Raw genomic sequence first — 57,671 nt, forward strand, 5'->3', positions numbered from 1 at the left:
TAGCGGATGCCGTCGGCGGGACTGACCCCGGCGGGACTGCGGAACAAGACGTTCGAGCGCCACGCCCACATGCTGCCCGCCAGCAGATTCGGCACGCCCAGCCCGGCGGTGTCGCCGTAGGCGGTGAGCATCTGCCCGCGCCCGTCGTCCCACATGATGCCGAGGTCGGTGCCGAGCACGTTGCTGTCCTGGGTGCGGTTCGGAGAGGCCATGCCCGTCATCTGGTAGACGGCCTGGGTGGCGCCGCCGAGGTGCGGCAGGCCGTTGACGCCGTTCAGTCCGGGAATCGGGTTGATGTTGTTCGGGTCCGCGCCCGCCGGCGAGGCCGACAGGGCCAGCAGCGCGACCGCCGCGCACGCTCCGGCAAGTGCTGGCAGTCTCCTCATGCTCCGCTCCCCTTCCGATTGTGACGCCGTGGGTATTGTGCCCGTTCCGGCCCGCCGATGTGTGGTATGCGAGCGGCCCGATTATCACATCGCCGTCACGGATAGGGGTCGTTACGGCAACGCAGCCCCGCCACCGGTGGTGAATCCGGTTGCGGGGCTTCGTTGTCGAACAGGGAGTTCAGCGCATCGGGGCGATCAGAACGCCGCCTCGTCCAGCTCCATGATGTCGTTGTCCAGGTTGGACAGCACCGCGCGAGTCGCGGTGAGTTCCGGCAGCACGTTGCGGGCGAAGAACTGCGCGGTGGCTACCTTGCCCTCGTAGAAGGGCTCGGTGGCGCCGTTGTCGAGGGCCTTGATGGCGACCTCGGCCTGCTGCAGCAGCTGCCAGCCGATGAGCAGATCGCCCACGGCGAGCAGGAACCGCACCGAACCCAGGCCGACCTTGTACAGCTCGTCCGGGTTCTCCTGGGCGGCCATCAGGTGGCCGGTCAGGGTGGCGGCCATGCCCTGCACATCCTCCAGGGCGGTGGCCAGCAGCTTGCGCTCGGCCTTGAGCCGGCCGTTGCCGCCCTCACGCTCGATGAACTTCTGGACCTGTCCGGCCACGTGCGCCAGCGCCACACCGCGGTCGCGGGCGATCTTGCGGAAGAAGAAGTCCTGCGCCTGGATGGCGGTGGTGCCCTCGTAGAGGCTGTCGATCTTGGCGTCGCGGATGTACTGCTCGATCGGGTAGTCCTGCAGGAAGCCCGAACCGCCCAGCGTCTGCAGCGACTCGGTCAGGTACTGGTAGGCCCGCTCGGAGCCGACGCCCTTGACGATCGGCAGCAGCAGGTCGTTCACGCGGGCGGCCAGGTCGGCGTCCGCGCCCGAAACCTGTTCGGCCACAACGGCATCCTGATGCGCGGCGGTGTACAGGTACACCGCGCGCAGACCCTCGGCGTACGCCTTCTGCATCGCCAGGCTGCGGCGCACGTCGGGGTGGTGGGTGATGGTGACGCGCGGCGCGGTCTTGTCGGTCATCTTGGTCAGGTCCGCGCCCTGCACGCGCTGCTTGGCGTACTCCAGCGCGTTCAGGTAACCGGTCGACAGGGTCGCGATGGCCTTGGTGCCCACCATCATTCGCGCGTGCTCGATGACCTCGAACATCTGCGCGATGCCGTTGTGCACCTCGCCGACGAGCCAGCCCTTGGCCGGGATGCCGTGGCCGCCGAAGGTGACCTCACAGGTGGCCGAGACCTTCAGGCCCATCTTGTGCTCGACGCCGGTGACGAACACGCCGTTGCGTTCGCCCAGTTCGCCGGTCTCGTGGTCGAAGTGGAACTTCGGCACGAAGAACAGCGACAGGCCCTTGGTGCCCGGGCCGGCGCCCTCGGGGCGGGCCAGCACCAGGTGCATGATGTTCGGGAACAGGTCGTCGGAGTCGGCGGAGGTGATGAACCGCTTGACGCCCTCGATGTGCCAGGAGCCGTCCTCCTGCTGCACGGCCTTGGTGCGGCCCGCGCCCACATCGGAACCGGCGTCGGGCTCGGTCAGCACCATGGTGGCGCCCCAGCCCTGCTCGACGGCGATCTGCGCCCACTTCTTCTGCTCGTCGGTGGCGCTGTTGAAGAAGATGTTGGCGAAGCCGGGGCCCGCGGCGTACATGAACGCGGCGGGGTTGGCGCCCAGCACCAGCTCGGCGATCGCCCAATAGGCGCTGCGGGGGAACTTGATGCCGCCCAGCTCCTCGGCGACGGCGTAGGAATCCCAGCCGCCCTCCTGCAAGGTGCGGTAGCTCTTCTTGAACGACTCCGGCAGCGACACGCTGTGCGTCTCCGGGTCGAAGACCGGGGGGTTGCGGTCGGCGTCGGCGAACGACTCGGCCAGCGGGCCCTCGGCGAGACGACGAACCTCGTTGATCATCTCCTTGACGGTGTCGGCGTCCAGGTCGCCGAATGCGCCGCTGTCCAGGATGGAACCCAATCCCAGGACCTCGAAGAGGTTGAACTCCAGGTCCCGGACATTGCTCTTGTAGTGACCCATTTTCTCTCCGTTGAGGTTGGTGCGGTCCGGTTGTGCCGTTCCCGCCCGTTGTGTCCACCGGTAGCCGTCAGCCTGCTACTCGCGGGTAACTTACACTGTATATTACCGACGGGTAATCCGGGTTTCAACGGGTTGAGCGGCCGATGTGACGCGATGAACAGTTGACAGGCCGGTACGACGCGCGGGACGAGGTGCCCGGTGACGCTCCCGGGAGTCCGCCGACCAGCGGGTTACCGTGTGGGCGTGCGCATCGACACGAGTGCCGGACCCGCGGAAATCGAGTTGGACCGCCCGCCACGCGCCACGTTCCTGCTGCTGTTGACCCACGGGTCCGGCGGCGGGGTCGACGCGCGTGATCTGCTGGCCGTGCGCGATTGCGCGGTCGGCCTCGGCGGCGCGGTGGCGCGGGTGGTGCAGCCCTACCGGGTCGCGGGACGGCGCGCACCCGGCTCCGCGGCCGTCCAGGACGCGGCCTGGCTCGAGATCGTCGCCGCGCTCCGCAAGAAGGTGCGCAGGGTGCCCCTGATTCAGGGCGGCCGCAGCAACGGCGCCCGGGTAGCCTGCCGCACCGCGGTCGAAGCCGACGCGAAAGGCGTTGTGGCCCTGTCCTTCCCGCTGCACCCTCCGGGTAAGCCGGAGAAGACCCGCCGCGAGGAACTCCTGGCCGCCCGCCCGATCGAGGTGGTCGTGATCAACGGCGACCGCGACCCCTTCGGCGTCCCCGCCCCCGCCGACGCCGCTGACGTGAAAGTCGTCCCCGGCCAACCACATTCGTTCCGCTCCGGCTTCGACCTGATCACGGCGACCGTCGAGCCCTGGCTGCTGCGGTGGAGCGAGAAGGGTTGAACCCCGGCCGATCGTGACCGGTCAGGCCGGGGCGTCCACCGCCTGCTGCTCCAGATCGGGGACCGTGCTGGTGGCGACGACGAGGGCGTCGATGGCGTCGCCCGCTTCGGTGGGGCGCAGGACGCGGTCGGCGACGCGGATTCGGATGTGGTCGCCGGCCGCGGCCAGGTCGGCGCGGATGTCGTGCGGGGTGAACAGGATCGAGGGGTCCTGGGGGCCGCCGTGGCCCTCGGTGATGTTGGTGGTGTCGTGGCCGAGGACGAGCAGGGTGCCGCCGGGCGAGAGCAGGTCGGCGAGGTGGCCGAGCAGGGCGCGGCGCGGGGCGGGTGGCAGATGTAGGTAGACGAGCAGGATCAGTTCGAACGGGCCGGTGAGGCCCGCCGCGGCCGGGTCGGTGACGTCGGCGCACTGCCAGTCGATGCGACCACGCACCGAGCGGGACAGGCGCGACGCGATCGTGCGGCCCTTGTCGATGGCGACCTGGGAGAAGTCGACCGCCCGGACCTGCCAGCCGTGCGTGGCCAGCCACACCGCGTTGCGCCCCTCACCGCAGCCCAGATCCAGTGCGCGCGGCAGCGGCGGGGGCGCCTCGCCCGGGGCGTCCGGCTGCAGCGTGATCCGCCGCTCCAACCCGTGCACGTGCTCGACCACGGTGCCGTTCGGCGGTGCGCCCCATACCAATTCGCTCTGCGCGTAGCGCGCATCCCATTCGGCCGCGTCCATGGGACCGAGTGTATGGCGCGCCGATTACAGCGTGGTGCGCATCAGGACGACGTTGTACTGGCTGTGCACGGTGGTGAGGAAGTACAGGTCACGGCCGGTCTGGTACGGGAAGATCGACGGGGCGTAGGCGGTGGGGAGTTCCCGCGTGTCGATCAGCACCTCGGGGTCGGTCCACGGGCCCTCCGGCGCGGGCGCCGTCCGCATCACCACCGAATTCCAGGGGTCGGTGGTGAGCATGATGTACCGGCCGAGGTACTGGTTCCACATCACCGACAACTCGCCCACACCGCCGGTGATCGGCGCGGCCGCGTTCACATCGCCCTTGACCCAGCGTCCGCCGTCCCAGTACTCGTATTCGCCGAGATCCTCGATCGCGCCCTCGCGCACCCGCGCCACGTAGGCCGAATGATTGCGGCCCGACGGGGTGCCGTACTCGTAGACCCAGCCGTCGGACTTGGTGAAGGCGTTCATCTGGAAGTTGGCGTTGCCACCCTCGTTGGGGCGCCGGGTGAAGCCCAGGTCGGCCCAGGTCTCACCGTTGTCCGCCGAGGCGGCGAGGCCGGAGAAGTTGGTGGTCCACTGCCCCACCTCGTCCCAGCTCTGCACCGACATCAGGCTCATGTACTGCACGCCGCCCACCGAGATGCCCGCCGTCGGGATGCGGCTGATCTCGATGAACGGGATCTTGGGACTGGGAATCAGATCGCGGGCCTGGCCGAACATGTCGCGGACCACGCTGTCGAAATAGATGCCGTTCGACGGGTCCTGGGTATGGCTGCGCACCAGGATGTTGCTGCGCCAGGCCCAGGTGCTGCCGGCCAGCAGGTTCGGCAGGCCGACACCCGCGGTGTCGCCGAACGCGGTGAGCATCTCGCCGTTTCCGTTGTCCCACATGATGCCCAGATCGGTGCCGAGCACGTTGTAATGCTCGGTATTGTTCGGGCTCGCCATTCCGGTCAACTGGAATACCGCGCGCGAGCGGCCGGGCAGTTGTGGCAGTCCATTGGTGCCGTTCAGCACGGGAATCGGATTGATGGCGTTGGGGTTTGCCACGGCCGGCGCGGTGACGGTGAGGAGCAAGGCCGAGGCGCCCGCCATCGCGGACAGCAGGATCGAAACAGTCCTGGTCAAGTCGGTGAGCCCTCCGGATTCTGGCCGAAGCGCGGGTGCGGCCCACCGCGGACTGGCTTGTGATGCCGCACACGTTTATCGACTGGCTGGCATAAGCGAGCAAATGCTAGCAGCGAATCTCGCCGGAATGCGTTTACCGCACCGAGGTTCGGGGCACTGCACAGTTTCCGGGGGAAATTGTCTAAAAATTCGACAATGCCTGCCGCACGATCAGCGGCAGTTGTGTGGCGCGTTCGATACCGAGGGTGCGGCGCACCCCGGCGTGCCAGCTCCGGTCGAACAGCCGCTTGGCGCTCGCCACCGCGTGCGGCGAGCGGGCCGCGATCCGGTCGGCCAGTTTCTCGGCGGCCGCGCGCGGGTCGGCGGTCACCTCGGTGATCAACCCGATGCGCTCGGCGTAGGCGGCGTCCACCGGATCGGCGGTCATGGTCAGCAGCAGCGCCTTGTCGATACCGATCAGCCGCGACAGCGTGGCGGCGCCGGTCATGTCCGGGATCAGGCCGTGCCCGGCCTCCATTACCGCGAAGTCCGCGTCCGGGGTGGCGAAGCGGATGTCCGCGGCAAGCGCCAGCTGCAACCCGCCGCCGAAGCAGTGCCCGTGCACGGCCGCGATCACCGGCTGCGGCAGTCGCCGCCACGTCCAGCACGCCTCCTGAAAGGTGTTGGTGCCCAGCCACGGAATCGGCACGAAGTTCCGGACGATGGTCAGCGGGTCGCCAACGGCCTTCGCGATGTCCAGACCGCTGGAGAAGCTGGGGCCGTTGCCGGACAGGATCACCGCGCGGATGTCGTCGCGCCTGCCGACGACGCGGGCCACCCGCACCAGGTCGCGCAGCATCTCGATGGTCAGGCCGTTGTGCTTGCCGGGACGGTCCAGGGCGACATGGGCCCGGTCGCCGTCGACGGTCAGGGACACATTGCTCATGACGGACTCCCGGTGCTCGCGTCCAGTTGATCGAGAATGACCCGGGCGCAGCGTTCCGGATCGTCGTAGAACGGGGTGTGGCCGCTGCCGGGCAGCGTGCGGTGGCGGGCGCCGGGCAACCAGGCGCGGGCGCGGCGACTCTGTGTGGCATGGGTGAGCAGGATGTCGCGGTCGCCCCAGGCGACGGTGACCGGGATCCGGTCCAGGCGCCCGCCGTGCTGCAGCCGCGCGTCGTCGAAAGAGGCCAGGGCGCTGTCGAATCCGGGCGCGTACATGGCGCCGTGCGCGGTGTCGAGCGCGACCTGCGGCGGGACGGCCCACGGCTTGCCGAACACCAGGCTCAGGAAGGTGGTGCGGCCCGCGGGCGTGCCGAGGATCGCCGGCAGCGCCCGGCGCATGCGCAGGCCCAGCGCTTTCGATACACCCAGTGAACGCTGGCACCACACGCGCCCGGCGACCGACCAGAATCCGATCGGCGAGAAGGCGGTGACCGAGCGGGCCAGGCCGCGGGCGCCGAGGTTCAGCACGATCAGCCCGCCCATGGAATTGCCCGCCAGATGCGGCCGCTCGAGTCCCTGATCGGCGAGGAAGGCGGCGAGGGCGTCGGTGAGCTCGTCGACGGTGGTGCGTTCGAGCGGGGCGGACGCGCCGAACCCGGGCAGGTCGACGGCGAACACCTCGAACGACCGCGCCAGCGTGTCGATGACCGGCTCCCACACCTGCCACCGGCTACCGACTCCGTGCACCAGGACCAGCGGTTCGCCCGCACCGACTCGGTGGTGGTTCAGCATTCTCTTCAACTCCCCGCGCCGGGTGATGGACGGCGCCAACAGTAGCAACGATTGGCGCTGCGCCAACAGGTTGCGCGACAGTGCTTCCGCACGATTTTCCGGTCACCGACTGTTCCCGGCCCGCGCGATACGGCAGGATCACGACGGCGGTTGTGCCGCCGCACGACACACCACATTGCATGAAACGAGGAACCGTTGAGGATTTCGCTGATTGCCGCCGCGCTCGTCGCCCTGCCACTACTGGCGGGGTGCGGCGGCTCGGATCATTCGGAGCACGAGTCGAAGATCACCCAGGCGGATCTGTCCAAGGCCCTGCAGGACAGCGGCCTGAAGGATGCCGCGATGGCCGACTGCGCCGCCAAACACTATGTGGACGAGGGCATTTCGCAGGACGGGCTGAAGATCATGACCAAGCCCGGCACCAACGCGCAGACCTCCGACCCGGCCGCGATGGGCCTGAGCCAGGACGACGCCGCCAAGGCGCAGTCGGCCACCAAGGCGATCGTCAAGGAGTGCCTGCAGCAGTGAGTTCGGGTCCGGTTCCCCCACCGGACATGTCCGAATATTTCCACCCGAAAATGGCGCGAAGTTTGCTGGACACTCGCTAAGCTGTTCGCGTCTCCGCAGTGAGATGCCCTGCAGAGCGGGCCGCGATTGCCCCCGCGGCCCGCTGTCGCATCCGTCCGATGTCGTCTCCCGAGGGGGAAGATGATGCTCAGCCTGATCGCTTCGAGGTCTCCTGCGGAGCAACTGCTTTCGGACATTCGCGCCGCCGGGTACACCGTCGAGGAGTTCATCGCGCTCCTGCGGGTGGACCCGATCGAGGACACCCGGCCGTTGCCCCCGATAACGGACAACGAGTTCTGGGTGATTCCGCCCCGCCGCGCGGGCTGAGGCGAAGCTACTCGGATTTCGGCGCGCGCTTGCGCGGGGTCGCGGAGCGCGGCGGTTGGGCGCGCATGTGGTCGCGGACCCGCGTCATGATCTCCCCCAGTTCGGTGACGTCGCGCGGGGGTAGCGGGTCGAAGAGCATCCGGCGGGTCACCTCGACGTGGCCGGGCAGCACCTGTCGCACCCGGGCCGAGCCCGCCTCGGTAATGGTGACGATGGTGGCGCGCTGATCGTCCGGGCTGGGCGCGCGGGTGATCAGGCCCGCCCGTTCCAGCAGACCGGCCTGGTGGGTGAGGCCGCTGCGGCTGTAGACGACGCCGTCCGCCAGCTCGGTCATGGTCAGCTGTCCCTCGGCCCCGGCGAGCCGGGCCAGCACCTGGAACTGCACGTAGCTGAGATCGCCCGCGGTGCGCAACTGCTGTTCCACCGCGTGCTGCAGCAGGCTGACCGCCTCCATGAGCGCGAAGTACGTGCTCAGCTCTTCCGGCTGCAAAGGTTCGGCCACATCCTCATCCTAAGTGCTTCGACGTCGAAGCTATGTGACCGCCTTCACAGCACCTATGCCTTTTGCTTCGATATCGAAGCAGTTACTCTTCTCAACATGCTTCGATATCGAAGCACATTGAGCTGGGAGGCAGATATGAAGGCAGTGCGCTACCACCGGTACGGCGACAGCGACGTACTGGAGTACGAGGAGTCCCCGCGGCCCGTCCCGGGCGCGGGCGAGGTGTTGGTGCAGGTGGCCGCCACCTCGTTCAATCCGGTCGACGCGATGATGCGCGCCGGTCATCTGAGTGAGGTGTTCCCGATCGCCCTGCCGCACGTGCCCGGTCTGGATCTCGCCGGGACGATCGCCGAAGTCGGCGCGGGAGTCGAAGGGCAGCGGCCCGGCGATCCGGTCGTGGCGTTCCTGCCGATGACCGCGGACGGTGCGGCCGCCGAGTACGTGCTCGCACCCGCCGAGGTGCTGGCGGCGGCGCCGACGACGGTGGACGCGGCCGAGGCCGCCGCCCTGCCCGTCGCCGGGCTGACGGCGTGGCAGGCGTTGTTCGACGTGGCCGAATTGCGGGCCGGTCAGTCGATTCTGGTGAACGGCGCCGGTGGGGCGGTCGGCGGCTACGCGGTCCAGCTCGCGAAGCAGGCCGGGGCCGTGGTCACCGCGACGGCGAGTGCCCGGAGCGCGAAACGATTGCGCGACTACGGAATCGACCGCATCGTCGATCATCTGGACTACACGGCCACGCCGGTCACCGTGGCGGGCAAGCCGTTCGACGTGGTGATCAATCTGGTGGGCACCACACCGGAGGAGACCGCCGCGCTCGTCGACCTGGTCGCCGACGGCGGGGTGCTGGCGAGCGCCACGACTCCCGCTCCGGAGCATCCGGGCCGTGGCGTGCGGACGCCGCGGATCTTCGTCCGCAGCGACGCCGGACAACTGGCCGAACTCGTCCGTCGCGTCGACGCCGGAGAGCTGCGGATCGATGTCGCCGACCGCCGACCGCTGGCCGACCTCGCGGCCGTGCACGCCGACGCCGATGCCGGCCGGCTGCCGGGCAAGACGATCCTGGTGGCCTGAGCGCCCTACTCCGGGAAGTAGGCGGGGTCGGGTTCGCAGGTGCGGTCCGCGGCGGGCAGGGTTCCGGTGCCGAGGTAGGTGTTGACGATATCGTTGACACAGGGACTCAGCCCGACGCGGAAGGCGCCGTGAATCCTGGTGTGCGCCAAAGTAACCAGTCGGGAGGCGGTCAGATCGCGGTGCAGCGCCAGGGTCTGCGGATAGGCGGTCCGGGTGTCGTGCACGGTGCCCAGCAGCAGCGCCGGAACCGCGTTGTGCACCTCGGTCGGCGGTTCGACCGGTTCGGGCCAGAACGCGCAGGCGGTGATGTTGTTGGCGAACGCGCCGAACACCGGCTGGCTGGCCCGGACCGCCTCGATATTGCGGTAGTACCACGCCGGGTCGCGCGGCGCGGCGCGGTCACCGCACAGCACCGCGGCCATGCCGGAGGCCTCCGTCGGGACGGCGCCGGCGATCTTGGTCTTCAACCGCCGCATGTCGACGGGACGCCCCGAGACACCGTCCTCGATGATCCCCAGCGCGTCGGCCAGGTCGGCGTTCAGCTTCGGATTGACCAGCAGCGCGAGCAACATCATCGGCACCGTGTGCTCGTCGATGAGATACGCCTCGCTCACGACCGGATGCGCGGCCGCGCGGTGGACGAGTTCCTCGACGAAGGCGCGCACCTGGGCGGGGGTGGACCCGAAGTGGTATTCGGCATCGTGGCGCGCCGCCCAGATCGCCCAATCGTCCAGTGCCGCTTCGTTGGTCGCGCCCATGTCCTGGAACATGCCGATCCAGTACCGATCCGGATCGACCCCGCTGTCGAGCACGAAACGGTCGGCGCGGTCACCGAACATCTGCATATAGACCGCGCCGAGATAGCTGCCGTAGGAGCCGCCGTAGTAACTCGTCCGAGATTCGCCGAGAGCGCCGCGGATGACGTCCATGTCGCGGGCGACGTTGCGGGTGGTGGACATGCGCGCCCGGTCCGGGTCCGGCGCCACGCACGAGGTGGCCAGGGCGGCGGCCAGCGCGGTGTCGCGGGCGTAACCGAAGACGTCGAACCCGGCCGAGAACAGCATGGTGGGCAGCGGCAGCGCGCACTCCACCCGCTCGGAGCGGCCGATGCCGCGCGGATCCATGCCGATGAGGTCGTACTGGGCGCGGACGTCCGGCGTGAGCCGATCGCGCACGGTGACCATCATGGCCAGCCCCGGACTACCCGGTCCGCCCGGATTCGACAGCATGATGCCGCGCCGCCGGGCGGGATCGGTGGCGGCGATGCGGGAGATCGCGACCGTGGTCGTGCGCCCGTCGGGCCGGGAGTAGTCGAGCGGGACGACCACGCCCGCACACTGCGCCCCCGCCGCGTCGAGTGCCGGATGGTCGCACGGCCGCCAGTCCAGTTTCTGGTGATAGAACCGGTCCAGCGCGGCGGCCGGTGGATCGTCGGCGCCCGCCGGGACCGCGGACACCGTGGCGGCCCCGGCGGTGAGCACCATTCCCAGCACGATCCGTCGAATCCACCGACCCCGCATCGAATCTCCCTCGCCGTGTACGTCTGCACCCGAACGGTACGCTGCGTGCTTCGGGTCCGCCGCAATGGTTTCCGCGTCAGTCCCCGCAGGCGCCGCAGGAGATGTTGACCTGGGTGCCGGTGAGCGATCGGCCGCGGTCGGAGGCGACGAATGCCGCGACATGCCCGACGTCCGACAGCGTGGCGGCCCGTTTCAGCAGGGTGCCGTCGATGATGCCCTTGCGCGCCTGCTCGGTTTCCGGGATGTCCGGGAAGGTGTCGATGATGCCGCCGGTCAGCAGCGAGACGACCCGGATGCCGTACGGACCGAGGTCGGCCGCCCACTGTCGCCGCAGCGCGTCCGCGGTATCCATACCTACCTGCACATTGCCGAGCCCCGGAAACTTGTGCACGGGATCCGAGCCGCCGAAGAACAGGATGACCCCGGACTTCTGCTGGATCATGTGCCGCGCGGCGGCCTGGGTGGTGGCCAGCTGCGTCCGGGCGACCTTGGCGATCGAGTCGGCGAAGACGTCCACCGGGATGTCGACGAGCGGCTGGAACAGCCCGTCGTGGCTGATCACATTGACCGAGATGTCCAGGCTGCCGGACTTCTCGGCCACCGCGTCGGCGTGGTCGGCGACGGCGGCGGCGTCCAGCGCGTCCACCACGGCGGTCTCGGCGCGGCCACCGGACCCGCGGATCTCGTCGGCGACCTTGTCGAGCGTGGCGGCGGTGCGGCCCACCAGGTGGCAGCTCGCGCCCTCGGCGGCGAAGCCCTTCGCCAGCGCGGATCCGATGGACCCGCCGGCGCCGTAGATGACCGCGGTCTTGTTCTCGAGCAACATGACGTTCTCTCCTGTCGGTACTGAACCTGCAGGAAGAAAGCTATTTCGCCGGTCGGCCGGGCCGCATCGGTCGCATGACCGGCGTTCGCCGGGGCGGCGGGACCGCCGGATAGGTCATCGGCTCCCGGTCACAGGTCGAGCTGGGCCAGTTCGATGCGCCGGGTGACGCCGAGCTTCGGATACGCCTTGTACAGGTGGTGCCCGACGGTGCGCGGGCTGAGGAACAACTGCGCGCCGATCTCGCGGTTGCTGTGCCCGGCCGCCGCCAGCCGCACCACCTGAACCTCCTGCGGCGTCAGCGTTTTCAGCGGGTCGCCGCGGTGCTCGGCGGGCTGTTCGCCGAGCGCGGCCAGTTCGACCCGGGCGCGGTCGGCCCAGTCGCGGGCGCCGACGCGATCGAAGGCGTCCATTGCCGCCACCAGCGGGACGCGGGCATCGGCCCGGCGACGGCGGCGGCGCAGCCATTCGCCGAAAGACAGCTGGGTGCGGGCGCGGTCGTAGGGTCCGCCGTGCCGCTCGTGCAGTTCCAGTGCGGTGCGGTAATGCTTCTCCGCATCGTCGTCGGTACCGGCCGTGAGGGCGTGGCAGCGGTGTAACAGGGCCTCTCCCACGGGGTTCGGTATCGCGCGGGCCCAGCGCTCGAACGCGGGCAGATGTGCCGCGGCGCGCTCGGGGAACCCGCCGCGGACGGCCGCCTCGACGTGGTCGGGCACGGCACGGATCAGGAAGTCGTACGCGACCGGGCCGGTACAGACGCGGTCCAGGGCGTCGACGACCGCCTCGAACCGGCCCGCCGACAGGTCCGTGAGCGCGAGTCCCCAGGTCGCCAGCGCGGCATGGGTCGGATGTCGTCGGGACAGCAGCGGTTCGACGTCCGCGGCGAGCGCCCGGGCGTGCTCCGCGTCGCCCGCCACCGCGGCCAGCCACACCTCGACCGCCCGCAACACGGCCGCCTCGGTATCCATCTCGAGTTCGAGGGCGAGCGAAATGCCTTCCGCCACAGCCGTTCGCGCCTGCAGGAACTGTCCGTTCAGCAGCCGCGCGAGCGCCAGCATCTCGAGAGAGTACGGGATCCACAGCACCGCACCCGTCGAGCGGGCCTCGTCCAGCGCGGCATCCATGATCGCCGCGGTGCCCGCGTCGTCGGCGAGCATCACCCCGCTGAACGCCGCGACGATCTTGTGCAGGCCGTCGACGTCGGCGCCCCGCGCCACGCGCACCTGCTCGGCCATGGCGCCGACCGCCGCCGCGGGCCGCCCGGCCAGGAAATCGGCCCAGGCGAGCTGGGCGGCGACGTGGCTGCGCAGCGGCGAATTCGCGGGCAGGCGAAGGGATTCGAAGTAGCCGACCGTGCGCTCCAGCAGATCGCGGCGGCCCGCGTCGCGCGCGCAACAGGCGGCCTCGGACAGGATGTAGACCGCGCGCTCGGGGTCGTGGCCGACCACCAGTTCCGCCGCCTGCAGGGCGAGTTCGGCGTCGCGGGCGGGTGAGGTGCGCTCGTATTCGATCTGCGCCTTGATATGGGTTGCCGCCGCGCGGATTCCGTTGTCGGTGGTGAGCGCGGTGGCCTCGGTGGCCAGCCGGTCGGCCCGGTCCGGCCGGCCGGCGTCGTAGGCGGCGCGGGCGGCCAGCAGAACCCGCCGGGCCCGGTGCTCGGGGTCGGCGCTGAGTCGCGCGGCGCGGTCGTAGGCCGCCGACACCGCCATCGCCCCGCCGCGGTGCTGCGCTCGCCGGGCCGTGTGTTCGAGTTCGGTGGCCACCCGCTCGTCCGGTTCGGTCGTGGCGGCGGCGAGGTGCCAGGTGCGGCGGTCGGCGTCCGCGTCGGCGGTGAGCACCCGGGCGAATGCCTCGTGCACGGCGACGCGCTGATGATGGGCCGCTTGCTGGTAGGCGGCGGCGCGGATCAGCGGATGCCGAAACGTCAGGCTGTCGGTGGATATCGCGACGAGATCGGCGTGTTCGGCGGGCCCGAGATCGGCGGCCGTGAGCCCGAACGCGGCCCCCACGCCCAGGATGGCATCGACGCCCGCACCGGTATCGGCCGCCGCGATCAACAGCAGTGTGCGTGTAGCCGAAGGCAATTCGGTGATCTGGGCCCGGAAGCTCTCCTGTACACGACGAGTCACGGGGAGCGGGCCGACCTCGTGCATCGGGTCGGCGTGCCCCGCGCGTTCGGCGGTCCGGCGCGCCATGCCGAGTTCGATGAGCGCCAACGGATTACCGGCCGACTCGGCCAGCACCCGTTCACGGCCGGGCACGGTCAGCCCCGGTGCGCGCTCGGCGAGCAATCGCAGGGCCGCCGGGCGCGGGAGACCACTCAGGCGCAGCGTTTCGATGCCCGGGGTGGCGAACGGTGAGGCGGTCTCCCGCACGGCGAACACGACCGCGATCGAGTCGGCGTGGAAGCGGCGGGTGGCGAACAGCAGCGCGTCGGAGGAGCTGCGATCGAGCCACTGCGCGTCGTCGACGAGGACCAGAGTCGGTGTCTCGGCGGCCAGTTCGGCCAGCAGCGTCAGGGTGGCCGCGCCGACGAGGAAGCGGTTCGCCTCGGGCGCCTCGATCTGCCCGAACGCCGCCCGCAGCGCCGCCTCCTGCGGTCCGGGCAGCCCGCCGAGTCGATCCAGGTAGGGGTACAGCAGCAGATGCAATGCGCCGAAGGCGAGTTCGGCCTCGGACTCGACGCCGACGCCGCGCACCACCCGCATCCCGGCCGCCGCGGTCGCGGCGTACTCCACCAGGGCGGACTTCCCGATACCCGCCTCGCCCCGGATCACCAGAGACCGGCCGGCGCCCGCCCTGGCGTCGGCGAGCAGCCCATCGATCTCGGCCTGCTCGCTGTCACGACCTGCCAACACGTCCGCCAGCGTAACGCCGCCCGCCACCCGGTATTGCCGGTCGGCAGCGCTCAGAAGACCTCGACGGACATGTCGGAGACATCGCGGGTCTCCAGCACGTCGTGCAGCACCGTGACGACGACCTGCACCACGTGGTCGCGGTCCAGCCCGTCGTCGTCCGCCCGGAGCACATAGGCCGAATCGAGTTCGGCGAAGCCGAGATCGCCGAGTGACGCGAGCTGCCGGTCGGTGAACCCGGCCGCGCTCGACCCGCCGCGCAGCCGCCGCCACAGCGAACGCCGGCGCGGCCGGTCCGGATACGCCACCTCGATGTGGAAGACGTTACCCGCCGACGAAAGCCATTGGACCAGACCGCAACCGGTATCGATCACGGCGGTCCCGTCACCCGTGGCGACCGAGCGATGCACCGCATCCCGCACGAAGTCCGGTAGCGAACTCATCCCCATATTCCCCAAACCGTCCGATGCGAGCCCGGCCGCCGGACTGGCCGGTCGGTGTCCTGTCGACACGATGCTAGCGCGGCCGGACGCGCCACCCGCCCGATCCGATCCGGCGCCTGGGAAGTCACACGATCCGCTCATAAAACCGGTGTACGCTGCGCGAACGTTCGTGACCGAAGCTAAGGAGTCGCATGTCCAGGACTGCGTATCGGATGGCCGTGCCGGGCGTCGTGTTCGCCCTCGCGTTGCTACCGCCCACCGCCGGAGCCCAACCACTCCGGCCGACCTTCCCGGTGGGCGCACCGGGCTACACCGTCGAGGTGAACAGTCCCGAGGGCAGTCCCGGTTACATCTACTACTCGAGCGGCCTCAGCGCCGCCGCGCTGGTACCCGGCCTCGCGCCCGCGCTGGCGCAGTTGCCGGCCACCGCGCCCGCCAATGTGGTGCTGGACAAGTCGGGTCGCGAGGTGTGGCGGTACACCCCGCCGCCCGGGCAGGACGTGTCGAACTTCCGCACCCAGACCTATCGGGGCGAGCGGGTGCTGACCTGGTGGCAGGGCGCCACCGAGGGCGGGCACGGCGCCGGTGTCGACTACATCGCCGACGAGCACGGCACTGTCATCGAAACGCTCTCGCCGCCGGACGATTCCAGTGACGTGCACGAGTTCCGGCTCACGCCCGACGGCCACGCGCTGATCACCTCCTACCGAGAGATCACCGCGGATTTGACGGCGATCGGCGGCCCGCGGGACGCACGCATGTACGACACCGTCGCGACGGTCATGGATGTCGAGAGCAAGCGAGTGCTGTTGCGGTGGAGCGCCGCCGAACACGTGCCGCTCACCGACACCACCGAGCCCGGTCTGCTTCCGGGCAGCCGGATCTACGACCCGTACCACATCAACTCGATCAGCCTCGGTCCCGACGGCAACCTGGTCGTCTCGATGCGCAATACCTCCACGATCTACGGCGTGGACATCCGGACCGGTTCCGTCACTTGGCAACTCGGCGGCAAGCGCTCCACCTTCGATCTCGGGCCCGGCGTGCAGTTCGCCTTCCAGCACGACGCCGAATTCACCGATCCCACGACGCTGCGCCTGTTCAACAACAACTCGAACGGGTTCTCGACGCTCGGGCCGTCCAGTGTCCAGTGGATCCACCTCGACTTCGCGGCCGGCCGAGCCACGTTGGTACGCAACCAGACCCACCCGGAGGGACTCGTGGCGTTCGCCATGGGCGGCGCCGAATCGCTGCCCGGCGGCAACACGCTGGTCGGCTGGGGCATGGCTCCGCACATCTCCGAGTTCACGCCCGGCGGCGCGCTGGTCTACGACGCCGCGCTACCCGTCGGCACCTACCGCGCGTATTCGGACGACTGGGCTCCCGCGCCCTGAGCCGCGACGGATCTCACCCGCACCGCCGATCACGAAACCGTGCCCGCGCCCCAACTCGGGCTCTGGGCAACCAGTTTCGGGTCGGTGAGGCGGTGCGGGTTGCCGCCGTCGCGGTACATCGCCCAGACCTCGGCTCCGCCGTTGCCCTGCGCATCACGGACGAACCTGGTGAAGAGGATCTCGGTGCCGTCTCGGGACAGGGCCGGGTGGCCCACCGCCTCGTCGATGAGCTGACGTACCCGGCGGCCCTCGAGGTCGGTCTCGTAGATCTCGGACCGGTTCTTGCCCCCGCGGTTACTGGTGAACACGATCGCACTGCCGTCGCGGGTGAATACCGGCTCGGAGTTGTAGAAACCGTCCGACAGCAACTGCCGGGCCTCGGACCCGTCCGCGTTCATCAGCCAAAGCGTGTCCGCCCGGGTGAACGCGATCTTCGAACCGTCCGGCGAGAAACTCGGATCACTGCCCGCCCCGATCCGGACAACGCCGGTCCCATCGGGATTCATCACGAACACCGACTGCCAGTCGTCGGCGAACGCGATTCGCGCGGGATGCGGGGGCGGTCCCGCTTCCTTCGCGCAGCCGGAGACCAGCACGGCCGTGACGACGGCCACCGACACGGCCCACAACCGCCGGCCCCCGGCCGAAACGATTCGAGCACCCGAACGTCCGATACGTGACATACCACGCATCGTCCCAGGGATTACCGGCGATGGAGGCGCCTGGGCGGGATACCGGACAGCTCCCGTTCCGCGCACCGCTCCACCAGGATCGGGGTGAAGTTCCGCACCGCCGAGTTGGAGAAGCGCTCATGGAAGCGTTCGACGGTCGCTGCGATGGTGGCCGACGGAACCTCGGGATGACCGGCGGCGAGTCGCTCGATGACGGTGTTGATCTGCACGGCCTCGTCGTTCTGCATAGGACAGTCCTTGCCTTGCTCGCTCGTGTAGGGCCCACGTGTCCTGCTGTCCGGCATCCACCACGCACGCTGACCGATAGAACTATCGGCGCACCAGAGTACCTTACCGTTGAATAGCGGTACGTTGAATGGTGAGACATCGATACGTGCGGATCAGCCTTGGCGCTTCCGGTCCTCCCGTAGTCGCTCGATGGCGCGCGTGGTCCACGTCGCGCGGGCGGCACCCGGTAGCTTCGTTGCCTCGTAGGCGATCAGCCGTTCCGCTGTCGCGTGACTGCCCAGCACCATGGTGAGGAGCAGGCGGTAGGACTCCGGCTGAGCCGGCGGGGGGCTCTCCTTGCCGGGCCGCGGCGCCGGACGGCTGTGCCCGACGGCGGCGGCGCGGCCCAGCCAGTATCGAGCCTCGGTGCCGCTACCCCGCTTCCGCAACAGCAGTCCCAGGCTTCTCGTCGCACCGGGCGTGCCGTTGTCGACCGCGCGGCGGAGCCAGCGTTCCGCCTCGCCCAGATCGCCGCGCTGATACAGCAGCCAACCCAGATTGTGTATCGCGAAGGCATTGTCCGCCGCTGCCGCCCGCCGGTACCACTGTTCGGCTTCCAGCAGGTCGTGACGGTGCTGTGGCAGGCGGAACACGCGGCGCAACCGTGTGCGCCCGCCCGAACCGGCCACCCGCTCGTGCAGCAGCCGGCCCAGGTTGAACGCCGCGTCCGTGTCATCACCGAAAGCGGCTTTGCCGTACCAGTATTCGGCCTCGGCGCGGTCGCCGGTTTCCTCCAGCAGCGATCCCAGGTGGTTCATGGCGCGGGTATTACCGCCCGCGGCGGCCACCCGGCACCAGCGGACCGCCTCGGATCGATTGCCGCACCGGGTCAGCAAGGCAGCCAAATTGTATGCGGCATAAGGGTTGTCGGCGGCCGCCTTGCGGTACCAGTGTTCGGCCGCGACCAGATCGCCGTGTTCCTGGGCCAGCACTCCCATCTTGTTCTGCGCCGAAGCGTTGCCGGTGTCGGCGGTCTTGCGGTACCAGTACTCGGCCTGCGCACGCTCGCCGCGCTGCTCCCACAACCGGCCCAGCGCGACTGTGGCATCGAGGTTCTCGGCCTCCACCGCCCGATGGAGCCAGCGCTCGGCTTCGTTGAGTTCGCCTCGTTCGACGAGCAGCCATCCCAGACTCGCCATCGCGGCGGCGTCACCCTCCGCGGCGGCCGCGCGATACCGGTGTTCCGTCCGAGTCGCTGTCATCTGTCCCTCCCAGGGTGTCCGAACCGGCCCATGCTGACCTAGATGTACTGACCTGAGAGGTTCGCAACGCGGCTGGCTGGCGGGTGGCCTGCGAGTGCGGTGTGGCCGCGGTGGTGATTGTAGGTGTGTAGCCAGGTCGTGAAGGCTGTGCATCGTTCGGAGTCGCTGCGGTAGAGCCGGGCGTAGGCCCATTCGTCAGCCAGGGTGCGATGGAACCGCTCAACCTTGCCATTGGTTTGAGGGCAGTAGGGACGAGTGCGTTTATGAACGACCGGCCCGAGGGCCTCGGCGAAGGTGCGGGATCGATAGCAGGATCCGTTGTCAGTCAACACTTTTCGGATCCTGATGCCGTTGACGGCGAACCATGCGGCAGCGCGGGTCCAGAATGCGGCAGCGGTGTCTTTGCGTTCATCGGCCAGGATCTCGCTGTAGGCCAGCCGGGAATGATCATCGAGCGCGGTATGCAGATAGTGGTAGCCGTGGCGGGGGTTGCCGTAGCCGTTGCGTTCGGCGGTGGGTTTGTGGGCCTGCCAGTTTCGCCGCCCCACGCTGCGACCGAGTTTGCGATGGCCGCCGCCGTCGGGGATCTTGCCGAGTTTCTTGACATCGACATGGATCAGATCACCAGGGCGGTCGTGTTCGTAGCGGCGCACCGGTGTGCTGGTAGCGCGGTCGAGCCAACTCAACCTGCTCAGCCGGTAGCGTCGCAGAACCCGGTGCACTGTCGAGGGATTCAATCCGAGCAGGTAGGCGATGCGGGCCGGCCCCCACCGGCGCAGGACCCGGACCTTGATGATGCGGCGTTCGGTGCGGGTCGGGGTCCGCGCCGGGCTGCGATGCGGGCAGCTGGATCGATCGGCCATCGCGGTCGCGCCGTCGACCCGGTAGCGGTCTGCCCACCGTTTGGCGGTGGTGTGGCAGACCTGGAATCTTTCCGCGGCCCGCCGCAACGGCCAGCCGTCCTCGACGACACAACGAGCAAGACGTAACCGGCCCAACTCCGAGAGCGGGGCATTACGGTGGGACACGAAGACCTCCGGCAGTGAATGAGTTCCTAGACAGCTCTCACTTCACTCGGAGGTCTTCGCCATGTCAGCTCGCCACGCCGTCACCAACGTCCGTGGTCAGTACACCTAGACCAGCCGGGTGCCCGGTTGGTTGGGGGCGATTCGCACTCGGCGGGTTTCCACCCAACCCTTTTGCCGCCCAGCGGGTCTACTCCCTCGTGAGAAGCACCGCACCCGGCATGCTTGCGCAGCCGGTGCGCGGGTTGCCTCAACGCGTGACACATCAGGAGGGAACATGGAGAACACCGGCGTCACCGTGGACCTGCCGCTGCATCCCGCCGTGGGGAGCGCATTGTGGCAGGCGAGAGCCGATGCCAGTCCGCAGCCGGTCGACACCAGGGACCTGTTCGTCGCGCTGATGCGGGTCGATACCTCCGGCCGCTGGAACCGGATCACACTGCACTGCGGGGATTCCGAGATCCTCGCCGGGAAGATCGTGCTGGACCCGGCCGCCGGGAGTTCGTCGCACTGGGAGGGTATCCGGCTCACCGATACCTGTGCTGCCGCTCTGCGCACGGCCGAGCGCTTGGCACGCCGCTACAACCTGCCGGGTGTTCCGGCCGGAATGCTGGCACTCGGGCTCGTCGCCGACGGTTCCACCGCCGCGGCGCAGGCCCTGAGCGATGGATTGCGCCGGGACGAACTGCTGGACCTGCTGCAGGCCGACGTGCTGGGTATGACCCTGAGCGGTCTGGCGAACGAACTCTCCGCTACCCCGCCGCCACTGCCCCCACTGCGGCCGGTGGCACCGGTCCAGGCCCTGTACTGCCTGCACTGCGGCGCGACACCCGCTGCGGCCGTGACGATCCGAAGCCATCGCGGTTTCATCCTGATGATGCAATTCGTCCGGATGCCCGGCCCGTTCTGCCGCGACTGCGGCCTGGCCACCCTGCGCCGGATGACGATCCAGAGCGTGTGGTTCGGCTGGTGGGGACCTCTCTCGCTGTTCATCAACGCCGTCACGATCATGTCGAACATGGCCGCCCATTCGCGGATAGCCCAACTCCCGCCACCGATTCCGGGTATGCCGGGACAGCCGATGGACCCCGGCCCGCCGTTGTTCCGCAGGCTCGGCGCCATCGGATTCCTGATACCACTCGGATTTCTGCTCTGGTTCCTCGTCGTGCTCCCGCTGCTTTCGAGCTGAACCGGCGCTGTCGGTCGTGCCACTCGTGGCTAGGCCGACCTGGGATCGTTCGTCGGTATGGTGTTCGGTACCGACAGATCCGCCGGCCCCGGCGGCCGCGAACAGCAGGGCGAGATCGAATGAACAGCCTCCCGGAGACCGGCCTGAACGCCGAAACCACATTGACGGCGCTCCTGGGGGCCGTACTCGCGGAGTGCGCAAGAGATCCGCTGTCCTTTCTCGCCGGTGAGTCGCGCGGTTCGGCCCTCATCCGGATCGGACGCGGGAGCACTCGGGCGCGGGAACCGGATCGGTTCGACGACCTGCTGCTCGAGGCATTCGACTCGGTCAGCGACGTACTGCTCGCCTGGACCACCCGCCAGATCGGCAGCCGCACCGACGCCGAAGACATCGTCCAGACCGCGCTGATGCGGGTGTACGCCGCCAGGCCCGACGTCGACACCGCCGACCGGCTGCGCGGCTATCTGTGGACGGTCACCAAGAACCTCGTACGCGACGCCTGGCGGCGGGCGGCCACCGATCGCGAACGCTTCGACTCCGACGGTGACGAGCGGATCGCACTGCTCGCCGACCGTGCGGGCCTGCACGTGGACGACATTGTCGTCTTGCGCCAGGCGCTGATCGGTGCACTGGACACTCTGCCGCCGCGCGAGCGGGAGGCCGTCGTGCTCCGTGCCTACGAAGGCAATACCTACGCGGAAACCGCGCGCATCATGGGCGTCGCCACGGGCACCGCGAAGGGCTACGTGCACGACGCCCTGCAGCGGGTACGGGAGCGACTCGACCTGATCGCGTGAGATCCGGATCGCGATGCATCGATCGCGCGGTCGGACGCCGGTGGGTCGGTCGTAGACTTGCGCGATGGCACACGACGCGGACCGATCGGTCGACATCAAGCCACGCTCCCGTGATGTCACCGACGGACTCCAGAAGACCGCTGCTCGCGGCATGCTGCGGGCCGTCGGTATGGGTGACGACGACTGGGCCAAGCCACAGATCGGCGTCGCCTCGAGCTGGAACGAGATCACGCCCTGCAACCTGTCCCTCGATCGGCTCGCCAAAGCCGTCAAGGCGGGTGTGCACGCGGGCGGCGGCTATCCCCTCGAGTTCGGCACGATTTCGGTCTCCGACGGCATTTCGATGGGCCACGAGGGCATGCATTTCTCACTGGTCAGCCGCGAGGTCATCGCGGATTCCGTCGAGACGGTCATGATGGCCGAACGCCTCGACGGTTCCGTGCTGCTGGCCGGCTGCGACAAGAGCCTGCCGGGCATGCTGATGGCCGCCGCGCGACTGGATCTGTCGAGTGTGTTCCTGTACGCCGGTTCGACGCTGCCGGGCAACCTCGACGGCCGGGATGTCACGATCATCGACGCGTTCGAGGCGGTCGGCGCCTGCCTGAAGGGCTTGATCACCCCGGCGGAGGTCGACCGCATCGAGCGGGCCATCTGTCCTGGCGAAGGCGCGTGCGGCGGGATGTACACCGCCAACACCATGGCCTCGGCCGCGGAGGCCCTCGGCATGAGCCTGCCCGGATCCGCCGCTCCGCCCGCACCCGACCGCCGTCGCGACGAGTTCGCCCACAAGTCCGGCGAGGCCGTGGTGGAGTTGCTGCGCCGGGGCATCACGGCCCGCGACATCTTGACCTTGGAGGCGTTCGAGAACGCCATCACGGTCGTGATGGCACTCGGTGGTTCCACCAACGCCGTGCTGCACCTGCTGGCCATCGCCCGCGAGGCCGGGGTCGGTCTCACCCTCGCCGACTTCAACCGCGTCGGTGACAAGGTGCCGCACCTGGGCGATCTCAAGCCGTTCGGCCGCTATGTCATGAACGACGTCGACAAGGTCGGCGGCATCCCCGTCGTGATGAAGGCCCTCCTCGACGCGGGCCTCATGCACGGCGACGTCATGACCGTCACCGGCCGGACCATGGCCGAGAACCTGGCCGACATCGAACTCGACCTCGATGGCGACGTCATCCGGCCGCTCGATCGGCCGATCCACAAGACGGGCGGCCTCACCATCCTGCACGGCTCACTCGCGCCCGAGGGCGCCGTCGTGAAGAGCGCCGGGTTCGACTCCGACGTCTTCCGCGGGACAGCGCGGGTGTTCGACGGGGAGCGCGCCGCGATGGACGCGCTCGAGGACGGCACCATCGTGGCCGGTGATGTGGTCGTCATCCGCTACGAAGGACCCAAGGGCGGCCCGGGTATGCGCGAGATGCTCGCCATCACCGGCGCGATCAAAGGCGCCGGGCTCGGCAAGGACGTCCTGCTGCTCACCGACGGCCGATTCTCCGGCGGCACAACGGGTTTGTGTGTCGGTCATGTCGCTCCCGAGGCCGTCGACGGCGGCCCGATCGCCTTCGTCGCCGACGGCGATCCCATCGTTCTCGACGTCGCCGGCCGCACCCTCGATGTGGAGGTCGACGAGAGCGAACTCGCCGCTCGCCAGGTCGGCTGGGAGCCGCCCCCACCCAAGTACACCTCGGGTGTGCTCGCCAAATACCGCAAGCTGGTCGGCTCGGCCGCGCACGGCGCCATCACCGCCTGACGCCCGCTCGGCCGAGCCGAGACCATCTCCTCACGCGGTCGGTACGGCCTGGTTCTCGCGCTGTGCGCGCAGCAGGGCGGGCCGGTACTTGCCGTCGGAGAACCAGTGGTGTGACCCGGGTTTGCGGGCCTCGGTCGCCAGATGCTTGATACCGGCCACGCACGCGAATTCCTTGAGCTTCTTACCCGCGGCCCCACCGAAGTACAGCCGCATGGCGGTCTCGTTCTTGTGACCGAGCTGGTAGATACCGGCGTCGCGGCCGAAGCTCAGGCACATGGCGGGGAACGACATGTCGATCGGCGCGGGCTGCTCCCCCGCGATCCGGTGCAGCAGCGTGTCGGCGGCGTGCGCGCCCAGGCAGTACGCGGTGTAGGCACTCATCCGGAACGGCAGATCGGACGGTGCCGACGAGTCGCCCGCCGCGACGATGCGGTCGTCGTCGATGCTGGTCAACGTCTCATCGGTGAGCAGCCGACCGGCGGCGTCGGTACTCAGTCCGCTGCGTCCGGCCAGGTCGGGCACACCGAAGCCCGCAGTCCAGATGGTGACGTCACTCGGCAGCGTCCGGCCGTCGGCGAGTTCCACGGCGTCGGCCGTCACGGCGGTGACAGCCGCTTCGGAGCCTTCGACAACGGTGACGCCGAGCTTGGCGAGGTATCTGTGTGCCGTGCGCCGCGCCTTCGGATGCAGGTACGGGACGAGCGCGCCGCCGCAGATCAAGGTGACCCGCCGCCCCCGCCCGGCCAGCTCGGCGGCGGTCTCGACGCCGGTCGGCCCGCCTCCGATCACGGTCACCGCGGCCCTGACGGGCGTATCGGCGAGCACCGACCGCACCCGCTGGGCGGCCTCCAGAGTCGCGATCGGATAAGCGAACTCGGCCGCGCCCGGCACCCGCGGCGTGGCATTACCGCTGCCGACCGCATAGATCAGGTAGTCGTAGCCGATGCTGCCGCCCTCGGCCAGCGACACCGTGCGCTCGGCCGCGTCGATCCGTGTCACGCTGTCGACCACCAGCCGGACATCCTCGGCCAGCACGTCCTGGTAATCGACGACCGCCTCGTGGGTTTCGCCCACCAGCTGGTGCAGGCGCAGCCTGGGCACGAAGACCCGACGGGGATTGATCACCGTCACCCGCACATCCTCGCGCTGCGTCAGGCGGTTGGCCGCCATCACGCCGGCGTATCCGCCACCGACCACGACGACTTCGTACTTGCTGGTCATGTTGTCCTCCTTCGCCCGGTGAGGGTTTCGGGCACAAGACACCACGAACCCCCGCGCTGTGACAGCCGGTGAGGCAGGTCACGAATCCGCTCGAACTCCTCGCTCACCGCCTGCTCCTCCCCGCCCTGCTAATCGGGCTCCTGCCGACCACGGCCCGGGCTCAGCGACTCAGCGACTCAGCGACTCAGCGCGATGGTCGAAGGCGACCCGACACCCGGCCGGGTCGCGGAGTCGGTCGCCACGTGGGTTCGCGGCCAGCGGTAGGCTGACGGCGTCATGGCCAGTACCGGAGCAGAACCGTCGTGGCGCTGATCGGGCGGGATCATGTGGCGTCGCTGTTGCGGGATGCGCTGTCGCGCACCGTGTCCAGCCACGGCTCGATGGTGGTCGTCACCGGTGAGGCGGGTATCGGCAAGACCACGTTCGTCACCGAGGTGGTCGGTGAGTTCGCCGGTCGACTGCTGGTCTTCGCCGCGACGGCCTGGAGCGGGGAGGGCACGCCGGGGTTCTGGCCGTGGGTGCAGGTGCTGCGCGGGTTGCGGCGGGCGGCGACGGCGGATCAGTGGGCGGTCATCGACAACGCGGTGGGGAACGCACTGTCGACCGTGATCGGTGAGGCGCCCGAGGCGGCACCGGAAAGCCACGGCAGCACGCTGTTCCGCGTCGGTGACGCGGTGACGGAGGCACTGATCACGGCCTCGGCCATCCGGCCGGTCGTCGTGGTGATCGACGACCTGCACCGCGCCGACCCCGAATCGGTCGCCGTGCTGGCCTTCGTCGCCCGGCATACGTGGTTCGAGCGGATCACGATCGTGTGCACGGCGCGCGATACCGAGATCGCGGTCCCCGACCATCCATTGCACGAGGTGTTCGCGGAATTGACCGGTACCGCACGGGTGATCGAACTGACCGGCCTGTCCGCCGCCGACACCGCGACGGTGATCACCGGAACGGCCGGCCGGCGGCCACCGGAGGAGGCGCTGGCCGCACTGCACGGCCTCACCGGCGGCAATCCGTTTCTCGCCGATCAGGCGGCGCGCCTCTGGCGTGCGGGCACTCCCCTCGACGCGCTCGCTCCCGGAGTGGCCGACCTGCTCGACACCCGGCTGACCGCACTACCCGAGTCGGCGGTGGACGCGCTCGCCACCGCCGCACTGCTGGGTCGGGAATTCGACATCTCGGTCCTCGAATCCGCGGCGGGATGTCCGGTCGAGGCGGCACTCGCCGCCGCTGTGCGCGCCCGCCTGGTGGTCCCGCTCGGCACCGGCCGCCACGGCTTCGCGCACGACCTCATCCGGGAGCGGCTCGCCGCCCGTCTCGACCCGGCCGAGGCGCGAAAACGCCACGCGGACATCGTCTCCGCCCTGGCGGACCGACCCGCGGCGTTGACCGGCTCGGCCGCCGCCGAGCTGGCCCACCACGCCCTGCTCGCGGGCGAGGCCATCGACTCCGCCGCGACACTGCGCTATCTGCTCGACGCCGCCCGCGCGGCCTGCGGCAGGATGGCGGCGGGCGAGGTCGTGCAGCACTACCGGCACGCGCTCGCGCTCATCGGAGACGACCAGCCCGAACTGCGCGGCCGCACCGCCCTGAACCTGGCGACGGCGGCCACCGGCGCGGGAGACCTGAACACCGCGCGACGCACCTACGAGTCCCTGCTCGAACTGGCCCGAAAGTCTTCCGCCGCGGATCTTTTCGCCCACGCGGCGCTCGGTCTACTGGAATTGGGGATGCCGGATCCCGAGCACGACGCAGAGCGGGAGACCGACCTGATCGATCAGGCGCATCGCATGCTGCTCGCCGAACGCCCGCCCACGCACCCGCTGGCGGTGCGGCTACTGGCCGCGGCCGTCCGGGTCCGGGTGCACACCGCGGTGAGCGCCCGCGAGCCGGTCGAGGAGATGAGCACCGAGGCACTGCGATCGGCCAGGCTGTCCGGCGACGACCACGCCATGGCCGCCGCCCTGCTCGCCCGGCACGACGCCCTGTGGCGGCCCGGCACCGCGGGCGACCGGCTGCCGGTGGCCGCCGACCTCGCCGCCGTGGGCAGGCGCGCGTCGTCGGAGGACGTGGAGATGCAGGGCGAACTGCTGCGCTACGCCGCGCTGCTGGAACTGGGGGATCCGCGGGCACATTCCGCGCTGGCCGCGTTCCGCAACCACGCCGATCGGTCCGCGCTGCCACGACACCGTTTCGTCGCGCTGTCGCGTTCGGGCGTCATGGACCTGATCGGCGGCCGATTCGACGCTGCCCGAACGGCATTCGACGAGGCGTACGCGCTCGGTGAACGACTCGGCGAGGTGGACCGGATTCCGCTGTGGCTCGAACAGCGTTGGTCGCTGGCCTTTCTCGCCGACGACACGGTGGAGATGACGCGCCTGATCGACCGGTACCGGCAACTGGCGGGTGGATACACGGTAGCGCCGGAGCTGATCACGGCCGCCGTTCGGGGCGATACCGAACGCACCGCCGAGCTGCTCGGCGAGGTGGAAGCGCTGTCCGCGGAGTACCCCCGCCATTTCCATGCGCTCATCCTGGTGGCCCGGGCCCACGCCGCCCTCACCCTGGATGCCGATGCCCTCCGGAAGTCCGTGCGGGACAAGCTGTTTCCACTGCGCGGCCACTGGGCGGTCACGGCGGCGGGCGGCGCGTGTTACGGACCGTACAGCTTCTGGCTGGGCCGTCTCGCCGCAGCGGCGGGCGACCACGAAACCGCCGCGGCGGAACTGGGCGCGGCGGCGGAATCCGCGCGGCGAATGCGCTCGCGCCCCTGGCGGACCGCCGCCGAGCGGCAGCTGCGACTGCTCGCGCACGGCAACGTCACGCCATCCTCACCGAACTCGGTGTCCGACAACGAATTCCGCTTCGACGGGTCGGTATGGACGCTGCGATTCGCGGGCCGCACCGTCCGGCTGCCGAATGCCAAGGGACTACACGACCTGCACACCCTGCTCGGGCATCCGGGCCACGACATCCCGTCGCTGGAGTTGTTCGCCACCGCCGGGGCGCCGACGCGCGCGGGCCGATCGCTCGGTGCCGACCCCGTGCTCGACGACGAGGCGAAGGCCGCGTACCGCCGCCGCCTGAGCACCCTGGACGCCGAGATCGACCGCGCCGCCGCACGAGGCGCCGACGACCGGGCCGCCGACCTCGATCGTGAACGCGCCGCGCTGATCGAGGAACTGCGCCGGGCCACCGGGCTGGCAGGCCGCTCCCGCCGCCTCGGCGGCGACGCCGAACGCGCCCGCAAAACGGTCTCCGCGCGCGTGCGTGATTCGTTGCGCCGCATCGACCGGCTGCATCCCGAACTCGCCGAACACCTTCGAGCGAGCATCTCCCTCGGTCTCACCTGCCGCTACCAGCCCCACCGCGAGATCACCTGGACTCTGTAGACCTCGCGCCGCGAGATCGGATCTCGCGCCTCACGGGTATGCAGAAGATTTCCGCCAACCTGTGGCACACCGAGACCGAGAACCCCGCCCCCGGCCTGACGACACGCGCCTACCTGTGGACCCGCCGCGAGGGCAACGTCCTGTTCTACAACACCACGCATCCGTCGGACATCGACACGATGGCCGAACTCGGCGGGGTCGCCCACCAGTTCCTCAGCCATCGTGACGAGATCGCCCCGTCGCTGGCGACGATCAAGCAGCGGTTCGGCTCGGCGTTGCACATCCACCGGGGCGACGCGGGCGAAGTAACGCAGACCTCGGTCGACGACGCCTTCGATCGCCGCCACCACGCCCTCGCGGATCTCGAGGTCATCCCCGCCCCCGGCCATACCCCGGGCAGCGCCCTCTATCTGGCCACCATCGACGGCCGTCGGCACCTCTTCACCGGTGACACCCTGTTGCGCAACACCAAGGGCGAGTGGTGGCCCGGCTATCTGGAGGGACACAGCGACCGCACGGCCCTGCTCGCCACCCTGGACCTGATGGTGAACCTGGACCCGGACGTCGTGATCTCCAGCGCCTTCCTCGGTGACTCCGGCGTCTCCGATGTCGCCGCCGGCACCTGGCAGCCCGCCGTCACCGCGGCCCGCCGGGCCTTGGCCGCGGGCGAACAGCCCGAGTGGGAGTGACGCCGCCGACCGGCGGGGCCGCCTAGGCTGGCCGGGTGAGGTTCACATCCGATGTCGAGCGCGGCGCGTGGCTGCTGGCGCGCGTCGGTGATCGCGGGGTCGGCGACGTCGCCGGTACCGGCTTCGACGCCTATGCGCGAATCCTGCACCCGGTCGAGGCGGTTCGCCGCGACCCCACGGTCACCGACGAGTGGGGCACTCCCCGGATCGTGGCGGAGGCGATGTGGCCGTGGGCCGAGGTCGCCGCGCGCAACGGCAGAGTGATGCATCCACTGGTGCAGTGGCGCAACCTCACCGACAACGAGGACGAGGCGGCGATGTCGTTCGACGACGGCTGGCGGGTCGGCCAGTCCGTCGAGGGATGGTTCGACCCCGCTCTGCTGGCCGCGCTCACCGTCCACCTCCGCGCGGCCACCGAGACACCGGAGCGGGTGACGGCCGGGGTCTGGAACGGATTCGGCGACCTGAACACGTCGTCGACAGCAGTGTTCGTCGCGTCCACCGACGACGATCCGCAAGACATCGAGCGCGAACGAGCCCGAGTCGAGGCCGAGCTGGCCGCCGCCGTCGCGCCGGAGGTCGCCCGGGCCACGGAGACAGGCCCGTTCCTGCGATGGCCGGGCCGCGACTTCATCCTGTTCGACACCAGCCTCACCGAACTCGCCGACCCCGGCTGGGTCCATACGGCAGGCCTGGGATGGACAACCGACTTCCCCGGAGTGACACCGCAACTGCTCTGGCCCGCCGACCACACCTGGGTCGTAGCCAGCGAAATCGACTTCGACTCCACCATTGTCGCCGGTTCACGGGAGCTGGTCGACGCCGTTCTGGCCGATGATCACTTCGAGGCCTTCGAGGTCACCGAGAATTCGGATTTGAGCTGGTTCGGCGACAACAAGAACCTCAACCCGTAGGCGCACAGATGTCGATATACCTAAGCCATCCCGAGCGTCGACCCAAATAGTTGATCATTAACCGATTCCCGGCACGGTCACTCTTTGTGACCCTGTTGGCGACACCTGTACAGTCTTTACCGCACAAGGGATACCCGTGACCCTTAGCAATCCGGTGGCCCGCCGCCTTCACGATGGCAGTATCGCCGTCTCGTACACAGTTCGAGGAACAATCGAAGAACACCACTGCAGAATCGAGATCACCGTGCCGCCCACCGATCCCGACTACGCCTTCTGGGATGCACAGATAACGCTTCGGGAGACTTTGACTACAGGACGGAAAACGTTGGGAGATTCTGCCGGTTTGGTTGACCCCTGACCAGTCGCCCGCAAGGGCGATATCCCGCAGAGGCAGTCAGTTCCGCTCTCGGAAATTCGTCAATGCGTTGTCGGTCAAGGGTTACAAGGACGAACGGGCCGAGTCAGCGTGTGTGGTCACAACGCGGCGATGAAGTCGTTCTTCGCGCTCCTACAGAAGAATGTTCTCGACCGACAGCGCTGGGCAACCCGGGCCGAGCTGCGGCTGGCGATCGTGGTCTGAACCGAAGATCTACCACTGAAAACGGCGGCCGCGCAGACTTGGCCGCACGACCCGATCGCTGGCGCTGCGGAAGCCTGCGTCGCACCGTCCGATCCACCTCCCAACCGAGAGGAATCGCTAGCCCGGCCGCACGTCGCTCTCTCCGACGCGAAGACCATCGGGCAGATCCTCATCGAGTCCCGCACCGGGTAGCACCAGCGGATTGCCGAGCCGATCGAACGCCATCGCCCAGATACCAGCCAACTGCGACGACCCCGCGGCGTCTTCCCAAACACCGAACCGCTGTCGCCCTGGATCCTGTAGCCAGATCCGGCCCTTGGCACCCCACCTGTCACACCGGAATTCCAGACGGTACGCATGACCGTTGACACCATACTCATCTGCCGTTTTCGCGCTGTCGATCACCACCACCGAGACACCCGAACGTTCAGCTGGGTCCAAGCCCTCCAGCAGTTCGAGCAACGCTCCCTCGACCCAACGGTGCGGACGTTCGGGATCGACCGAAAACCGCTGCGGACGACCACCCAGCGTCGCCTTGAAGCGCCCAGCCGACATACCGGCAGCACCTATATCTGTCGGCACCACAAGAGACCATTTACCTGTCCCCAACCGATGCAACTCCGTAACCAACACCGCGCACCGACCGCGAGCATGGCACACCGGCACGACATCACGGGCCCCGAGTGCTCCGGCAATGGACTCCGCCAGTCGACGTACACCCCGATGCTCGATCGAGCGGTAGACCTCGCGCGGTGTCTTGCCCAGCCGCTCCGCCACCGCTAGCTTGTCGAGGCCCTCCACGAATGACAGCTCCACATACTCACGCTGCACAGGGGTCAACTGAGCTATACACCGAGCCACCACGTCCGAATGGACAATCAGCGCATCCGCCACTACGGTGCGAGCCTGTTCGAGCGGAAGAGGAGCGGGTTGGGCAAGCATTTCAGCCAAACGCACCGACCGCTGCTCGACAGATAACACCTCGCCGATCCCGAGCATCTCGGAGATCAGATCGACCAGAGTTTTCAACCCCCAACGCTCGGCTTGCGCGACGGCCCGCGGCGTCGTACCCAACTGCTCCGCCACATCGGCTCTGTGAATTCCCTTCCGGAACCGCAACTCGACAGATCTGCGCTGCAGATCGGGGAGTTTGGCGACACAATCCGCCACTCCTTCCGGATGAACGATCGACGCATCCTCCACAACGGTACGAGCCTCCTCGAACGAGAGAGGCCTGGGCTTGGCGAGCAGGTCGGCCAAACGTGCCGCCCGCCAGTCGGCGGGTGAGCCCCCGGGCCCGCCGGACGGCATCGCCAATTCACGAGCAACAAGCGTGGCCAGTCGACGCACTCCTGGGAACTCGCCCAGCCGGTAGACCTCACGCGGCGTCCTGCCCAACCGCGCCGCCACAGCCTCGTCGCCGAGATGCTCGAGAAACGACAACCGCACGTACTCACGCTGAAGACCACTCATTCGAGCAATGCACTTCGCCACTTCGTCCTCATGCAGTATCAACGCATCCTCGATCAGGACGCGGGCCTGCTCATGGCCAAGAGGCATGGGCTGGGCCAGCAACTCGGCCAACCGCGCCGACCGTTGCTCGACGGACACACCCTCGGGCTCACCAGGCTGCGGCTCCAGCGCACGAGCGATCAACGCGACCAGTCGACGCACCGCCGGATAGCCGATCGAGCGGTAGACATCGCGTGGTGTCTTGCTCAACCGTGCCGCCACAACTTGCTTGTCGAGACGCTCGAGAAACACCAGCTTCACATACTCACGCTGATAGCCGACCATTCGATCCATGCACTCAGCGACCTGCTTCGGATGAACAATCAGCGCATCATCGATAGCCGTGCGAGCCTCCTCGAAGGAGAGAGGCGTGGGCTTGGCGAGCAAATCAGTCAACCGCGCCCTCCGCTCATCCAACTCTCCCCCGCTCGCTGGTGAGGACGCAGCCGAACTCGGCGACGGTGGCTCGTGATCGGGTATACGAGCCCCCAACCGGTGGATCGAGAATTCCCGACCGGGGTTTCCGGTCGGCTCCTGGTCAGGCGGGAGCGGAGTTTCCGGTGTACCGTCGGCCTTGAACACCAATCCGTGGAAAGACGCGTCAGCACCGGCGATCTCCATCAGGCGATCGGCCCATAACTCGACCGCCGCGTCTCCACGCACCGTTTGTGTCTCCACGACTGCGTCTCCGCGGCCGTCGACTTCCGCAGTTTGTTCCACGACCACGACCACACCGTCTTCAAGCTTTACCGTGAAAGCGTGGGCGCCGACTTGCCCGAATTCCACCGCGCCCAAAACGGTTCCGCCGTTGCGTCGCACATGCTCGATGATCGCCGACACATCTGCGAACCCGCCCGCATGCCAGTTCGCGCCGGCCCATCGCGCCGCGTCTCTCGCATCGACGCCGGCCAGGTCGATCGAGAGTCGCCGATTCGAGGGAATATCAAACCTGGGCCGCTCGCCCGGCCCGGCCGCGGCCGCCTCCGCGGCAACAACGAAACAGGTCATCGGAATCCGAGCGACAACGATGCCCTGGTCTGACCCGTGTGCGACCTCCGCGGACACCGATAAGACCGTCCAAGGTTCCGACGAATTACCCTCGACGGCCCTGCCGGTCAACGACATCAATCGGCCTGTGTTCGGGACCGAGTACGGGCTTGTTCCATCGTTCGCAGGCACATCATCCGGCGTGGATGTGGCCGGACCCGACGGCGGCACGGTACCTGGTTCGGCTGAAGATCCGCTCTCGGGCGACATCGTGGGGGTGGGATTGCGCGGCGTCCAGTCGCTTTCGGCCCGCCGTGCCGCAGCCATCGGCGACAACGCGCCGCCGCCGCTTGTCCATTGCGACTCCGCCGATTCCATGTCCGGCAATTCGCGCACGCCCGTGACCGTCCGCGTGACACGCTCATCCACGTAACCCGGCGCCGACGAGCGCGGATACGTATCGGTTCCGCCGCTGTCATCTCTGCCCGCATCGTCGCCCGGCAAGCCACCGAGCGGCGAACGCTCGGCGACGAACTTCGGCACCGGCCCGGTTACCGCGTCCGCTGGCACCGCTGCGCCCGAGTTCGAACTCAGGCGCAGCATCAACCCGGGGTTGTCCAGCAACCTGTCGCGCAACGCTTGCACATCCGTCCAGCGCTGCACGATCGTGGCTTCCGTACCGGCCCACTCGCGCAACCTTCGCTGCAAATCGTCCGGAATCGCCCGCGCCGGACTCACGTCGTCACTGATCGGCATCCGGCCGCTCTCGGCATCCGCGGCCATTCCACGCCGCACGAGATCACCGATCAACCCACCCGCGTCCGGTCGCGCCCGCTCGGCCCAATCCGGCATTCGCTCAGCGCGCCCCACCTGCAACTCGACCGCCTCGCGCAAGCGCGACGGATTCATACGGAAGAACTCCGAGTCCGACAACGCCAGCCACCGTGCCAACGCCGATCCCGCCCTGGCGGATTCCAGCTCCAGCACCTTGAAATCCGACGCACGCACCCTCGACACCACGTCGGCTGTCACAACGGCACCGAACTGACGGATCGGGTCCAGCGTCGTTGCGTCCTGTTCGGCCGGAAGGGGAATGTCCGCCGTCCGGGAGACGGCTGGGCCATCGCGGAGCGGATCGGCGACTGTCCCCTCCCCGCCAGCGACAGGATCCGTCGTGGCACCCACGCGATCCGTGCCGCCGACAACTATCCGACTGCGCGAGGAGACCATCTCGTGACCGGCGGGCTCGAAACCGCCATACCGGGGATGACCGGGATCCCAGGTTCCATCACCGGCACGCCCATCCGCAGCCGCGAGCCGCGAGTCGGCCGTGCTGTACCGCTCCAACCCGTCCACCAGACGAGCGACAGTCGGCATACCTTCCGCCGCTGCCACCGCCCGGATCGCGGACCACCGTGGTCCGTCCGAGGCAACGACTGGTTGTGTCAACCCCATCCGCTCCAACCACTGTCGTACCGCCGCCGACTCAGAGCCCTCCGCCACAGATGCTCGCGCGTCGTCTACGACCCGCCGGCCCAAGTCGGATAGCACCCCCTCACGCACCGACGGTTCCATTCGAGCCCACCCTTGCTCGCCAAGCTGCCCCAGCCAGGTGTCGATCGAAATGAGTGCCTGCTCCAGCGGGCTATGCCCCCACCAGCGCACCTCCTGTGGCGTAATTCCCAATAGATCCGCCAGCGCGGCACGGGCCTGGTCTCGCTCCGTCACCAGTCGATGCCACTCCGCCTGATCCCGACCGAGAGGCTCACTATCGGCAACGACGAACTTTGCGAATGAATCAGTACGTCCTCCGGCCTCGGTCGGCACCGAGCCTTCTGGTGGACCCGTCGCTATCCGGTTGATTTCACCCCCGGCAGCCCGGGTCTCGGCGAACTCTTGCTCTCGGAGTTCATTGATTCGCTGATACAAAACCGCGTCCGACCCGCCGTTGGCAGGTGGTTCCACCGACTGCCCAGTGCCCTCTCGGGCCGACGGACGTGCGTCCCCGTTGAAGGTTGTTTCCGTGCGCGCGTCGGTCACGGGGCGCAGAATTTCCGCCTCCGCCGGTTTCGCTGCCACTGCCGAGGCGGTTTCGCCGACGCGACGGGAGGATTCCGGCAGATCGAGGAGATCCGCGGAAGACCCGACCTTCTGATCTCCCGCAGTACCCAGGACTAGCGACGATACTTCGGATTGCGCGCGCGAATGCAGGTGCGCCCCAGCCAGTCCCAAGGCGACACTGCTGACGAGAGCCGACGTGGACAACTCGAACCGGCCGGTGATCGCTGCTGCGGCGAGTGCCCCACCGATGACACCCGATACGCCGGAGGTTGTGGCGACCACTGCGTTCCCCATCAGCAACGGAAGGGTGCGCGGTAGTGCAGTCTGCACCGCATGCGCACCGAGCAATCCGCCGAGCGCGGAGCTACCACCCATCGCCGCCGCAGTACCCGCCGCTCCCCAATCCACGGCGTCGCGAGGACCGTCGAGTACCTCTAACATTTGCCCGGCTTGTACCCCGGCGTCGACCGCCCCCGCCAACACTGCGAAGCCACCTATCTGGGAGGCCAGCAACCCGGTGCGCTCAGCCCGTGCGGCGGCCCCAGCGCCGATACGTCCTGTAACAAACGCGCGGAAATTAGCCAGGTGCTTCGTTCTGGCATTGCTCAGTATCTGCAGGGCCCTTATCGGATGCCAACCACCGGCAATCAGGATTTGATACACCGTCATCGCACCGAAGGCGTACATGACATACACCTGTTTGTCGCTGTCGGCCGTACTTCGTGCGGTGTGCTGTGCCAGGCTACGGCAGAACTTCGAAAAATCTTCGGCAGCCGCGCAAAGCGGCCGGGCACATTCGACGATGCGATTACCGAGATCGTCGCTGACCGCGCCCGGTAGGGCTGCGGCTTCGGCCCGCAACCGCCGCGCGCATTCCTCGAGCTCCACACCGGCCCGCCGCCACGCCGCGCTGACTCGACGCCCAGCCGCACCGTCCATTTTGGGGACCTCTTCACCGAACACCACAACTTGGATCGGGGCCGGGAGTTCCGCCAGAATTTGCTGCGGCGTCATCGGCATGCGAGTCACCTCCTGAGCCGACGAGCCGACTGAGAAGAAAGGCGCTCGAGAATACGCCGATGGATCTGCGCGGGACGCCGATTTCGGTCGGTCTCCAGGTAGCACAAGTTGAAAGCTCGATGGCGGCGAGATTCGTTCAACTTTCGGTGTGCCCACAGTACCGAAATGATTCGACCTGAGCTCGTCCACCAGCGCTGTTCTATCGGATCCACCACGATGCTGAGCTCAGGTCGATAGTCCATTGCGGCGCCGGTAGCGCTGTTCGAAGCCGGCAATATATGCCGAAGGCGGTGTCGACGACGAGGAATGCTCTAAGATCCCGTCATCGGCGACGTAAAAGATCGCCCGACCGACCGCGATCTGACCGCGCGGCACAGGCACGTACACCATCCAGCCCCCGCTGATTCGATCGGCTTTCAACTGCGACAGTTGATAGCCCGTCGTATCGAGCTGCTGTTCGATGACGTATGCGCGGACGACGGCCATCGCGTCCGATTCTGGGATCTCCAGTCGTATCCTCCCCGAGGTACAACCGGCCGACGAGAGCTGCAGCATGGCACCATCGATATCGAATCGGTCCGAGTCGGCGAAAACGGCACTCAGGGCGTCGCGGCTGACGGTGCGGGCTTCAGCCGATATCAACAACCCCTCCACCGCTTCACGCGACAGGTCACCCGCACCGTAGGGCAGCACACTGGCCACGATGTCGAATACCGCGTCGGCCGTCCAGACCCCCGGAACAGCCGAACTGGAATGCTCTGCGGGCGGCGACTCTCCCCGCCACCACAGTCCGGAATCCCACCAATAGCAGAACGAGAGTAGACCGACCGCCGCTCTCGGGTTGACAACCGAGTCTGTCACCCAGTCCGGGGCACCGCGATAGAAATTCGGCGTGGTGTTTTCGTCGTGGTACACCTTTTCCGACACGGGCGAGTTCCATACGCCCCCCGACAATACGGCCCGGCCCTCAGACAGTAAGTGTAGGGTAGAACCGGCTCGCCGGGAACTCTCGAACCAACCCAGCGACGGCGCAATTCTCGGTCCTCGCGCGGACCGGATTGCCACGAACACAGCCGCCAGCACTGCCCACCTCGCCCATAACATCGGAAGATCCGGCAGTTCGTTCGTCATCGGCACCGCCCGCATTCCAGCTGCACGATTGGCACGCGGGGGCAGAGCATTCTCTTCCGGCACGGAAGAGCCGATCGTTTCGGTCCCGCTGTTATCACTATGGCCTGAAGCCGAATTCTCCATTTGCAGCCTTTTGCCCGTGTCGCCCGTTCAGCTTCGGTCCGCGCATGCACCTCATTGATAATTTGTCGCGTTTGCGGACCCTCTCGCGGTGTCGATGAGCAGCCGGCACAGCGTTTTCGCCGGCTCGGTGGCGGCGGTACCGTTGAGCACGACGTCCGTGAACGCCTCTGCCAGCGCCGCAGCCGGATCGAATACTCCCCTGTCGAAGCTGCCGCCGCTCAACTGGTCACGCCACCGTTTGAAGCCGTGTACTACTCGCGCCAAGTCGGTGCGGCGGTATTCGGTGTCGTCGCACAGGTATTCCGCGATCAGAGCCCTTTGCGCCTGCGCACATGCTATTCGAGCGCCGGCGCGGTCGAAAGCGTCACCGAATTCGCGAACCGTCGAAGCATATACTGGTCTCGAATCCGATTGCGAAACGATTGAACCCGACCGGGCCGTTTGTCGAAGAACCTCTGCCAACTGGATCCGGTCCTGAAGCACAACGGAATTCATGACCACCGACCAGCCACTCGACGACTCCGCCGTTTCGTCCACCGCCTTCCGCTCGATGCGTATTACTTCTCGTTTACCCAATGGGGCGATTCCGACGACGAGAACATCGATCACCGGATATCTTGTGAGCACGTGGTCGGTTGCCGACAGGAATTCCCGAACAGCAACCTCATCGATGCCCTCGGCGCCGAACCCGTCGATCTCGACACCGTGCCGATCCGCCAGCTGCCGTGCAAGCCGTGCAACGTCGCTGCCAACGGCCGTGCGGTTCGTCGGTCGCCACGATGGGCCGGGCCGACCGCCGCTGCGGAGTTGTGCACCGGGCACGCGTCGTGGCGCGGCGGTGTCCTCGCGTCGAAACTCGCGCATGACAGAGCGGTCGGGTGCAACCACAAGGCGTTTTCCGCCCGACGGCACGGCCTGTGGCGCACTGCCGACCGACCACGGCGTTTTCGACGGATTCCGAGCAGGCGATGCGCCGGCGGTTCCGGAACGCCTCTCATCCTGCAGCCGAGCGGTCGCTGCGCTCTTGGCACCGGCGACTTCGACGAACCGGGGTCGGCTTCTTCCGGCCCGGCCCGCGGCGGGTTCGCCGGAACTGACAGCTTCGGGGCGCGTGCGAGAACCTGCCGCCACGCCGGCCCGAGTCGGATCAGCCGCCTTGCCACTGGTAACCGGAACCGACTCTGCACTGGGAAACGACGAGGCCGCCACCTGGGCACCGGCAGACGTGAAGCTGTCAGGTCGCGACGCAAGTTCAGGATTCGAGGCGGACAACGCCGAAACATCGGCAGGCGTCGGTGTGCGTCCGGGCGCGGTGAACACATCACCGGACGTTCCGGCGGCAAACGGAAAAGTTTGACCGAGAGCCAGCTCCACTCGCCTGGCAACCATATGATCAGCAATTTGGAGTGTCTCGGCGGTGAGTATTATCCGGCCGCCGAATTCACGCAGAGTCTCAGAAAGATTCTGGAGAACCTTCACGAGGTTCCGTGCATCCGGCTCATAATACTCCGCGAACGCTTTGCCGGACTCATCGTCGCCCCACCACCGACCCTCCTCGGCAAGAACGCTACGCAACCGCTCCAACACCTGCCCGACTTCGTCACCGATCTCCTGAAAGGCTGTTCCACGTGCACGAGCGTCATCAGAACTAATCGACAGCGACCGACCCACCGCCATACTCCCCTCGCCGGAAGGCCGACGTGGATCATATCGACCTTGGAATCGCAAACCTCCAGCCGTCACACGGACTCTAGAAGCGAGCGAATGGTGGGACATCGGGTGACGAACCGCCGCCTTCTAGATAGGTCAGTTCTAATCCCACAGCTGAACCCGCCGACTCGGTCGCCGTAGTTGCCCCTCGACGCAGGCCCTGCTCGCGAACATGGGCACCTGAACCGATGGAGGTACCGAAACACTCTCGATGACCAGCCGATGCCGACCGCGCTCCTCCGCCCGTAAAGTCGCCGTGCGAATACCGCGCCGCGCAAAAGAAGGCGCCGCACCCGCCGCGTCCGAGCGGCGAAATTCGTAGCTGAACTCACCCGACTCTTCCGACGGAAGGAACCGAGAAGAAATATGCGAATCCTCACTTGGGCCGCGACAGTGGCGCCCATCGCCGCGGTCGTCGTGTTGGCTGCCACCGGCACGTCCGCCGCCGCCACCTCTGCGGAGGCAGTGGGAGGTACGGAGCAGATTACCGTATCCGTAAACTCCGACAATGAGCACTGGGTCGGGTTGGTGGAGGTCGACAACAAGATCCAAGACTTCGTTCTCGGGCCCCAAGGGGAAGGCATAGTTGGTCCGCGATATGTCATCGAGAACGTTCAACCTGGCATCCGCCACGTAAAGATCGTCGTCTCCGTCGACGGTGGATTCGGCACTACTGCGCTCGACCGCGACGTCGAAGTCAGTTCAGCGCAGAGCGCAACAGGGTCCGCGATGCGGTGACTCGCGCGTCGATCAACACCTGACCGGGGGAGGGGCAATGCCAGTAGATGTCCCGCCCCCGGTTCGACAACTGCCCAGTAGAGTAAGGAACCGGAGTGCCAATATTCCTACAACTCATACTATTGCTCACCGTGCTGAACCATATTGCGACAGGTTCCAGCTGAGCCTGCACGTGGATCACACCTCTCGGCCGGGTGGCGACGGATTCATTTGGTCACCACCCCGTCCTAGCCCACCCGACCGCAGTTGCCTCAACCGATCCACCTGTGGTCGATGAGCTCATCCGTTCGTCGTACACTGAATCGATCGAACCCGGATCAGTCACACCGAGGCGTCAGGAGGACGAAGGATTTCCGACTCAGCGTTGTAGATTCGCGCGACCGTATGAAAGGCTTGCTTGGGCGTTCGGTCGTGCGGAAGCACGATGCCATAGCCGGCCATGTCCAAGTCCAAACCTGGGTCGAGCGAATGCGGATTTCCTTCAGCTACGTATTCGAAAACGAATGCCCCGGCGACCTTTGCTCGACGATACTCCCGCAGAAGCTCTTCGAGATATTTGGCCTGTGTCGCCTCATCGCGTGTCGGCGCATCGGTGAGCTGCGCCGGATCGGTGCTGTAGTCGATTACTTCATGGCTGGTAGGACCGAGGTCGTCGGCGCCTCGAAATGCTCCGCATCCGAACTCTGTGATGATCACCGGTTTGCCATGTCGATGAAAATCGCGCAAACGCCGCGAGTAGTCGCGTTCATTGTGTTTCAGTCGGTAAAAATTCTGGCCGACAATGTCGAACAGACGCCAATCGACGTCTTCCCAAAGACCGCATCCATAGGTGAGCGAGCCCCGAAAGCGAGCCCGCGCTACGTCGGCCATTTCCGACAACAAACGATTCAGTCGCCAGTTGTAGAGTGGGAGCAACGGCCATCGTCTTGTCAGCCGTAAGGCCCGCTGCGCGTAGCTGCGACCCGGAATAACGGCAGTAGAGAAGATACTCAACTCACACCCGATATTCAGATGGACCTCGGCCCCTCGGACCCGAAGATGCTCGGCGTCCGTGGCGACATCTTCGAGCAATATCAGAGTCCGCGACGCGTCACTCTCGATTGATCGAGGCTGGACCCAGACAGTCAGCCCAGCCGCCGCAGCAGCACCAGCCGCCTCTCGGAGGCGGTCAGCTCGGGAGCCATACACACAGACACTGTTGGCATGCAGCTTTCTCGCGATGTCGGCCATGTCGGAGGATACCTGTGCCATGTCCCAACCAACTCTCGTCGGTGCGCCAGCGGAATAGTCGGTTCCAGTGTCATAGTTGACACCACGATATTCCAGCGACATCGATCACCTCTCACCCCGAGTGCGCCGGTAAAATTCCGGCAAGACATATCCTGGCCCCGCCCTCGACAGAGTCGCCATCGATTCGGTATCGCACAATTCTTCCGATGACGCCGTATGCGCTGGAGCACGCCTCGGCCGCTGCTCCTTCGCTGCACCCGAGCATAAGTACGTGAACGACGGCTCGGCATCGGCAGAAGATACCCCACCTTCAGGCATCCCTACGACTACCGTAGGTACCCCTAGAGATGGACAGGGCAATCCTACGATAGGATGACGGAGCCGCCGCCAACCAAGCGTTATAGTGGTCGAGCCGTCGCAAGGGCCGAAAGAGCTCCCTGCACCGGCATCGTCAATCGACACGGGCAACCAGCACCTCAGCGGATGCTCTGGAAATAACCGCTGCATATCCTATTATCGGTTGCGGCACAACGTGAGGTCACCATTGCGCTCTCGGCAAATTCCCGGTTCTCTGGAAACAGAATATTTCGTAGGTCGCGAGCACGAATTGGAATTGGTACCGACATTGCTGCTGGGCCCTCGGCGGCTGATCACGCTCGTCGGTAGCGGCGGTGTCGGCAAGACATGCCTTGCCCAGCAGGTCGTCTTTCGATATCAGCGCGCTCGGCGCGTGCGAGTGCACTGGGCGGGTTTCGCGCGGCTGCCGAGAGAGGCCGACCGAGAGGCCATCGTGAATGAGATCGCCGGCGCGATCGTGACGACGGACTTCTCGGGGCGACCCGCCTGGGACGCCGTCGTCGATACACTCGATTGGACGGATGGCGCCGGACGACGACCCCCCGTCTTGCTGGTGGTTGATGGTTGTGAACACGTCGTGGACGCGATAGGCGCGGTTCTGCGCGAGCTGCTCGCACTCGTCCCCGCACTGACCGTACTCGCTACCAGTCGGACAACTATCGGGTTGCCCAGCGAACGCGTGGTTGACGTTCCGTCCTTGACACCCGGCCAAGCTTTGGCGTTGTTCTCCCACCGCGCCGATATCGCCGGTGTTTCTCTCGGCAAACCAACCGAGACCATCGCGGCAGGAATTTGCCGGCGGTTACATTATCACCCGCTCGCAATTATTCTCGCTGCGGCGCGGCTGCGTTATCAACCGTTATCGGCAGTACACCGGGACCTGACCGGGCTGGCTAGCGACCAGCGGTTGAATTGGCCCGGTGACCGGCACGCCGGTGTCGAGGATCGCCACCGAAGAATCAAGGCCGTAATCGATTGGTCATTCCAGCTGTGCAGTGCCAAAGAAAAGCTGCTGTTCGAACGTTTGGCCGTATTTGCGCCGGGTCTCGATGTGCGAGGCAGCGGAGACTTCCCGGTAGGAGGCGGCGCGGATCGCGATGCAATTACCGCGATCTGCTCGGACCCGGCAGAAGACCACGGTGGTGCGGCTACAGACAATCGAATCGAACCCAACGAAGTCCTCGCGATACTCGAACAACTGGTTGATCGCTCCCTGGTCACGCTGCATATGGAGGGGCACGAATCGCACTACTCTCTGGTCGAGAGTCTACGCGTGTACGCCATTCAACGTCTCGAAGAGCGTGGGCACGAGGAATTCGAGCGTTTGAGCACGCGCCACCGCAATTACTATCGGGACCGACTCGCCGCCTCGCGCGACGACTGGTACGGTCCGAGGGAAATAGAGCTACTCGAGTGGGCCTCCCGGTCGTGGGACAACGTGGCTTCCGCAATCGAAAGCAGTCTCGGGACGCCGGATGCTGCGTTGGTCGGATTGGAGCTCGCCGTCAACTTGTTGGCGATGCGCGTCCCGTACTTCACAGGTTCACTTCGCCGAGTGCAGCGATGGATCGAACAGACGCTGGCCGCGACCAGTAATACCACGCCTGAAGCGGCAATGCTGCGCTCGGGCGCACGCGCCTTCGCCGGTTTCATCGCCATCCTTCAAGGAGACATCGCTGAGGTACACCAAGTCATCAGCCGATGTCTGGCCGAGGGAAGTTTTGCCCCCGAGCTCGCCACAGCGTTACGTGACGACCCATGCATCGATCACGGAGCGCCCGGCGCCGTGGATCTGTTTCGAGCTCTGGAGCTCTTCCTGGTAGACAACGATCCGCGGTCCGTCCGCGTCTTCGAGTACGCGCGAACGAAGTTCGAGCGAGATGGTGACACCGGGTGCGCCGAGATGACCCGCATGAGCCTGGTCGGGGCCACTGCGTTCTACGACACGTCTGATGAGGGACTGCACCTGATCGAGTCTCATCTGGCCGAGGTGAACGTAATCGGCGCAAGATGGCCAATTGTGTGGGGCAAACTCAATCTGGCAATCGCACAGTACAAGCGAGGTCGCCCGCGGGCGGCGCTGGACATTGTCGACCAGGTCCTACGTTCACCTGGCGTGGAACGCGACCCGTGGTGTGCCCTATGGACGGTCAGCATCCGAGCCTGGGCGCTGGCGGCGCTGCTCGAGAATGAGCGGAGACAGAGCCGGGCCGGCCAGCTGCGCGACTGGGCTATAGAAGTCGGCAGGCTACTCGGCGCCGGAGAGACATACCGGCAAACTGTGATCGCCGGCGCCCGACCGTACGAACCGTTCCGTGCAGAATCCTGGATTGCTGCCGAACGCGCTCGAAAAGTACTGGGTTCCAGCGCTTTCCGCCTCGCGGAACAGGAAGGGCGGTCATTATCGATGGACAGCCCGAGGCGCGTCGCCGAGCTTATTCTGGAACGCGATCATCCGATCGAATCCGACGACTCGGCCGTTCAACATGGCCTGTGGTCGAGCCTGTCCGGCGCTGAGTCGGAGGTAGCCGTGCTTGCCGCAGCCGGATGGTCCAACAGCATGATCGCAGCCAAGCGTGGGCGCTCCCGCAAGACCATCGACGCCCAAGTCGTCGCAATACTCAGCAAGCTGCAAATTAATTCACGGACTGAGATAGCCGCTTACGCCCCGTTGGCTATTCGCCAGGAGGTCTCCCGCGCTGCAGAGCAGCGACCGGGGCAATACTTTCGACTATCCGAGATCAACCAGCGGAGATCCGAGAGCACATCAGGTAACGGAGTAAAGACAGATGCCCGCGGCTCCGGCAGATCCGATTCCGGTACGGACGCGTCCGGCCGCATCGGTACCTAGAATGCGACGATGAGCCACCGATGACGTGCATTCGAGTTGAAAATACCATAAGTTGGATGAGCGCGCTCCAAGCCGAGCACTGTGCATCCCGGCTACCGCGCTCATGAGACGAGAACGCACCGAAAGGTATTCTGTGAATAAATCCGGTTCCAATTTCTGGATCATGGCCGCCGGACTCATCGCGGCACCGCTGCTGATGAGTGCACCCGCCGCTGCGGAGGCTTTGCCGCTGACCCCTGCGGTTACCGATTCCGCAGCTCCCGTAGCCACGCCCGGACCGCCATGCTATCCAGGCAACATCCCATGCCACCTGTCGACATTGTCGAGTGCGCTGGGAATAGGCCGCTGACTGGACGACTGGATAGAGGACCCGGCCTCTCCCCGTGGGCGGCGGGTCCTCTATCCAGTCCAGAATTACCAGGCTATGGGCTGCGGCCAGGACCGACTGATCCCGGTCGACTATCAAATCAGGAGCCCGGGAATGTTTCGCGAATGCGCGCATCGGTTACAATACCGAAATTGAGCGCGCTGCCGTCCCGGCAACCTGCCTCGGATTTCTGGCCGATCGGCGTGTACGGATACCCGGACGCCGTATAACGCCCGAGCTCAGGAAATAGGCCCGCTGGCTTGACGAACACCCCGAAACAGTCGATTTCCACAGCATGTAGCCCCGTGCCGCTATGGCAGACAGCACTGGCACCCATCAGGCTGCGATCGATCTGGCAATTCTCCGGCCGCGCATTTGCTGCGCCGGCTCCGAAGACCAGAGCCGCAGCAAGCAGGCCGAATATCGATGCGGCGCTGACGCCGACTCTGACCGTACCGCTTCCCAACGCGTCTCCTCAGTAGTTGTTCACCAATGAAGGCTGAATCGACTTCGCCCGTCATCTGGCAGGATGTGTCGTAACGACGATAAGAGCTGCGCAAACCAGCTACATCGGCCGAACACCTCCGGATTTTAGGTACGCACCTCACCGGTACGCCTCGACCGGTTACCGAACGCCGCTACGAAATCTTTACACGCCGCTTGGCCGCCGCGGGTGCCGACCATGCCGGCGTGGCGCGGCCCGGGCCGATTCGGCGACGGTCTACGGTCTGCTGATCAGCAGGATGTTGTCCATGTCAGCGAACCCGACACGCAGATGTATCCGTCGTTCGGCCGGGCCTTCCGCCATCAAGAAGACAATCTCGGTCCCCGTGTCATGAGCGGCTCGGGTGAGCGTACTGATCATCGCTGCGGCGATGCCTCGCCGCCGCCATTGCTCGACTACTCCGATCGCCGCGAGCTCGCTCACATCGCCGACAGGCACGGTGATCAATCCGGATCCGACCGCTACTTCGTCGCGCGTCCGAGCGATGACCACATGACCCCCACCGTCGACCACACTCCGTAGTCTGTCCACATCGTGCCGATCAGCCACACCACCGCCGTAGACAGCATTCTGGACCGTGGCGCAACGCCATAGTTGTTCGTCGTCGACGGCGATCTCCACGATGACATCGTCTGGAGCCGCGCATTCCTGAACGTCGGCGCGGCCGCAGGTCATCACCGGCAGTTGGTCCTCGACAACGAATCCTGCGTTCAGCAGAGCCGGCAACACCTCCGTCGCGGCTGCGGGCAGGTACTCCAGCCGTGGCACCCGTCCCCGGCGCTCGAAGGCCGCGACCAGAGCCCCGACATCGGCGGACGTCGGCAAGGCACCGTCATCCGGAACCGCGTAGTTTCGAAAGAGGTTGTCACTGTAGGCGTCGAACCCCGCGACGAACGGGCCGATCCGTTCTGAATCGTGTTGCCGCAATACCGTTGCACGCAGATACGAAGATATCTTCGTCATAGACCGCCTTTCTGAACGAGGTAGCAGGTAGCGCTACCGCTGACCTCACATTGGAGTAATCGCATGTGATATTCGATGGCCTGTCGCCCCTCTGAGGACGACTGGCATCCCATCACGCCGCACGTGCGGTGCGGGCGACCCAGTCGGCGTTGGACTCGATGGCATATGGCTTCGTCGAATGCCGATCGACCCAGCTCGGCTCGAGAAACCCTTCCGAATCCAAACACGAACGTCGGTAGAACCAGCAGTGATCGGCGCTGGTCTCGACATCGGTTTTGCGTACCAGCACCCAGCCGCTGCCGTCGGCACGCAAGCACACGCCGCGCACCGCGTCCGGGCATTCGCTCGGGTCGAAGCCAGCAGCCTTGGTGAGTTCCCGAGCTTTGTCTTCGCCCTCGTTCTCGCCAGCGAGGACACGGAGACGGTACTTCGAGAGTACCGACGGCATATTGCCGGCATAGCCTGTCGTCCACACAGCACGTACCCGCGGGTCGTGATTGGGCGCTAGGTGCGCGACGGCGCCGCCTTGACTGTGCCCCCAGGTCGCGATACCCGAATCACAGTCGACATTATGGAGCGCGCAGGCGGCATTGAGCAGGCTGCCGTGCTCGCGCGGCGAGAACAGGCAGCGCGTTTGATTGCCATGATCGCTGAACAATGCAGGCAAGCTGTTGTCGTACTCGACGACGAGCGCTACGAAGCCGCGTCGGGCCATCGCCTCGGCAACGGCGTTGGCCGCCGGTGCGTTCTCGCGGCGGTCCGTCTCGGCGTCCTTGCCGATATTGGTGCCGACGAAGTACAGGAACAACGGATGCTTTGCCCCGGCCAGTTGTTTCGGCTCGAATCCCCGCGTTTCGTACCGCCGTACACAGTCGGCACTGTTGTCCACTGTTCCCGCGTAGCCTGGCGGAACAGCGATCTGCTGGATCATCTCCGCGCCTTCCGCCGCGGCCACGCCCGCGCCGCACATCGAGCCGACGAGTCCTAGAGCCACTGCGAGACGACATGCCCATATCGAAATCGGTCGTTTCCCGGCCGATCGTAGTTCACTGACCAGCGGCATGATAATCACCTCGCCGTCGAAAGGTCGGTCGGTTCCTTCCCCAGCAGCGCATGAGCGAGGTTGCGATAAAACGCGAGCATACCGGGCTGCTCCTTGGGGCACAGATGTCCACGCGCGGCGAAGCGTGATCCGACGCCGCGCTGCACCGCCTCCAGTCCCCGCCGATCCTCGTCGTTGATCATTGCCGTCACCGCTTGCTGAGTACGCGTCACCGCCTCGGAGGATGCGGAAACCTCGGGGGGTGTAAGCACACCGCCAAGCACTCGAACCCGGTCGATGGCCGACGGCACGAAGCTCAGCCACACCACCTGGTCGCCGAACGCGATGAAACCGCCGGTCGGGAAGCACATCAGCAACATGCCATGGGTCTGCTGCACCTCGTCCAGGGTCAAGGTAGGCGCCATCGCCGGGATTGCGAGCGGAATCCGACCGTGCAGCACCCACGGTGAGTAGGGCTCGATATACATGTCACCGCCGCCGGGCATGAACGGTTCCAACGTTTGCCGATGCAGTCCTAGCACATGATAGTTCTCGTGCCCGTTCTCCATCGCCACCTTCCAATTCGCCTGCCATTCGACTGACCACGAATCGACCTGCACCATTTCGCTGAGTCGGTAATTGGTGAACGCCTGCGCGCCCAGATCGAGATGCGCGCCGATCGCATCCGCTTTCGCATCAAGGTTTACGAAGACGAAGCCGTTCCACTCTTCGACGGCGAAACGCGGCAACCGGCACGACCGCGCATCGAAGTCCTTGTTGGGACCCATATGTGGGGCCCCGCGCAGCTGACCGTCCAAACCGTACTTCCACAGATGGTATTGGCAGGTGAACGCATCGGTACGGCCTGCGCCGGGCTCGACCATCAACATGAGCCGGTGCCTGCACACCGGCGACAGAGCATGCAACGCTCGGTCTTCGGCGCGAACGACCACCACAGGTTCGCCAGCTATCGAGGTCGACACGTAGTCGCCGGGCTCTGCCAGTTGGTCACCGTGAGCGATCAACAACCATGAGTGCGCAAAGATTCGTTCGCGTTCCAACTCCCACAACTCGGGCGAGGTGTACGCCGCCGGCGGCAACGTGAGTGCCGGAGGCTGATCGTCGAGGTATTCACGCAGTGCGGAGAGGATCTCGTCGACCTGGGTCGTGACTACAGACATGGTGAACTCCGATTCGGGTATCAAACGATAACTACATCAGGTTATCAATTGATAACCAGTCGGTCGACCCTTTTTGGCTCATTCGTGCCAGCAAGGGCGACGCCCGGCCCGTCGGTGCGCCGCAGTAGAGCGCGGTCATGCCCCGCGCAGGTTGGTGGGTTTCCCGCTACGCAGCACCGTGATCGTTGGGGGCACCTCGACCTCGAACCTGGCGTCACAGTTGGCGAATCCACCGCATCGTGCGACAAGGTCGAGGCGGCCGTTCTCCAGCGTCCATGATTGCTCCTTGGCTCCGCTGCGTGCCGAGAACCAGCGCGTCACCTTGATGTCGCCGCGGTTGCTGACGACGAGATCGGTGGGCACATCATGCGATTCGACATCGAGCGTCGACCCCGCGAAGGGAAAGATGCGAACCTCCGGTGTCGCCTCGAGATGTGATGCGCACCCGGGTAGGAGAGTCACAGCGGTGAGCGCGATCGTGCAGGCGGCGAGGGATCGGGGCGACATGCGAATTTTCCTTTCAGGACGGAGTCGGTTCGAGAGGATGCCCGGACCACGCCTCGGCCGGCATCTCCCGATCGGCAGATTTCGGGAACTACGGCGCTCGATAAGCTATTCACGCGGATAGGGTGAGGTGTGCTTCTCGTGGCGACACGTTTCCGCCCACTTCCGCCGATATACCGGAGCGAGCCGGAATGATCCGTGTACTCATTGCCGACGATCAGACTGTGGTGCGGCGTAACCTGCGCCTGATCCTGAACCTGCACGACGATATCCAGGTGATCGGGGAAGCGTGCGATGGTCGCAGCGCCGTCGATCTGGCCCGGCGGCTACGGCCGGATGTGGTGCTCGCCGATATCCGCATGCCCGTGCTCGACGGCCTCGAACTCACCAAGATCCTCGCCGGGCCCGACGTGGCCGAACCCATGCGGGTCGTCGTAGTCACCACCTTCGACCTGGACGAGTACGTCCACGCCGCACTGCGCCACGGCGCTTGTGGCTTCCTGCTGAAAAGATCGGGCCCGGCATTGCTGGCCGAGGCAGTGCGCGCGGCCGTGGCCGGCGACGCCCTGATCAGCCCGTCGGTCACGGTGCGGCTACTACGTCGCCTGAACGCGACTGCCCCGGTATCGTCGGCGTCGGAACCACTGACACCTCGCGAGATCGAGATCGCCGGTTATGTCGCCAGCGGTCTGACGAACGCAGAGATCGGGCGAGAGCTCTACATTTCCGCCGGTACGGTGAAGACCCACGTCGCCAGCATCCAGCGAAAACTACAGGTCCGCAACAGGGTCGGTATCGCACTGTGGGCCAAGGACAACGGCCTCGTGCCGTAGCACCCGCATCGGGCGAATTCCGATCGACAAATGCCCGGCACTGACCGGACATCACGACGCGGGCAGGGGAACCGGTTTACTGGCATGCGCCGCCGATATCACGAACCGGACATTGCAGTTCGACGATCCGGCGATTCCCGGGGCCGTTTTCGTAATGGATCTCGCGATATGGTCCGTAGGACTCCAGACCACGCTCCTCGAGGAAGGCATCTACAGTCAGCCAGGGGTCGGCAATGTCCACCGGTAACCGGTGGTACCTCATGGTCGCCCCGCGTGCCTCGGCCACAAGCTCGACCGTTTCCAACCCGGCGATCGGCGCCGCGCCCGACTCCAGCAGCACTCCGACCGATACGTCGATCTTCGACTCATCGGACCGCCCGTTATAGATGCGGACGTTGCGCCCCACCGGCGATACCCCCGCTACATCCAACCGGTCAATCAGATTGCCGAACAATGCCTCTACCATCGCGCCTATCTCGCTGATGTGGTTGACCTCACCGTGGACGTGAGCCACATGCAGCTCCGGCAACGGCTCGAGCCGCAACGTACTATCAGACATAATCAACCTTTCTTTTCGGAAGCAATCCCACCGTGACAAATTCTGATATTCCGCCAGCACGATCTTCGTGCTAGCAGCGTATCGGCTGGCTTATCGGACCGCGGCGATACTGGCCGGTCATAACCAGTACGGCGATAATTGCCGACATGGCGATCCAACTCGGCCAACTCCCCGGCACCGACGTCTGGAACGCGCCCACGGGTCCGGTCGCAGCGCCGATGGTCGCCGGGATCGGATTGGCGAGCAGATTCGACGAACCGTGCAGGACGACGGCGGGCCACAAACTGCCTGACGCGATCCTGATCCAGGCCATGAGGCATCCCAGCAACAGGCTCCCGGTCGTGAAGATCAGCATGCCGACCAGGCCTGGGAGGCTCGGGTAAAGGTAGCCCTGCAGTGTGAGAGGAGCATGGAACAGTCCCCAGATCAGTCCGCTCAGCACGACGCCGCGCAGCATGCCCAGCGGCAAGAGCCTGGGCAGCAGGTAACCCCACCCCCACTCCTCGCCGAACATGAGTACCAGCAGCGGGACGAAGGTGACCAGGCTTATAGCCAGCTCCGTCGCCAGTGCGGCCACTGGGAAGGGTGTGTGCAATCGGTAAACGCCGGTCAAGACGGCGATGGCAATGGTCGCGGCGACTACGGCGAGCGGCAACAGCAGCCCGACAGCGAGGAATCGCGCCAATCTGCGCCATGAGTCCGGGCGCGAAATCCCGGTGCTGGCAAGCAGTTGGCGGGGCCGGCGGATATCACCGGTGAAGGCGGCCGCCACCAGCAAACCGAGCGCGGGCGTACACATTCCGAGGCCGCCGAACAGCAGAGCGTCGGACTCACTGCCGATGTCGCCGAACGTAGTCCATGCCAGGGCGGCGGCAGTGATCCCGGTGAACGTGACGCCGATGAATATCGCCAGTTCGCCCCACGGCACCGCCGGTGGGATGCCCTCATATTGGGCAGGGGTCCGCGACGGCTGCATGGATATTGGCATAACGTTTACTCCTCCGATCGCTAGGACGGGTAGACACCGTATTGGTGGCGGCCGTACCGAGCATCTGCCGATCGGCAGAAATCCTCAGATACCGGCGCTACGGCACGAGTCCGTGGCGGGCATCGGAAGTACTGCGCGCACTCGCCACCCCGTCGGATGTTGCGGTCCGGCCTCCAAGGTTCCCCCGACTGCCGCAGCACGCTCGGCAAGACCGACAAGCCCTAGACCGCCCCGTCGGCGAGTGCGACCGGCGGAAGAAACGCCGTTGTCGGCGACGGTCACCTCGAGGTGTGCGTGTGGCCGCTCACGTACCGAAATTCGTACCGCGCGCACGCCCTCGGCGTGGCGGCGCACATTTGTCAGCGACTCGACCACTATCCGGTAGGCAACCGCTCCGGTCTCCCTGGGCACAGCCTCGAGCAATTCGGCTGTAGCATCAACCATAACGGCGACGGCATCGTCGGATCGGAATCTGCCCACGAGATCGGGAAGGTCGGCTAGATTTCCCGGCAGCGGGAGGGTATCGGCCGGCTCGTGAAGCATCCGCACGGTGTGGTCCATCGATGTCAGCGCGGCGACCCCGATCTGTTCGATGTGCGCGAGCGCGGCCAGTGCGCGTTTCGGAACCATTTGCGCCGCTTGGGCTTCCAGCACGATTCCACTAAGATCGTGTCCGACGAGGTCATGAAGGTCACGGGCCAGAGCCAGCCGCTGCTCTCGGCGAGTCTGGGCAATCGCGCGCGCACGCTGTTGGTCCAACACACGTAAGTAGCCACCACTCGCGATGGCCACTCCAGCGGGCAGCGCGCCGACCAAGCACAACATCAGCACCTCGAGCGCATCGGGCGGCACGGCCGAATCCACCGCGACGCGTAGCGGCACGACGGCCGATGCCAGCGCTCCCTCCGCCCCCACCACCGCAGCGACCGACGTCGAGGATCGGCGCACCACTCCGACGAGCGCCGCCTCGATGGCCAGCATCTCCAGGACCAGGCACACGCCAGCAATATTGTGCATGGGCGGCGGCGGAGCGAAGGGTAGTACGGCCGTCACGCCGAGCGAAGTGGTGAACGCTCCCGCGGCAACCACGGCCCGGGGCAATACGGTCGACGACAGCACGAGCGCCGCGGCCACCGCTCCCGCCACCGATAGGGAGAGCAGACCAGCGGACGGCGCGGCTGCCGCCGCGAACCCACCCAGTCCGACCGCCGCGCCGACAACTAGGGCGTGGCGGGACCGCGCTCTCACGGTGCACCCTGCCGGGACGAGATGCCCGAAGGACGACCGCAACGAGTGCGGTCCCACCGCATCCCCATGTACTTTCACCTTCTCCCGCGCCTACCAGCCGGATGGGAAACTGCGCATCAGCAATGTAGCACACCTGTGCTACATTGCTGATGTCAGCTAGTACAGACGAGCCAAGGTGGGCATCATGACAACTGAGCTACTCGCTGATCACCCTGTCGCGGCGGTCATTCTGGCTTGCGAAGTCGGACTATGGGTACTTCTCGGTCTCGGGCTCCTATTGCGCTATCCCGGTCGCGCGCGGGGGTTGAGCACTGCGGTGCTGTTGACGATCCCCGCACTCGATGTGGTGCTTGTCATCGCGACGGCGGTCGACCTCCACCGCGGCGCGGAGGCGGATGCCACACACGGGTTGGCTGCCATGTATCTCGGATTCTCCGTCGCCTTCGGCCCTGCGTTGATTCGTTGGGCGGACGTTCGCTTCGCACATCGTTTCGCTGATGGCCCCGAACCAGTCCCCGCACCGCGCTCGGGTCCGGGCAGGCAACGCCATCTCATGCGGGAATGGTTTCGTGTGGTCAACGCGGCGACAATCAGTTCTCTCGTGCTGCTCGGTCTGGTCCTGTTCGTCGCCACGTCAGAGCAGGACACCACCCTGATGTGGTGGATGGGCCGTGCATGGGTGATCGTCGGCCTGTGGTTCATCTTCGGGCCGCTGTGGGAGATGTGGCGAAACGAGAAAGATCCAACCGAACCCGACAATCGTACGAAGCCAAAAGCGGGGCACACCAATTGAACCGAAGATGCGGCGACGGCTCAGCCTCGGAATGCCCGACAGCGAGGTCCGTACCGGCCCGCGAGAGAATCGCGACGGCCGGGGACACCGCAGCGCGACTGACCCACATCGCGAATCTCATGGATCAACACAGCATGCAGATCATTCGAGCGCTCCCGATCCGCCCGTACGCGAACATCCTCGACTTCGGCGCGGGGACCGGCAGTCTCGGCGCGGCCCTTGCCGACCTCGATCCGGGTACCACTGTCCACGCACTCGACCACGACACCAGCCTCATCCCGGAAGTCGTGCGTAAGCGACCCAATGTCCGAGTGATCGAAGCCGACGCGACGACCTGGCGGGCACCCCGGCGATTCGATCTGATCCATGCCCGGTTCACCCTCATCCATATTCCCGAACGCGACCGGATCCTCGCCGGAATGCGGAACTGGCTCAATCCGGGCGGCATCCTGATGGTGACCGAACCGTACCAACTCGACGAGGCGAACGCGCCGGACCCTGTCGTGGCCCGGGTGCTCGGTGCGTATCACGACTACCTGGACCGGAATGGCACCGCTCTCACGTGGATCCGCACTGTACCAGCGATGCTCGGCACGCTCGGATTGCTCGATATCGAGATACACGCCAAGGCGGGGCGGCTCGGCGGTGGACGCCACGACCGCTGGCTCAAACTTATCGAGCCCCTCCGGGGCAGTCTGGACATCACGGACGAGGAATTCGAACACTTTCGACAGATCACTCGATCAGCCGGTTGGCACGACCTCCCGCAGATCATTCTCACCGTGACGGCTCGCACCTGACAATGCTCACCGTTCAGGCCCCGCCGTGGCGGGGGGCTGACAAATCTGCCAGATAATCGGCAAGTGCGGCTTCTGCGTCTTCGCCGACTTCAGGCGTTACCAGTAGATGCAGCATGCTGCCATCAATCACCTCGTGCAAGCGCCGAGCCTCGACCCGCGGATCGCGAGACGGATGCATACAGCCGGTGTCGGCAAACAACTGGCATACCGTCAGGCAGAGTTCCGCGATAGCGGTTTGCGCTTTCTCGGCCAGTTTCCCCAATCGAGGATGGGCCGGCGCGTCGGCGATAAGAGCGAGGTTGACCCGCGCCTCGATCGTGCGTTGACGATCCAGCGGAAGTAATTCGAGCAACATCGCGAGAGCCATTTGATGAGGATCACGCATGCCGACATGAGCGGAAATCCGCTCCTCTACGCGGGTATGGACAAGCTGCATCGCATAGTCCAACAGATCCGCTTTTGTCGGGAAACTATGACGTAACGAGCCGAGCACAATGCCGGCCTCGGCCGCGACGCTGCGCAGCGACACCGCGCTCACGCCACGGTTCGCGATCAACTGCCACACCGCGGCGGCGATCTCCGCTTTGCGCTGATCGTGATCGATGGTCTTCGGCACACCCCACACTATCACCGCCCACTACGAGCACAGACCTTGCTAGCTCGATCGTGCTAGCATAGTAGTTGCACTGTCCGACAGGCAGCGGATTGTCACGTCCACTGGCCATACGGATTCGCCACAGGCGAGATGTGCACAAGCGAGGAGAGAACGAATGGTAGACCCGCCCGATGCGAACGACCAGGCGGTTACCACGTTCGAGAGATGTCGATAGGGTGACCATCCGGAATTATTAGGTAATCCTAGCCAGCAAATCTACGATCCAGCTCATCGATAAGGATCGCGGCGACTTTGAATGGCGTTGTCGGCCCCGAAAAGATGGGGCACCCCGGCACCACCGACTGAGCGGTAGTATCACTCGCGAGGCCTCGCTCAGGTCGGGGTCAGGCGAAACCGGCTCAATTGAGCTGCGCGATGAACCGTCGCGGCTTCTCGTCCGCCGAGGCAGGTTTCGTACTTTGTTGATTTCTTCACAGGAATGACTTTGATCAGCTATAGCGACAACTCTCCACACAGTGGCAAGGCTCCCGAAACGCCCGGTGAGAGAATACCGCTCACCGCAGCGCAAATGGGTGTGTGGCATTCATCACAGCTACTCGAAGCGCCGATGAAGATCGCTATGTACATCGAGGTCATCGGCGAGTTGGATCTGACCGTCCTGGAAAGCGCTGGCCGTACTGCCGGGCACGAAATGGGCTCAGGTTATATCCGTATCGGAATTCAGAACGAGGAGCCCTACCAGGTGGTGGACCTCAGCCTGTATTCCGGGCTGGACTACTTCGATCTCCGAAATTCGGCCGATCCGATCGCCGACGCGCACGAATGGATGGAGCGTGACGCCGCTCGACGTATCGACCTCGTGCGAGACCGGTTGATTCGCAACGCGATTCTGCGCGTCGGGGATGGACACTGGCTCTGGTACATGGCCGCTCATCACATTGTGCTGGACGGTTTCGGGGCTATGAATCTGGTCGAGCGCACCGCACATCTCTACACGGCGATGCTGACCGGCCGCGAACCGCAGTCGTTCGCCGCCGGGAGTATCCGGGACATGGTCGACTCCGACGTCTCGTATCGGAACAGTCGACGATTCGAGGTGGACCACGCGTACTGGCGCGACCGAGTCTCGGGATACGAGGAGCGGAGTACACCGTTCCGAACGCAGGCGAACGCCTCGGCGAGCCCCATCTTCTTCGGTTCCGAGTTGCCGGATACAGTGTCGGCATCAACGCGGTCCGCCGCGACACGGCTCACCGCCTCCGAATCCGAACTCTTCATCGCCGCCTTCGCGAGTTATCTGGCGCGGGTGTCGGACAGTGGTGATGTGATGCTGAGCCTGCCCGTAGCCGCCCGCACGACGGCGGTACTGCGCCGGTCAGCGGGCATGTTGTCGAATATCGTCCCGCTACGCCTCGCCGTGGACCGATCCGTGGCGATCTCGGAATTATTGCGCAGGGTCCGCCTCGGGGTCACCGGGGCACTGAGGCACCAGCGGTACCGTTACGAGGACATTCGACGTGAGACTGTCACGAAGCAAAGACCGTTCGGCATATCTTTCGGGCCACGTATCAACATCAGCCCGATACATATGGAAATTCGGCTTGGTGCAGCAGCCGGACAGGTGAACGTACTTTCCACAGGGGGCGTCGACGACCTGACCGTGAGTTTCTATCGATCCGTCGCCGCGCCGCGCTACCGCGTAGATTTCGAAGCCCGGGCCGGGCTGTATTCCGAGGACGAGGTCGGCCTGCTCCACGGAAGGTTCCTGGAATACTTCGACCGGTTCGTGCGCGCGGCGGGCGAGGACCTGACGTGGGACATTCCGCTCGTGGGCGACCGGGAACGACAGCGCATCCTCAGCCTCGGAACAGGCCCGGCCGTGGATAGCTCGGTCGCACCCGAAACCACGACGCTCGCCTCGCTGTTCGCGGCGCACGCCCACCGTACTCCCAGCGCGACAGCGGTGAGGTTCGCCGACGAAAATTTGTCCTACGCCCAGTTTGCCGCGCATGTGCATCGGTTGGCTCGGTATTTGGTGCGACTCGGCGTCGGCCCCGAAACGATGGTGGCCGTACAGCTACGCCGATCCCTGGAGCTCGTGATCGCTGTGCACGCGATAGCGGCAGCGGGAGGTGCATACGTTCCTGTCGACCCCGATCATCCGGCCGATCGCAACCGATACGTGCTGGAAAGCACCCGGCCGGTATGTATGGTCACCACCACGCAGGACCGCATCGACGTCGGCGTCGACATCGACGTCGTCGAGCTCGATCGCCTGGATCTGTCGACGTACCCCGACTCGCCGATATCGGACAGCGACCGGACCGCTCCCCTGCGACCGGCGAACGCCGCCTACGTCATCTTCACGTCCGGTTCGACTGGTCGACCGAAGGGCGTCGCAGTAAGCCACGGCGCGATCGTGAACCGGCTGTCGTGGATGCAGGCCGACTACCCCCTCACAGCCGCCGATTCGGTGCTGCAGAAGACTCCGGCGACGTTCGACGTATCGGTGTGGGAGCTGTTCTGGCCGCTGTGGAGCGGTGCTCGACTGGTTGTCGCCCGTCCGGACGGACATCGTGATCCGGCGTATCTCGCCGACGTGATCGTCAAGGAACAGATCACGGTCATCCATTTCGTTCCGTCGATGCTGGCGCAGTTTCTCGCCACACCCGCCGTACGCGAATCGAACTGTCTACGTATGGTTTTCGCTTCCGGCGAAGCCCTTCCCGCCGCGGACGCTCAGCGGCTCACCGAGCTGACCGGCGCTGCGCTGCACAACTTGTACGGACCGACCGAGGCGGCGATCGAGGTCACCGCACATCCCGTAACCGCTGCGGATACCGTGTCGGTGCCCATCGGCCGCCCGGCGCTCGAGACACAGATATACGTGCTGGACTCGCGGCTGCACCCGGTGCCGGCGGGGATTGCCGGTGAACTTTATCTGGCGGGTGCGCAATTGGCGCGCGGCTACGTGAGCCGTGCGGACCTGACGGCCGATAGATTCGTGGCAAACCCATTCGGCACCGGTGAACGGATGTATCGCACCGGCGATCTGGTGACCTGGACGATAACGGGTGAGCTGGAGTATCTCGGCCGAACCGACCTTCAGGTGAAACTACGGGGCGTCCGCATCGAGCCGCGAGAAATCGAATCAGCACTGACCACAATCGATTCGATCATACAAGCGGCTGTCGCCGTGCACACCGACGCCCGTCGCGGTGACCAACTCGTCGCTTACATCGTCACCGAATCGGAAGGCGAGACTGCTGCTTTACGGACAGAACTCGCCACCCGGCTCCCGGCCGCCCTGGTGCCGTCGGTTTTCGTCGTCCTCGAAGCTCTTCCGGTCAATGCCGCGGGCAAGCTCGACCGTGCCGCGCTACCGGCTCCCCTATTGGAGCCACGTGGATCACGGCAAGTGGAGACACCCGGGCAGCGCATCGTCGCCGAGATTTTCACCGAGGTGCTGGGCGTCGAACGGATCGGCGCCGATGACAACTTC

46 protein-coding genes and 1 pseudogene (2 of these 47 running past the window's edge) are annotated in these 57,671 nt (G+C 66.2%); 18 read left to right on the forward strand and 29 right to left on the reverse strand.

What is annotated here, in order from left to right; all coding sequences use genetic code 11:
• Together NWFMUON74_RS33720 and NWFMUON74_RS33725 are read right to left on the reverse strand one after the other, a co-directional pair.
• Positions 1-386: the start of a glycoside hydrolase family 183 protein gene (locus NWFMUON74_RS33720; protein ID WP_187685728.1), read on the reverse strand. The gene continues 697 nt to the left of window position 1, outside the view; only the first 386 of its 1,083 coding nucleotides appear in the window; the start codon lies at positions 384-386; the stop codon falls past the left edge of the window.
• A gap of 195 nt (positions 387-581) precedes the next feature.
• Positions 582-2,408, reverse strand: coding sequence for an acyl-CoA dehydrogenase (locus NWFMUON74_RS33725; RefSeq protein WP_187685729.1), 1,827 nt, complete (start codon positions 2,406-2,408; stop codon positions 582-584).
• A gap of 243 nt (positions 2,409-2,651) precedes the next feature.
• On the opposite strand from NWFMUON74_RS33725, the gene NWFMUON74_RS33730 reads away from it, so the two are divergent.
• A complete protein-coding gene (locus NWFMUON74_RS33730; RefSeq protein ID WP_187685730.1) occupies positions 2,652-3,254 on the forward strand; it encodes an alpha/beta hydrolase family protein in 603 nt (200 codons plus the stop codon).
• Positions 3,255-3,275: 21 nt separating this feature from the next.
• Here the strand turns inward: NWFMUON74_RS33730 and NWFMUON74_RS33735 are convergent, their stop codons facing one another.
• From NWFMUON74_RS33735 to NWFMUON74_RS33750, 4 genes are all read right to left on the reverse strand, one after another.
• Positions 3,276-3,977: a class I SAM-dependent methyltransferase gene (locus NWFMUON74_RS33735; protein WP_187685731.1), complete on the reverse strand. Its 702-nt coding sequence runs from the start codon at positions 3,975-3,977 to the stop codon at positions 3,276-3,278.
• A gap of 24 nt (positions 3,978-4,001) precedes the next feature.
• Positions 4,002-5,108: a glycoside hydrolase family 183 protein gene (locus NWFMUON74_RS33740; RefSeq protein WP_232110732.1), complete on the reverse strand. Its 1,107-nt coding sequence runs from the start codon at positions 5,106-5,108 to the stop codon at positions 4,002-4,004.
• Between the two features lie 181 nt (positions 5,109-5,289).
• Positions 5,290-6,033, reverse strand: a complete 744-nt coding sequence (locus NWFMUON74_RS33745) for a crotonase/enoyl-CoA hydratase family protein (protein ID WP_187685732.1) — start codon at positions 6,031-6,033, stop codon at positions 5,290-5,292.
• Positions 6,030-6,824 carry an alpha/beta fold hydrolase gene (locus NWFMUON74_RS33750; RefSeq protein WP_187685733.1) on the reverse strand — a complete coding sequence of 265 codons (795 nt, stop codon included), beginning with the start codon at positions 6,822-6,824 and terminating at the stop codon, positions 6,030-6,032. Before NWFMUON74_RS33750 ends, NWFMUON74_RS33745 begins: the two co-directional genes overlap by 4 nt.
• 195 nt (positions 6,825-7,019) lie before the next feature.
• Between NWFMUON74_RS33750 and NWFMUON74_RS33755 the strand changes: the two genes are divergently transcribed.
• Both NWFMUON74_RS33755 and NWFMUON74_RS33760 read left to right on the forward strand, forming a co-directional pair.
• On the forward strand, positions 7,020-7,352 hold the full coding sequence (locus NWFMUON74_RS33755; RefSeq protein WP_187685734.1) for a hypothetical protein: 333 nt from the start codon (positions 7,020-7,022) through the stop codon (positions 7,350-7,352).
• 180 nt (positions 7,353-7,532) lie between these two features.
• Positions 7,533-7,718 carry a hypothetical protein gene (locus NWFMUON74_RS33760; RefSeq protein WP_187685735.1) on the forward strand — a complete coding sequence of 62 codons (186 nt, stop codon included), beginning with the start codon at positions 7,533-7,535 and terminating at the stop codon, positions 7,716-7,718.
• A gap of 7 nt (positions 7,719-7,725) precedes the next feature.
• Here NWFMUON74_RS33760 and NWFMUON74_RS33765 read toward each other — a convergent pair whose 3' ends face one another.
• Positions 7,726-8,220, reverse strand: a complete 495-nt coding sequence (locus tag NWFMUON74_RS33765) for a MarR family winged helix-turn-helix transcriptional regulator (RefSeq protein WP_187685736.1) — start codon at positions 8,218-8,220, stop codon at positions 7,726-7,728.
• A 135-nt stretch (positions 8,221-8,355) separates the two neighbouring features.
• Here NWFMUON74_RS33765 and NWFMUON74_RS33770 point away from each other — a divergent pair, with 135 nt between their 5' ends.
• Entirely contained in the window at positions 8,356-9,291 is a 936-nt protein-coding gene (locus NWFMUON74_RS33770) for an NADP-dependent oxidoreductase (RefSeq protein WP_187685737.1), read from the forward strand.
• Between the two features lie 5 nt (positions 9,292-9,296).
• Here the strand turns inward: NWFMUON74_RS33770 and NWFMUON74_RS33775 are convergent, their stop codons facing one another.
• From NWFMUON74_RS33775 to NWFMUON74_RS33790, 4 genes are all read right to left on the reverse strand, one after another.
• Entirely contained in the window at positions 9,297-10,811 is a 1,515-nt protein-coding gene (locus NWFMUON74_RS33775) for an alpha/beta fold hydrolase (RefSeq protein ID WP_187685738.1), read from the reverse strand.
• 76 nt (positions 10,812-10,887) lie between these two features.
• On the reverse strand, positions 10,888-11,637 hold the full coding sequence (locus tag NWFMUON74_RS33780; RefSeq protein ID WP_187685739.1) for an SDR family NAD(P)-dependent oxidoreductase: 750 nt from the start codon (positions 11,635-11,637) through the stop codon (positions 10,888-10,890).
• 128 nt (positions 11,638-11,765) lie between these two features.
• Positions 11,766-14,492, reverse strand: coding sequence for an ATP-binding protein (locus NWFMUON74_RS33785; RefSeq protein ID WP_187685740.1), 2,727 nt, complete (start codon positions 14,490-14,492; stop codon positions 11,766-11,768).
• 50 nt (positions 14,493-14,542) lie between these two features.
• On the reverse strand, positions 14,543-14,932 hold the full coding sequence (locus tag NWFMUON74_RS33790; protein WP_187685741.1) for a hypothetical protein: 390 nt from the start codon (positions 14,930-14,932) through the stop codon (positions 14,543-14,545).
• Between the two features lie 191 nt (positions 14,933-15,123).
• Here NWFMUON74_RS33790 and NWFMUON74_RS33795 point away from each other — a divergent pair, with 191 nt between their 5' ends.
• The gene (locus NWFMUON74_RS33795) at positions 15,124-16,326 is read left to right on the forward strand and encodes an arylsulfotransferase family protein (RefSeq protein ID WP_232110733.1); all 1,203 of its coding nucleotides are present in this window, start codon (positions 15,124-15,126) and stop codon (positions 16,324-16,326) included.
• A gap of 29 nt (positions 16,327-16,355) precedes the next feature.
• On the opposite strand, the gene NWFMUON74_RS33800 is transcribed toward NWFMUON74_RS33795, so the two are convergent.
• The 4 genes from NWFMUON74_RS33800 to NWFMUON74_RS33815 form a co-directional block, all read right to left on the reverse strand.
• Positions 16,356-17,009, reverse strand: a complete 654-nt coding sequence (locus NWFMUON74_RS33800; protein WP_187685742.1) for a TolB family protein — start codon at positions 17,007-17,009, stop codon at positions 16,356-16,358.
• A gap of 20 nt (positions 17,010-17,029) precedes the next feature.
• Entirely contained in the window at positions 17,030-17,245 is a 216-nt protein-coding gene (locus NWFMUON74_RS33805) for a three-helix bundle dimerization domain-containing protein (RefSeq protein WP_187685743.1), read from the reverse strand.
• A gap of 153 nt (positions 17,246-17,398) precedes the next feature.
• A complete protein-coding gene (locus tag NWFMUON74_RS33810) occupies positions 17,399-18,487 on the reverse strand; it encodes an SEL1-like repeat protein (protein ID WP_187685744.1) in 1,089 nt (362 codons plus the stop codon).
• A gap of 38 nt (positions 18,488-18,525) precedes the next feature.
• A complete protein-coding gene (locus NWFMUON74_RS33815) occupies positions 18,526-19,515 on the reverse strand; it encodes an IS481 family transposase (protein ID WP_187685745.1) in 990 nt (329 codons plus the stop codon).
• Between the two features lie 274 nt (positions 19,516-19,789).
• On the opposite strand from NWFMUON74_RS33815, the gene NWFMUON74_RS33820 reads away from it, so the two are divergent.
• The 3 genes from NWFMUON74_RS33820 to ilvD all read left to right on the forward strand — a co-directional run bounded on the left by NWFMUON74_RS33820 (position 19,790) and on the right by ilvD (position 23,254).
• Positions 19,790-20,701 carry a hypothetical protein gene (locus NWFMUON74_RS33820; RefSeq protein WP_187685746.1) on the forward strand — a complete coding sequence of 304 codons (912 nt, stop codon included), beginning with the start codon at positions 19,790-19,792 and terminating at the stop codon, positions 20,699-20,701.
• Between the two features lie 119 nt (positions 20,702-20,820).
• Positions 20,821-21,498, forward strand: a complete 678-nt coding sequence (locus NWFMUON74_RS33825) for an RNA polymerase sigma factor (RefSeq protein ID WP_187685747.1) — start codon at positions 20,821-20,823, stop codon at positions 21,496-21,498.
• A gap of 64 nt (positions 21,499-21,562) precedes the next feature.
• Positions 21,563-23,254 carry a dihydroxy-acid dehydratase gene (gene ilvD, locus NWFMUON74_RS33830; RefSeq protein WP_187685748.1) on the forward strand — a complete coding sequence of 564 codons (1,692 nt, stop codon included), beginning with the start codon at positions 21,563-21,565 and terminating at the stop codon, positions 23,252-23,254.
• 30 nt (positions 23,255-23,284) lie between these two features.
• Here the strand turns inward: ilvD and NWFMUON74_RS33835 are convergent, their stop codons facing one another.
• Positions 23,285-24,475, reverse strand: a complete 1,191-nt coding sequence (locus NWFMUON74_RS33835; RefSeq protein WP_187685749.1) for an NAD(P)/FAD-dependent oxidoreductase — start codon at positions 24,473-24,475, stop codon at positions 23,285-23,287.
• 302 nt (positions 24,476-24,777) lie between these two features.
• Here NWFMUON74_RS33835 and NWFMUON74_RS33840 point away from each other — a divergent pair, with 302 nt between their 5' ends.
• From NWFMUON74_RS33840 to NWFMUON74_RS33855, 4 genes and pseudogenes are all read left to right on the forward strand, one after another.
• Complete coding sequence (locus NWFMUON74_RS33840) at positions 24,778-27,867, forward strand: ATP-binding protein (RefSeq protein ID WP_187685750.1); 3,090 nt, start codon at positions 24,778-24,780, stop codon at positions 27,865-27,867.
• A gap of 38 nt (positions 27,868-27,905) precedes the next feature.
• Positions 27,906-28,556, forward strand: coding sequence for an MBL fold metallo-hydrolase (locus NWFMUON74_RS33845; protein WP_187685751.1), 651 nt, complete (start codon positions 27,906-27,908; stop codon positions 28,554-28,556).
• 35 nt (positions 28,557-28,591) lie between these two features.
• Positions 28,592-29,470 carry a hypothetical protein gene (locus NWFMUON74_RS33850; protein WP_187685752.1) on the forward strand — a complete coding sequence of 293 codons (879 nt, stop codon included), beginning with the start codon at positions 28,592-28,594 and terminating at the stop codon, positions 29,468-29,470.
• Between the two features lie 380 nt (positions 29,471-29,850).
• A pseudogene (locus NWFMUON74_RS33855) lies at positions 29,851-30,044 on the forward strand (IS3 family transposase); the annotation flags it as partial.
• A gap of 123 nt (positions 30,045-30,167) precedes the next feature.
• Here NWFMUON74_RS33855 and NWFMUON74_RS33860 read toward each other — a convergent pair.
• The 3 genes from NWFMUON74_RS33860 to NWFMUON74_RS33870 form a co-directional block, all read right to left on the reverse strand.
• The gene (locus tag NWFMUON74_RS33860; protein ID WP_187685753.1) at positions 30,168-35,630 is read right to left on the reverse strand and encodes a hypothetical protein; all 5,463 of its coding nucleotides are present in this window, start codon (positions 35,628-35,630) and stop codon (positions 30,168-30,170) included.
• A 225-nt stretch (positions 35,631-35,855) separates the two neighbouring features.
• On the reverse strand, positions 35,856-36,557 hold the full coding sequence (locus NWFMUON74_RS33865; RefSeq protein ID WP_187685754.1) for a hypothetical protein: 702 nt from the start codon (positions 36,555-36,557) through the stop codon (positions 35,856-35,858).
• A 378-nt stretch (positions 36,558-36,935) separates the two neighbouring features.
• Positions 36,936-38,555, reverse strand: a complete 1,620-nt coding sequence (locus tag NWFMUON74_RS33870) for a WXG100 family type VII secretion target (protein ID WP_187685755.1) — start codon at positions 38,553-38,555, stop codon at positions 36,936-36,938.
• 405 nt (positions 38,556-38,960) lie between these two features.
• Between NWFMUON74_RS33870 and NWFMUON74_RS33875 the strand changes: the two genes are divergently transcribed.
• Positions 38,961-39,332 carry a hypothetical protein gene (locus NWFMUON74_RS33875; protein ID WP_187685756.1) on the forward strand — a complete coding sequence of 124 codons (372 nt, stop codon included), beginning with the start codon at positions 38,961-38,963 and terminating at the stop codon, positions 39,330-39,332.
• Positions 39,333-39,653: 321 nt separating this feature from the next.
• Here the strand turns inward: NWFMUON74_RS33875 and NWFMUON74_RS33880 are convergent, their stop codons facing one another.
• A complete protein-coding gene (locus NWFMUON74_RS33880) occupies positions 39,654-40,664 on the reverse strand; it encodes a glycoside hydrolase family 113 protein (protein ID WP_187685757.1) in 1,011 nt (336 codons plus the stop codon).
• 418 nt (positions 40,665-41,082) lie between these two features.
• Between NWFMUON74_RS33880 and NWFMUON74_RS33885 the strand changes: the two genes are divergently transcribed.
• On the forward strand, positions 41,083-43,770 hold the full coding sequence (locus tag NWFMUON74_RS33885; protein ID WP_187685758.1) for a LuxR C-terminal-related transcriptional regulator: 2,688 nt from the start codon (positions 41,083-41,085) through the stop codon (positions 43,768-43,770).
• A gap of 467 nt (positions 43,771-44,237) precedes the next feature.
• Here NWFMUON74_RS33885 and NWFMUON74_RS33890 read toward each other — a convergent pair whose 3' ends face one another.
• From NWFMUON74_RS33890 to NWFMUON74_RS33910, 5 genes are all read right to left on the reverse strand, one after another.
• Positions 44,238-44,603 carry a hypothetical protein gene (locus tag NWFMUON74_RS33890; protein WP_187685759.1) on the reverse strand — a complete coding sequence of 122 codons (366 nt, stop codon included), beginning with the start codon at positions 44,601-44,603 and terminating at the stop codon, positions 44,238-44,240.
• A gap of 255 nt (positions 44,604-44,858) precedes the next feature.
• Complete coding sequence (locus NWFMUON74_RS33895; protein ID WP_187685760.1) at positions 44,859-45,605, reverse strand: GNAT family N-acetyltransferase; 747 nt, start codon at positions 45,603-45,605, stop codon at positions 44,859-44,861.
• Between the two features lie 112 nt (positions 45,606-45,717).
• Positions 45,718-46,668 (reverse strand): hypothetical protein, encoded by a 951-nt coding sequence (locus tag NWFMUON74_RS33900; RefSeq protein ID WP_187685761.1) that lies wholly within the window; start codon positions 46,666-46,668, stop codon positions 45,718-45,720.
• 5 nt (positions 46,669-46,673) lie between these two features.
• Positions 46,674-47,828, reverse strand: a complete 1,155-nt coding sequence (locus NWFMUON74_RS33905) for an aromatic ring-hydroxylating oxygenase subunit alpha (protein WP_187685762.1) — start codon at positions 47,826-47,828, stop codon at positions 46,674-46,676.
• Between the two features lie 135 nt (positions 47,829-47,963).
• Positions 47,964-48,335, reverse strand: coding sequence for a hypothetical protein (locus NWFMUON74_RS33910; RefSeq protein ID WP_187685763.1), 372 nt, complete (start codon positions 48,333-48,335; stop codon positions 47,964-47,966).
• A 188-nt stretch (positions 48,336-48,523) separates the two neighbouring features.
• Between NWFMUON74_RS33910 and NWFMUON74_RS33915 the strand changes: the two genes are divergently transcribed.
• Entirely contained in the window at positions 48,524-49,165 is a 642-nt protein-coding gene (locus NWFMUON74_RS33915) for a response regulator (protein WP_187685764.1), read from the forward strand.
• Positions 49,166-49,241: 76 nt separating this feature from the next.
• Here NWFMUON74_RS33915 and NWFMUON74_RS33920 read toward each other — a convergent pair whose 3' ends face one another.
• The 3 genes from NWFMUON74_RS33920 to NWFMUON74_RS33930 form a co-directional block, all read right to left on the reverse strand.
• Positions 49,242-49,724: a GyrI-like domain-containing protein gene (locus NWFMUON74_RS33920; RefSeq protein WP_187685765.1), complete on the reverse strand. Its 483-nt coding sequence runs from the start codon at positions 49,722-49,724 to the stop codon at positions 49,242-49,244.
• Between the two features lie 70 nt (positions 49,725-49,794).
• Positions 49,795-50,712 (reverse strand): CPBP family intramembrane glutamic endopeptidase, encoded by a 918-nt coding sequence (locus tag NWFMUON74_RS33925; RefSeq protein ID WP_187685766.1) that lies wholly within the window; start codon positions 50,710-50,712, stop codon positions 49,795-49,797.
• Positions 50,713-50,796: 84 nt separating this feature from the next.
• On the reverse strand, positions 50,797-51,846 hold the full coding sequence (locus tag NWFMUON74_RS33930) for a sensor histidine kinase (protein WP_187685767.1): 1,050 nt from the start codon (positions 51,844-51,846) through the stop codon (positions 50,797-50,799).
• A gap of 298 nt (positions 51,847-52,144) precedes the next feature.
• Between NWFMUON74_RS33930 and NWFMUON74_RS33935 the strand changes: the two genes are divergently transcribed.
• The gene (locus NWFMUON74_RS33935) at positions 52,145-52,753 is read left to right on the forward strand and encodes a hypothetical protein (RefSeq protein ID WP_187685768.1); all 609 of its coding nucleotides are present in this window, start codon (positions 52,145-52,147) and stop codon (positions 52,751-52,753) included.
• A 119-nt stretch (positions 52,754-52,872) separates the two neighbouring features.
• Complete coding sequence (locus NWFMUON74_RS33940) at positions 52,873-53,553, forward strand: class I SAM-dependent methyltransferase (protein WP_269475306.1); 681 nt, start codon at positions 52,873-52,875, stop codon at positions 53,551-53,553.
• 13 nt (positions 53,554-53,566) lie between these two features.
• Here NWFMUON74_RS33940 and NWFMUON74_RS33945 read toward each other — a convergent pair whose 3' ends face one another.
• On the reverse strand, positions 53,567-54,169 hold the full coding sequence (locus NWFMUON74_RS33945; RefSeq protein ID WP_187685770.1) for a TetR/AcrR family transcriptional regulator: 603 nt from the start codon (positions 54,167-54,169) through the stop codon (positions 53,567-53,569).
• A 478-nt stretch (positions 54,170-54,647) separates the two neighbouring features.
• Between NWFMUON74_RS33945 and NWFMUON74_RS33950 the strand changes: the two genes are divergently transcribed.
• Positions 54,648-57,671, forward strand: the 5' end (the start) of a protein-coding gene (locus NWFMUON74_RS33950) for a non-ribosomal peptide synthetase (RefSeq protein WP_187685771.1). Its footprint extends 11,079 nt past the window's final position; 3,024 of the gene's 14,103 nt are visible here — the first part of the coding sequence; the start codon lies at positions 54,648-54,650; its stop codon lies beyond the right edge, outside the window.

This window comes from Nocardia wallacei, from assembly GCF_014466955.1.
In the GTDB taxonomy this organism is placed as follows: domain Bacteria; phylum Actinomycetota; class Actinomycetes; order Mycobacteriales; family Mycobacteriaceae; genus Nocardia; species Nocardia wallacei.

What these genes read in the sequence shown, in the direction of transcription:
- NWFMUON74_RS33725 (WP_187685729.1), bottom strand. Translation starts at nt 2,408, where the DNA reads ATGGGTCACTACAAGAGCAATGTCCGGGACCTGGAGTTCAACCTCTTC.
- NWFMUON74_RS33735 (WP_187685731.1), bottom strand. Translation starts at nt 3,977, where the DNA reads ATGGACGCGGCCGAATGGGATGCGCGCTACGCGCAGAGCGAATTGGTA.
- NWFMUON74_RS33745 (WP_187685732.1), bottom strand. Translation starts at nt 6,033, where the DNA reads ATGAGCAATGTGTCCCTGACCGTCGACGGCGACCGGGCCCATGTCGCC.
- NWFMUON74_RS33750 (WP_187685733.1), bottom strand. Translation starts at nt 6,824, where the DNA reads ATGCTGAACCACCACCGAGTCGGTGCGGGCGAACCGCTGGTCCTGGTG.
- NWFMUON74_RS33760 (WP_187685735.1), top strand. Translation starts at nt 7,533, where the DNA reads ATGATGCTCAGCCTGATCGCTTCGAGGTCTCCTGCGGAGCAACTGCTT.
- NWFMUON74_RS33770 (WP_187685737.1), top strand. Translation starts at nt 8,356, where the DNA reads ATGAAGGCAGTGCGCTACCACCGGTACGGCGACAGCGACGTACTGGAG.
- NWFMUON74_RS33775 (WP_187685738.1), bottom strand. Translation starts at nt 10,811, where the DNA reads ATGCGGGGTCGGTGGATTCGACGGATCGTGCTGGGAATGGTGCTCACC.
- NWFMUON74_RS33780 (WP_187685739.1), bottom strand. Translation starts at nt 11,637, where the DNA reads ATGTTGCTCGAGAACAAGACCGCGGTCATCTACGGCGCCGGCGGGTCC.
- NWFMUON74_RS33790 (WP_187685741.1), bottom strand. Translation starts at nt 14,932, where the DNA reads ATGAGTTCGCTACCGGACTTCGTGCGGGATGCGGTGCATCGCTCGGTC.
- NWFMUON74_RS33795 (WP_232110733.1), top strand. Translation starts at nt 15,124, where the DNA reads ATGTCCAGGACTGCGTATCGGATGGCCGTGCCGGGCGTCGTGTTCGCC.
- NWFMUON74_RS33800 (WP_187685742.1), bottom strand. Translation starts at nt 17,009, where the DNA reads ATGTCACGTATCGGACGTTCGGGTGCTCGAATCGTTTCGGCCGGGGGC.
- NWFMUON74_RS33805 (WP_187685743.1), bottom strand. Translation starts at nt 17,245, where the DNA reads ATGCAGAACGACGAGGCCGTGCAGATCAACACCGTCATCGAGCGACTC.
- NWFMUON74_RS33810 (WP_187685744.1), bottom strand. Translation starts at nt 18,487, where the DNA reads ATGACAGCGACTCGGACGGAACACCGGTATCGCGCGGCCGCCGCGGAG.
- NWFMUON74_RS33820 (WP_187685746.1), top strand. Translation starts at nt 19,790, where the DNA reads ATGGAGAACACCGGCGTCACCGTGGACCTGCCGCTGCATCCCGCCGTG.
- NWFMUON74_RS33825 (WP_187685747.1), top strand. Translation starts at nt 20,821, where the DNA reads ATGAACAGCCTCCCGGAGACCGGCCTGAACGCCGAAACCACATTGACG.
- ilvD (WP_187685748.1), top strand. Translation starts at nt 21,563, where the DNA reads ATGGCACACGACGCGGACCGATCGGTCGACATCAAGCCACGCTCCCGT.
- NWFMUON74_RS33835 (WP_187685749.1), bottom strand. Translation starts at nt 24,475, where the DNA reads ATGACCAGCAAGTACGAAGTCGTCGTGGTCGGTGGCGGATACGCCGGC.
- NWFMUON74_RS33845 (WP_187685751.1), top strand. Translation starts at nt 27,906, where the DNA reads ATGCAGAAGATTTCCGCCAACCTGTGGCACACCGAGACCGAGAACCCC.
- NWFMUON74_RS33860 (WP_187685753.1), bottom strand. Translation starts at nt 35,630, where the DNA reads ATGCCGATGACGCCGCAGCAAATTCTGGCGGAACTCCCGGCCCCGATC.
- NWFMUON74_RS33875 (WP_187685756.1), top strand. Translation starts at nt 38,961, where the DNA reads ATGCGAATCCTCACTTGGGCCGCGACAGTGGCGCCCATCGCCGCGGTC.
- NWFMUON74_RS33880 (WP_187685757.1), bottom strand. Translation starts at nt 40,664, where the DNA reads ATGTCGCTGGAATATCGTGGTGTCAACTATGACACTGGAACCGACTAT.
- NWFMUON74_RS33895 (WP_187685760.1), bottom strand. Translation starts at nt 45,605, where the DNA reads ATGACGAAGATATCTTCGTATCTGCGTGCAACGGTATTGCGGCAACAC.
- NWFMUON74_RS33900 (WP_187685761.1), bottom strand. Translation starts at nt 46,668, where the DNA reads ATGCCGCTGGTCAGTGAACTACGATCGGCCGGGAAACGACCGATTTCG.
- NWFMUON74_RS33905 (WP_187685762.1), bottom strand. Translation starts at nt 47,828, where the DNA reads ATGTCTGTAGTCACGACCCAGGTCGACGAGATCCTCTCCGCACTGCGT.
- NWFMUON74_RS33910 (WP_187685763.1), bottom strand. Translation starts at nt 48,335, where the DNA reads ATGTCGCCCCGATCCCTCGCCGCCTGCACGATCGCGCTCACCGCTGTG.
- NWFMUON74_RS33915 (WP_187685764.1), top strand. Translation starts at nt 48,524, where the DNA reads ATGATCCGTGTACTCATTGCCGACGATCAGACTGTGGTGCGGCGTAAC.
- NWFMUON74_RS33920 (WP_187685765.1), bottom strand. Translation starts at nt 49,724, where the DNA reads ATGTCTGATAGTACGTTGCGGCTCGAGCCGTTGCCGGAGCTGCATGTG.
- NWFMUON74_RS33925 (WP_187685766.1), bottom strand. Translation starts at nt 50,712, where the DNA reads ATGCCAATATCCATGCAGCCGTCGCGGACCCCTGCCCAATATGAGGGC.
- NWFMUON74_RS33935 (WP_187685768.1), top strand. Translation starts at nt 52,145, where the DNA reads ATGACAACTGAGCTACTCGCTGATCACCCTGTCGCGGCGGTCATTCTG.
- NWFMUON74_RS33940 (WP_269475306.1), top strand. Translation starts at nt 52,873, where the DNA reads ATGGATCAACACAGCATGCAGATCATTCGAGCGCTCCCGATCCGCCCG.